This window comes from Curtobacterium salicis (assembly GCF_011759505.1).
Classification (GTDB): domain Bacteria; phylum Actinomycetota; class Actinomycetes; order Actinomycetales; family Microbacteriaceae; genus Curtobacterium; species Curtobacterium salicis.
In genome coordinates this window covers 228,277-285,019 of the sequence record NZ_JAAOYO010000005.1, presented here as the reverse complement: position 1 = coordinate 285,019, position 56,743 = coordinate 228,277, and the positions used below count along the sequence as shown (strand labels likewise).

General features: G+C 69.9%; 58 protein-coding genes (1 of these 58 cut by a window edge). 31 read left to right on the top strand and 27 right to left on the bottom strand.

Translation table 11 applies throughout. From position 1 onward, the window contains the following. Positions 1-315 precede the first annotated feature (315 nt). Entirely contained in the window at positions 316-1,254 is a 939-nt protein-coding gene (locus E9228_RS16305) for a hypothetical protein (protein WP_166781575.1), read from the bottom strand. Between E9228_RS16305 and E9228_RS16300 the strand changes: the two genes are divergently transcribed. From E9228_RS16300 to arfB, 10 genes are all read left to right on the top strand, one after another. Then, on the top strand, positions 1,234-2,181 hold the full coding sequence (locus E9228_RS16300; protein ID WP_166781574.1) for a tetratricopeptide repeat protein: 948 nt from the start codon (positions 1,234-1,236) through the stop codon (positions 2,179-2,181). The two genes, E9228_RS16305 and E9228_RS16300, sit on opposite strands and share 21 nt — an antisense overlap. Positions 2,182-2,212: 31 nt before the next feature. Further along, positions 2,213-3,187: an HAD-IIA family hydrolase gene (locus E9228_RS16295; RefSeq protein ID WP_341849925.1), complete on the top strand. Its 975-nt coding sequence runs from the start codon at positions 2,213-2,215 to the stop codon at positions 3,185-3,187. Between the two features lie 181 nt (positions 3,188-3,368). After that, positions 3,369-3,569 carry a hypothetical protein gene (locus tag E9228_RS16290; protein WP_166781350.1) on the top strand — a complete coding sequence of 67 codons (201 nt, stop codon included), beginning with the start codon at positions 3,369-3,371 and terminating at the stop codon, positions 3,567-3,569. Between the two features lie 202 nt (positions 3,570-3,771). Further along, complete coding sequence (locus E9228_RS16285; protein ID WP_166781605.1) at positions 3,772-4,566, top strand: TlyA family RNA methyltransferase; 795 nt, start codon at positions 3,772-3,774, stop codon at positions 4,564-4,566. Beyond that, positions 4,563-5,486 carry an NAD kinase gene (locus E9228_RS16280; RefSeq protein WP_166781573.1) on the top strand — a complete coding sequence of 308 codons (924 nt, stop codon included), beginning with the start codon at positions 4,563-4,565 and terminating at the stop codon, positions 5,484-5,486. The genes E9228_RS16285 and E9228_RS16280 overlap by 4 nt, the downstream gene beginning before the upstream one ends. 155 nt (positions 5,487-5,641) lie before the next feature. Then, entirely contained in the window at positions 5,642-7,333 is a 1,692-nt protein-coding gene (gene recN / locus E9228_RS16275; protein WP_166781572.1) for a DNA repair protein RecN, read from the top strand. Positions 7,334-7,438: 105 nt separating this feature from the next. Beyond that, a complete protein-coding gene (locus E9228_RS16270; RefSeq protein WP_341849924.1) occupies positions 7,439-9,151 on the top strand; it encodes a CTP synthase in 1,713 nt (570 codons plus the stop codon). A gap of 123 nt (positions 9,152-9,274) precedes the next feature. After that, on the top strand, positions 9,275-9,844 hold the full coding sequence (locus E9228_RS16265; RefSeq protein WP_166781571.1) for an NUDIX domain-containing protein: 570 nt from the start codon (positions 9,275-9,277) through the stop codon (positions 9,842-9,844). Positions 9,845-9,883: 39 nt separating this feature from the next. Further along, positions 9,884-10,876, top strand: a complete 993-nt coding sequence (locus E9228_RS16260) for a site-specific tyrosine recombinase XerD (protein WP_166781603.1) — start codon at positions 9,884-9,886, stop codon at positions 10,874-10,876. Positions 10,877-10,937: 61 nt separating this feature from the next. Next, on the top strand, positions 10,938-11,360 hold the full coding sequence (gene arfB, locus E9228_RS16255) for an alternative ribosome rescue aminoacyl-tRNA hydrolase ArfB (protein ID WP_166781570.1): 423 nt from the start codon (positions 10,938-10,940) through the stop codon (positions 11,358-11,360). A gap of 31 nt (positions 11,361-11,391) precedes the next feature. Here arfB and E9228_RS16825 read toward each other — a convergent pair whose 3' ends face one another. Further along, a complete protein-coding gene (locus tag E9228_RS16825; RefSeq protein WP_208386376.1) occupies positions 11,392-11,847 on the bottom strand; it encodes a DUF2510 domain-containing protein in 456 nt (151 codons plus the stop codon). A 122-nt stretch (positions 11,848-11,969) separates the two neighbouring features. Further along, a complete protein-coding gene (locus E9228_RS16245; protein WP_166781569.1) occupies positions 11,970-13,007 on the bottom strand; it encodes an LLM class flavin-dependent oxidoreductase in 1,038 nt (345 codons plus the stop codon). Positions 13,008-13,055: 48 nt separating this feature from the next. On the opposite strand from E9228_RS16245, the gene E9228_RS16240 reads away from it, so the two are divergent. Next, on the top strand, positions 13,056-13,391 hold the full coding sequence (locus tag E9228_RS16240; RefSeq protein ID WP_166781568.1) for a TraR/DksA family transcriptional regulator: 336 nt from the start codon (positions 13,056-13,058) through the stop codon (positions 13,389-13,391). Between the two features lie 122 nt (positions 13,392-13,513). Then, on the top strand, positions 13,514-13,978 hold the full coding sequence (locus E9228_RS16235; RefSeq protein WP_252728414.1) for a TIGR02611 family protein: 465 nt from the start codon (positions 13,514-13,516) through the stop codon (positions 13,976-13,978). A gap of 24 nt (positions 13,979-14,002) precedes the next feature. Here the strand turns inward: E9228_RS16235 and E9228_RS16230 are convergent, their stop codons facing one another. After that, positions 14,003-15,247: an MFS transporter gene (locus tag E9228_RS16230; protein ID WP_166781567.1), complete on the bottom strand. Its 1,245-nt coding sequence runs from the start codon at positions 15,245-15,247 to the stop codon at positions 14,003-14,005. Between the two features lie 93 nt (positions 15,248-15,340). Here E9228_RS16230 and E9228_RS16225 point away from each other — a divergent pair, with 93 nt between their 5' ends. Next, positions 15,341-15,724: an ArsR/SmtB family transcription factor gene (locus E9228_RS16225; RefSeq protein ID WP_166781566.1), complete on the top strand. Its 384-nt coding sequence runs from the start codon at positions 15,341-15,343 to the stop codon at positions 15,722-15,724. Next, a complete protein-coding gene (locus E9228_RS16220; protein WP_166781565.1) occupies positions 15,721-17,289 on the top strand; it encodes a N5-glutamine methyltransferase family protein in 1,569 nt (522 codons plus the stop codon). The genes E9228_RS16225 and E9228_RS16220 overlap by 4 nt, the downstream gene beginning before the upstream one ends. An 81-nt stretch (positions 17,290-17,370) precedes the next feature. On the opposite strand, the gene E9228_RS16215 is transcribed toward E9228_RS16220, so the two are convergent. The 3 genes from E9228_RS16215 to E9228_RS16205 all read right to left on the bottom strand — a co-directional run bounded on the left by E9228_RS16215 (position 17,371) and on the right by E9228_RS16205 (position 20,460). Further along, complete coding sequence (locus E9228_RS16215) at positions 17,371-18,225, bottom strand: NAD-dependent epimerase/dehydratase family protein (protein WP_166781564.1); 855 nt, start codon at positions 18,223-18,225, stop codon at positions 17,371-17,373. 128 nt (positions 18,226-18,353) lie between these two features. Beyond that, complete coding sequence (locus E9228_RS16210) at positions 18,354-18,944, bottom strand: TetR/AcrR family transcriptional regulator (protein WP_166781563.1); 591 nt, start codon at positions 18,942-18,944, stop codon at positions 18,354-18,356. Positions 18,945-19,446: 502 nt separating this feature from the next. Then, positions 19,447-20,460, bottom strand: coding sequence for an LLM class flavin-dependent oxidoreductase (locus E9228_RS16205; RefSeq protein ID WP_166781562.1), 1,014 nt, complete (start codon positions 20,458-20,460; stop codon positions 19,447-19,449). Between the two features lie 76 nt (positions 20,461-20,536). Between E9228_RS16205 and E9228_RS16200 the strand changes: the two genes are divergently transcribed. Continuing rightward, the gene (locus E9228_RS16200) at positions 20,537-23,092 is read left to right on the top strand and encodes a DUF3516 domain-containing protein (protein WP_166781561.1); all 2,556 of its coding nucleotides are present in this window, start codon (positions 20,537-20,539) and stop codon (positions 23,090-23,092) included. A gap of 190 nt (positions 23,093-23,282) precedes the next feature. Continuing rightward, the gene (locus E9228_RS16195) at positions 23,283-23,534 is read left to right on the top strand and encodes a DUF6458 family protein (RefSeq protein ID WP_166781560.1); all 252 of its coding nucleotides are present in this window, start codon (positions 23,283-23,285) and stop codon (positions 23,532-23,534) included. Between the two features lie 93 nt (positions 23,535-23,627). Here the strand turns inward: E9228_RS16195 and E9228_RS16190 are convergent, their stop codons facing one another. From E9228_RS16190 to E9228_RS16180, 3 genes are all read right to left on the bottom strand, one after another. Beyond that, positions 23,628-24,149, bottom strand: a complete 522-nt coding sequence (locus E9228_RS16190; protein WP_111078557.1) for a ribonuclease H family protein — start codon at positions 24,147-24,149, stop codon at positions 23,628-23,630. 77 nt (positions 24,150-24,226) lie between these two features. After that, positions 24,227-24,841, bottom strand: a complete 615-nt coding sequence (locus tag E9228_RS16185; protein ID WP_166781559.1) for a hypothetical protein — start codon at positions 24,839-24,841, stop codon at positions 24,227-24,229. Continuing rightward, positions 24,822-25,388 carry a hypothetical protein gene (locus E9228_RS16180; protein WP_166781558.1) on the bottom strand — a complete coding sequence of 189 codons (567 nt, stop codon included), beginning with the start codon at positions 25,386-25,388 and terminating at the stop codon, positions 24,822-24,824. The genes E9228_RS16185 and E9228_RS16180 overlap by 20 nt, the downstream gene beginning before the upstream one ends. A gap of 111 nt (positions 25,389-25,499) precedes the next feature. Between E9228_RS16180 and E9228_RS16175 the strand changes: the two genes are divergently transcribed. After that, a complete protein-coding gene (locus tag E9228_RS16175; RefSeq protein WP_111043927.1) occupies positions 25,500-25,829 on the top strand; it encodes a hypothetical protein in 330 nt (109 codons plus the stop codon). A gap of 128 nt (positions 25,830-25,957) precedes the next feature. On the opposite strand, the gene E9228_RS16170 is transcribed toward E9228_RS16175, so the two are convergent. After that, a complete protein-coding gene (locus E9228_RS16170) occupies positions 25,958-26,776 on the bottom strand; it encodes an aldo/keto reductase (RefSeq protein WP_166781557.1) in 819 nt (272 codons plus the stop codon). A gap of 75 nt (positions 26,777-26,851) precedes the next feature. Next, the gene (locus E9228_RS16165; RefSeq protein WP_166781556.1) at positions 26,852-28,057 is read right to left on the bottom strand and encodes an MFS transporter; all 1,206 of its coding nucleotides are present in this window, start codon (positions 28,055-28,057) and stop codon (positions 26,852-26,854) included. 387 nt (positions 28,058-28,444) lie between these two features. On the opposite strand from E9228_RS16165, the gene nrdH reads away from it, so the two are divergent. The 4 genes from nrdH to nrdF all read left to right on the top strand — a co-directional run bounded on the left by nrdH (position 28,445) and on the right by nrdF (position 32,467). Further along, positions 28,445-28,678, top strand: coding sequence for a glutaredoxin-like protein NrdH (gene nrdH, locus E9228_RS16160; protein ID WP_058769310.1), 234 nt, complete (start codon positions 28,445-28,447; stop codon positions 28,676-28,678). 116 nt (positions 28,679-28,794) lie between these two features. After that, positions 28,795-29,211: a class Ib ribonucleoside-diphosphate reductase assembly flavoprotein NrdI gene (gene nrdI / locus E9228_RS16155; RefSeq protein ID WP_166781555.1), complete on the top strand. Its 417-nt coding sequence runs from the start codon at positions 28,795-28,797 to the stop codon at positions 29,209-29,211. A 17-nt stretch (positions 29,212-29,228) separates the two neighbouring features. Then, positions 29,229-31,334: a class 1b ribonucleoside-diphosphate reductase subunit alpha gene (gene nrdE, locus E9228_RS16150; protein WP_166781554.1), complete on the top strand. Its 2,106-nt coding sequence runs from the start codon at positions 29,229-29,231 to the stop codon at positions 31,332-31,334. Between the two features lie 131 nt (positions 31,335-31,465). Beyond that, entirely contained in the window at positions 31,466-32,467 is a 1,002-nt protein-coding gene (gene nrdF, locus E9228_RS16145) for a class 1b ribonucleoside-diphosphate reductase subunit beta (RefSeq protein WP_056119980.1), read from the top strand. Between the two features lie 314 nt (positions 32,468-32,781). Here nrdF and E9228_RS16140 read toward each other — a convergent pair whose 3' ends face one another. Together E9228_RS16140 and E9228_RS16135 are read right to left on the bottom strand one after the other, a co-directional pair. Continuing rightward, complete coding sequence (locus E9228_RS16140) at positions 32,782-33,282, bottom strand: VanZ family protein (RefSeq protein WP_166781553.1); 501 nt, start codon at positions 33,280-33,282, stop codon at positions 32,782-32,784. After that, entirely contained in the window at positions 33,279-34,004 is a 726-nt protein-coding gene (locus tag E9228_RS16135) for a TetR/AcrR family transcriptional regulator (protein ID WP_166781552.1), read from the bottom strand. The genes E9228_RS16140 and E9228_RS16135 overlap by 4 nt, the downstream gene beginning before the upstream one ends. 96 nt (positions 34,005-34,100) lie before the next feature. On the opposite strand from E9228_RS16135, the gene E9228_RS16130 reads away from it, so the two are divergent. From E9228_RS16130 to E9228_RS16115, 4 genes are all read left to right on the top strand, one after another. Continuing rightward, positions 34,101-34,841, top strand: coding sequence for an SDR family oxidoreductase (locus E9228_RS16130; protein WP_208386374.1), 741 nt, complete (start codon positions 34,101-34,103; stop codon positions 34,839-34,841). After that, on the top strand, positions 34,841-35,743 hold the full coding sequence (locus tag E9228_RS16125; protein WP_166781550.1) for an SDR family oxidoreductase: 903 nt from the start codon (positions 34,841-34,843) through the stop codon (positions 35,741-35,743). The genes E9228_RS16130 and E9228_RS16125 overlap by 1 nt, the downstream gene beginning before the upstream one ends. 39 nt (positions 35,744-35,782) lie before the next feature. Next, positions 35,783-35,989, top strand: coding sequence for a tautomerase family protein (locus E9228_RS16120; RefSeq protein ID WP_071275925.1), 207 nt, complete (start codon positions 35,783-35,785; stop codon positions 35,987-35,989). A 142-nt stretch (positions 35,990-36,131) separates the two neighbouring features. Beyond that, positions 36,132-36,350 (top strand): hypothetical protein, encoded by a 219-nt coding sequence (locus E9228_RS16115; protein WP_166781549.1) that lies wholly within the window; start codon positions 36,132-36,134, stop codon positions 36,348-36,350. 779 nt (positions 36,351-37,129) lie between these two features. Here the strand turns inward: E9228_RS16115 and E9228_RS16110 are convergent. The 3 genes from E9228_RS16110 to E9228_RS16100 form a co-directional block, all read right to left on the bottom strand. Beyond that, a complete protein-coding gene (locus E9228_RS16110; RefSeq protein ID WP_252728412.1) occupies positions 37,130-37,768 on the bottom strand; it encodes an HAD family hydrolase in 639 nt (212 codons plus the stop codon). Between the two features lie 80 nt (positions 37,769-37,848). Beyond that, entirely contained in the window at positions 37,849-39,228 is a 1,380-nt protein-coding gene (locus tag E9228_RS16105; RefSeq protein WP_166781547.1) for an MFS transporter, read from the bottom strand. Then, positions 39,225-39,827 (bottom strand): helix-turn-helix domain-containing protein, encoded by a 603-nt coding sequence (locus E9228_RS16100; protein ID WP_134194766.1) that lies wholly within the window; start codon positions 39,825-39,827, stop codon positions 39,225-39,227. Before E9228_RS16100 ends, E9228_RS16105 begins: the two co-directional genes overlap by 4 nt. Before the next feature lie 488 nt (positions 39,828-40,315). Here E9228_RS16100 and E9228_RS16095 point away from each other — a divergent pair, with 488 nt between their 5' ends. Then, positions 40,316-40,567, top strand: a complete 252-nt coding sequence (locus E9228_RS16095) for a hypothetical protein (protein WP_166781546.1) — start codon at positions 40,316-40,318, stop codon at positions 40,565-40,567. A 21-nt stretch (positions 40,568-40,588) separates the two neighbouring features. Here the strand turns inward: E9228_RS16095 and E9228_RS16090 are convergent, their stop codons facing one another. The 7 genes from E9228_RS16090 to E9228_RS16060 all read right to left on the bottom strand — a co-directional run bounded on the left by E9228_RS16090 (position 40,589) and on the right by E9228_RS16060 (position 50,779). Continuing rightward, positions 40,589-42,994, bottom strand: coding sequence for a polysaccharide lyase 8 family protein (locus E9228_RS16090; RefSeq protein WP_166781545.1), 2,406 nt, complete (start codon positions 42,992-42,994; stop codon positions 40,589-40,591). Between the two features lie 11 nt (positions 42,995-43,005). Next, positions 43,006-44,325, bottom strand: a complete 1,320-nt coding sequence (locus tag E9228_RS16085) for a transporter (RefSeq protein WP_166781544.1) — start codon at positions 44,323-44,325, stop codon at positions 43,006-43,008. A gap of 2 nt (positions 44,326-44,327) precedes the next feature. Further along, positions 44,328-44,972 (bottom strand): hypothetical protein, encoded by a 645-nt coding sequence (locus tag E9228_RS16080; protein WP_208386372.1) that lies wholly within the window; start codon positions 44,970-44,972, stop codon positions 44,328-44,330. Next, on the bottom strand, positions 44,969-47,113 hold the full coding sequence (locus E9228_RS16075; protein ID WP_166781543.1) for a hydantoinase/oxoprolinase family protein: 2,145 nt from the start codon (positions 47,111-47,113) through the stop codon (positions 44,969-44,971). Before E9228_RS16075 ends, E9228_RS16080 begins: the two co-directional genes overlap by 4 nt. 55 nt (positions 47,114-47,168) lie before the next feature. Next, complete coding sequence (locus E9228_RS16070; protein WP_166781542.1) at positions 47,169-48,833, bottom strand: FAD-dependent oxidoreductase; 1,665 nt, start codon at positions 48,831-48,833, stop codon at positions 47,169-47,171. Positions 48,834-48,869: 36 nt separating this feature from the next. Then, positions 48,870-49,931, bottom strand: a complete 1,062-nt coding sequence (locus E9228_RS16065) for a LacI family DNA-binding transcriptional regulator (protein ID WP_166781541.1) — start codon at positions 49,929-49,931, stop codon at positions 48,870-48,872. Positions 49,932-50,239: 308 nt separating this feature from the next. After that, on the bottom strand, positions 50,240-50,779 hold the full coding sequence (locus tag E9228_RS16060) for a GNAT family N-acetyltransferase (protein WP_166781540.1): 540 nt from the start codon (positions 50,777-50,779) through the stop codon (positions 50,240-50,242). Between the two features lie 955 nt (positions 50,780-51,734). On the opposite strand from E9228_RS16060, the gene E9228_RS17465 reads away from it, so the two are divergent. Further along, the gene (locus E9228_RS17465) at positions 51,735-51,869 is read left to right on the top strand and encodes a hypothetical protein (protein ID WP_289846022.1); all 135 of its coding nucleotides are present in this window, start codon (positions 51,735-51,737) and stop codon (positions 51,867-51,869) included. Between the two features lie 96 nt (positions 51,870-51,965). Here the strand turns inward: E9228_RS17465 and E9228_RS16055 are convergent, their stop codons facing one another. After that, entirely contained in the window at positions 51,966-52,415 is a 450-nt protein-coding gene (locus tag E9228_RS16055) for a MarR family winged helix-turn-helix transcriptional regulator (protein WP_166781539.1), read from the bottom strand. Between the two features lie 83 nt (positions 52,416-52,498). Between E9228_RS16055 and E9228_RS16050 the strand changes: the two genes are divergently transcribed. Then, positions 52,499-53,242 carry an SDR family oxidoreductase gene (locus tag E9228_RS16050; RefSeq protein WP_166781538.1) on the top strand — a complete coding sequence of 248 codons (744 nt, stop codon included), beginning with the start codon at positions 52,499-52,501 and terminating at the stop codon, positions 53,240-53,242. A gap of 32 nt (positions 53,243-53,274) precedes the next feature. Here the strand turns inward: E9228_RS16050 and E9228_RS16045 are convergent, their stop codons facing one another. Together E9228_RS16045 and E9228_RS16040 are read right to left on the bottom strand one after the other, a co-directional pair. Then, positions 53,275-54,495, bottom strand: a complete 1,221-nt coding sequence (locus E9228_RS16045; protein ID WP_166781537.1) for an MFS transporter — start codon at positions 54,493-54,495, stop codon at positions 53,275-53,277. A 144-nt stretch (positions 54,496-54,639) separates the two neighbouring features. Continuing rightward, positions 54,640-55,161 carry a hypothetical protein gene (locus tag E9228_RS16040; protein WP_166781536.1) on the bottom strand — a complete coding sequence of 174 codons (522 nt, stop codon included), beginning with the start codon at positions 55,159-55,161 and terminating at the stop codon, positions 54,640-54,642. Positions 55,162-55,383: 222 nt separating this feature from the next. Here E9228_RS16040 and E9228_RS16035 point away from each other — a divergent pair, with 222 nt between their 5' ends. The 3 genes in view from E9228_RS16035 to E9228_RS17235 are tightly spaced (at most 59 nt apart) and all read left to right on the top strand, a layout consistent with a single transcriptional unit that may run on beyond the window. After that, entirely contained in the window at positions 55,384-56,229 is an 846-nt protein-coding gene (locus E9228_RS16035; protein WP_166781535.1) for a serine hydrolase domain-containing protein, read from the top strand. After that, on the top strand, positions 56,217-56,636 hold the full coding sequence (locus tag E9228_RS16030) for a DUF1648 domain-containing protein (protein ID WP_166781534.1): 420 nt from the start codon (positions 56,217-56,219) through the stop codon (positions 56,634-56,636). Before E9228_RS16035 ends, E9228_RS16030 begins: the two co-directional genes overlap by 13 nt. Positions 56,637-56,695: 59 nt before the next feature. Beyond that, a protein-coding gene (locus E9228_RS17235) for an SdpI family protein (RefSeq protein ID WP_166781533.1) crosses the window boundary here: on the top strand, positions 56,696-56,743 show its 5' end (the start). It continues 267 nt past the right edge of the window; 48 of the gene's 315 nt are visible here — the first part of the coding sequence; it begins with the start codon at positions 56,696-56,698; the stop codon falls past the right edge of the window.

Genomic DNA, 56,743 nt, shown 5'->3' with positions numbered 1-56,743 from the left:
ACAACGACACAGCGGACGATCGCCGAGACACAGGTCTTCGGCACGCAATGAGGAGCTACGGTGGCGAACGACGACGAACAGCGACGAGACGGGCGTGACGGAGACCGTCCGGATCGATCTCGACGCGAAGGCGACAGCGGTCGTTGGTCGTCTGGTCCGCGTGACTTCGAACGGCGTGAGGGCGAACGAGCCGGGGGTGCTCCTCGTGGCGACCGTCCCCGCGGCGACAGCACCGATCGTCGACCCGCCGGCCGCGACTTCCGCGATGGTGGCGCACGGAGCGATCGCCCTTCGTGGCGATCGGATCGGCCTGCGTCAGACCGTCCGCGTCGTGATGGTGACCGTCCGTTCCGCAGCAACGACGACCGTCCCCGTCGCGACGGCGACCGGCCGGTGCGCAGCGGCAGCGATCGTCCGTTCCGTGGGAACGATGACCGACCGCGTCGTGATGGTGACCGTCCGTTCCGCGGCAACGATGACCGTCCCCGTCGCGACGGCGACCGTCCGTTCCGCGGCAACGATGACCGTCCCCGTCGTGATGGTGACCGTCCGTTCCGCGGCAACGATGACCGTCCCCGTCGGGACGGTGACCGTCCGTTCCGCAGCAACGATGACCGTCCCCGTCGCGATGGCGACCGGCCGGTGCGCAGCGGCAGCGATCGCCCGTTCCGTGGGAACGATGACCGTCCCCGGCGCGATGGCGACCGTCCGGTGCGCAGCGGCAGCGATCGTCCGTTCCGTGGGAACGATGACCGGCCCCGTCGTGATGGTGACCGTCCGTTCCGCGGCAACGATGACCGTCCGCGTCGCGACAGTGACCGTCCCTTCCGCGGCAACGATGACCGTCCCCGTCGGGACGGTGACCGTCCGGTCCGCAGCGGTAGCGATCGACCGTTCCGCGGCAACGATGACCGTCCCCGTCGCGATGGCGACCGTCCGTTCCGCAGCAACGACGACCGTCCCCGTCGTGATGGCGACCGCCCGGTCCGCAGCAGCGATCGTCCGTTCCGTGGGAACGATGACCGTCCCCGTCGTGATGGCGACCGTCCCTTCCGCAGCAACGACGACCGTCCCTCCCGCGACGGTGGCACCGAGCGCAAGCGCTTCGGGGACGGCAACCGTTCCGCCGGTGCTCGTTTCGGTGAGGCCGCTCGTGACGACTGGGAGGACCGCGACCCGTACGGCACCCGCTCGATCCGCCCGCGCCACGACGACCCGGAGATCCCGGAGGAAGTGGATGCACGCGACCTCCACCCCGCGGCCCGTGCTGAGCTCAAGACCCTCAGCAAGGACAACGCGGACTGGGTGGCACGACACCTCGTCACCGCAGCACTGCTCGTGGATTCCGATCCGGAAGAGGCGAACCAGCACGCGTTGAGCGCTGCCCGTCGTGCCGGCCGCGTGGCTGTCGTCCGCGAGACCGCGGCGATCACCGCCTACCGGCTGGGCGACTTCGCCACGGCACTCCGTGAGCTGCGCACCTACCGACGCATCTCCGGGCGCAACGACCAGCTCCCGATGATGGTGGACTGCGAACGTGGGCTCGGTCGCCCCGAACGTGCTCTCGAGCTCGGGCGGTCCGTCGACCGCGCGGCTCTCGAGACGCCGGTGCAGGTCGAACTCGCGATCGCGATGTCCGGAGCACGTCTCGACCTCGGGAATCCCACAGCCGCGCTCGGCGAGCTGGAGATTCCACAGCTCGACCCGTCGACGGCCTACACCTGGTCACCGGCGCTCTACAGTGCTTACGCGGCCACGCTCGAGGAGCTCGGCCGCCAGGACGAGGCCGACGAGTGGTGGGCCCGCGTCGACCGCGCGGCCGAAGCCCTCGCGGAAGCCGCTGAAGACGATGCTTGGGAGACAGTGGATGTGGTCGAGGAAGCGATCGAAGTCGACGAGTTCGACGAGCCCGGGGACGACGAGCCCGGAGACGACGAGCCCGACAGCGACGAGCCCGGAGACGACGAGCCCGGGGACGACGAGCCCGGACACGACGAGCCGAGCGCAGACGAGTCCGTCCAGCTCGACGACGCAGAACTCGGGGACGCCGAGCCCGGCAACGGGTACGTCAGCACCCTCGGGGACGACGACCTCGACGACGACTCCGACGACGCCGGAGACCAGCCCGGCGAGGTCGACGAGGACAACCCACGGGACATCGACGGGTCCGCAGCCGGCTGATTCCCCGCGCGCTCCGGTCGACGGCATCGATGTGGTCCTGACGGACCTCGACGGAGTCGTGTACCGGGGTCGGAACGCCATCCCGCACGCCGTGGAGGCCCTCACCCGAGCCGCCACGTCGGCGCGCGTCGGCTACATCACGAACAACGCCTCGCGGCGCCCGATCGACGTCGCGGAGCACCTCGAGCAGTACGGGCTCGAGGTCACCGCAGACGACGTCGTGACGTCCTCACAGGCAGGTGCTCGGCTGCTCGCCACGCTCGTCCCGGAAGGGTCGAGGGTGTTGGTCATCGGAGGTCTCGGACTGACGACCATCGTCGAGCAGGCCGGGTTCGTGGTGACCGACAGTGCGGACGATGACCCTGCAGCGGTCATCCAGGGGTTCTCACCGGACCTCGGATGGAAGCAGCTCGCCGAGGCCTCCTTCGCGCTGGCCGACGCTTCCGTGCCGTGGGTGGCGACCAACATGGACTGGTCGATCCCGGTCGAGCGTGGCATCGCCCCCGGGAACGGCACGCTCGTCGCGGCTGTGCACCAGGCGGTGAGCCGCATGCCGGTGGTTGCGGGGAAGCCCGAGCGGCCGATCTTCGACGCGGCCCTCGCGCGGTTCGGGGGCGAGCGGCCGCTGTTCATCGGGGACCGGCTCGACACGGACATCAAGGGTGCGAACGACGCCGGCATCCCGAGCGTGCTCGTGCTCACCGGCATCGACCAACCGAAGCAGGTCCTCGCGGCCGACCAGCGTTCGCGGCCGACCTACGTCTTGCGGGACCTCCGCGGACTGCACGAGCCGTACCCGGTCACCATCCGCTCGGAGGACGCGGACGGAACGCGTCGGGTCACGGTCGGTGAGTCGACGGTCACGATGCGCGGACACGTCGTCCGCGCCGAGCAGGTCGGCCCGGACGAGATGGACCTGTTGCGCGCGGGTGCGACGGCGATCTGGGACTCTGGCCTGGCCATCTACGGCCTCGACGTGGACCCGGCGCTGTACGGCGGCGAGTAGCGTGATGGGCGTGGAACCAGCGCCGACGGACGACGTGACGGGCGCCGTCCTCCCGGCTGCTCCGGACGGAACTCCCGCGGTTCCGCGAGCTGTACCGGGTCCGCCGCGACCGACCCCTGGCCCGCCCCGCGGAACGGCCGGCCCTGCCGACGTTCCGCGCGAGGGCGACGGTCGTGCGCCGGTGTCGGTTCCGCAGGAGGACGGCGGGCAGCCCTCCGAGGACGGCCTCGACGACCGTTCCGGAACGGCGGTCGGCGGCAGCATGGGGGACCGGGTTGCGGACGTCGAGCGCCTCGCGCTCGCTGACCGTGCAGACGCGTTCGCGGCGCTGCACGACGAACTCCGGACCCGGCTCGAGCGGGGCGGAGACGGCCGTGGTTGAGTCCGACGTCACCGCGGACCACCCGACCGGGACCCCGAGCGCGAGCACGACCCGGACCCCGAGCACGACCCGGAGCATCATCACGCCCACGAACGGAACGGCACCCACGAACACCACCGACCAGTCGACCGACACGGGCCAGGCGACCGACCCCGGCCAGCCGACCAGCACCGACCAGACGACAACGACGCCGACCGCGACGTTGCGCCTCGACGCGGCCATCCCCGCTCGAGGGCTCGCGCGGTCGCGAACGGCAGCGGCTGCTCTCATCGCGGCCGGTCGTGTGACGATCGACGGGGTCCCGGTCGTCAAGGCCTCGACCCCGGTCTCCGCTGCGGCGGACATCGTGGTCGACGCCGAGGACGAATGGGTCTCGCGTGCTGCGGTGAAGCTCGTCGGCGCGCTCGATGCGTTCGGGGTCGACCCGAGCGGGCGGACAATCCTGGACGTGGGCGCCTCCACCGGTGGCTTCACGCAGGTGTTGTTGGCGCGCGGCGCCTCGCGGGTGATCGCCCTCGATGTGGGGCACGGTCAGCTGGCACCGGTGATCGCCCGCGACGAACGGGTCGTCGTGGTCGAGGGGGTCAACGCGCGGAACCTCACGAGCACCGACTACCTCGCCCTCGATCCGGCGGCGGAGCGCACGAGCCTGGTGGTGGGGGACCTGTCGTTCATCAGCCTCCGCATGGTGCTGCCCGCACTGGTCGAAGCGGTCCCGGCCGACGACTTCGTCCTGCTGGTCAAGCCGCAGTTCGAGGTCGGCCGGACCGGCATCCGTGAGGGGATCGTCCGCGATGCGTCGTTGCGGCAGGACGCCCTGATGAACGTCCTCTGGGCCGCATGGGACCTTGGCCTCGGAACGGCGGGGTTGGCGCCCTCGCCGATCGTCGGGACGCACGGCAACCACGAGTACCTCGCGCGTCTCCAGCGAGGTGCCGGGGAGAACCCGACAGAATGGATCCTCCGGGCGACGGAACTGGCGGAGGGAGCTCCATGAGCGACGAACGACACATTCTGCTGGTCTCGCACACGGGTCGGCGTGACTCGATCGACGCTGCGGTCGAGGTGTGCGACATCCTGCACGACGCCGGCCTCACCCCTGTGATGCCGTTCGACGAGTACGCCGACATCCGCCGCGCCGAAGCGTCGGTCGGGCAGGTCGACATCCTCGGCGTCGACGTCCGTCCCGACGAGATCGAGATCGTCATCGTCCTCGGCGGCGACGGCACGATCCTCCGTGCTGCTGAACTGGCCCGCGGTACCAAGGCCCCGATCGTCGGCGTCAACCTCGGGCACGTCGGTTTCCTCGCCGAGAGCGAGCGCGACGGTCTCGCCGAAACGGTCGAGCGTGCCCTGACGGGGGACTACAAGGTCGAGGAACGTGTCGCCCTGCAGGTCGACGTCGTCGTCGGCAACGAGATCGTCTACTCCAGCTGGGCGCTCAACGAGGCAACGGTGGAGAAGGCCTCCCGTGAGCGCATGCTCGAGGTCGTCACCGAGGTCGACGGTCGACCGCTGTCCTCCTTCGGGTGTGACGGCGTCGTGTTCTCGACCCCGACCGGTTCGACGGCGTACTCCTTCTCCGGCGGTGGTCCCGTGGTGTGGCCCGACGTCGACGCGATCCTGATGGTGCCGCTGAGCGCTCACGCCCTGTTCTCCCGGCCGATCGTGGTCGGACCGGACCGCGTCCTCGCCGTCGAGGTCCTGCGTCGCACCAGCGGCGTGGGCGTGCTGTGGTGTGACGGACGGCGGACACACGACCTGCCTCCCGGGGCTCGGGTCGAGGTCCGTCGGTCCCCGGAACCGGTGCGGGTCGCCCGGATCAAGGACGCCGCGTTCGCCGATCGTCTGGTCGCGAAGTTCCGACTGCCGGTCGCGGGGTGGCGTGGGCCGCAGCGTGACGACGAGGACGTGTGACGCAGGCGCCTGCACGCACCCCTTGAGGTCCAGCGCAGCACTCACGAGCACCAGCACCAGCACCCGCACGAGCACCTCCACGAGCGACCCCACGCACACCCCCACGAGCACGAGCACCGGCACCACGACGTGAACCAGCAGCAGGAGCACATCCAGTGATCGAGGAAATCCGCATCTCCGACCTCGGCGTGATCGGCGACGCCACCCTCGAACTCGGTCCCGGCTTCACCGTCGTGACCGGTGAGACGGGCGCCGGCAAGACGATGATCGTCACCGCCCTCGGCCTGCTCCTCGGTGCCCGTGCGGACGCCGGTTCGGTCCGACGCGGCGCCCCGAACGCGGTGGTCGAAGGCCGCTGGGTGCTGCCGGACCACGCCGCCGTCGCGGAACGGGTGGAAGACGCCGGCGGGACCGTCGAGGACGGCGAACTCATCCTGACCCGCACGGTCTCCGCCGAAGGGCGGAGCCGCGCGACCGTGGGCGGTCGGACGGCTCCGGTCGCGGTGCTCGGCGAGCTCGCCGACCAACTCGTCACGGTGCACGGGCAGTCCGACCAGATCCGCCTCACCTCCGCTGCCGCCCAACGGGCAGCCCTCGACGGCTTCGGCGGGGCGGCGGTCGAGAAGGCCCTCGCGAAGTACACGGCCGTGTTCGACGCCTGGCAGCAGCACGCCGGAGACCTCGAGACGCTGACCCGTGACCGCGACGAACGGCTCGCCGAGGCCGCGCGCCTCCGGGAGGCCTCGGCGGAGATCGAGGCCGTCGACCCGCAGCCGGGTGAGGACACCGAGCTCGCCGAACGTGCCGAGCGACTCGGGAACCTCGAGGACCTCCGACTGTCGGCGGGCCTGGCGCACGAGGCCGTGTCCAGTGAGTCGCTCGACGGCCCGGACGTCATCGGGCTCGTCGAGTCCGCCCGGCGCGCCATCGAGCGCGTCGCGGGGGTCGACCCGGCGCTGCAGCCCGTGCTGGAGCAGCTGACCGAGCTGGGCATCCAGGCGAGCGAGGCCTCGGCCTCGCTGTCGAGCTACATCGGCTCGCTCGAGCCCGAGGCCGGCCACGACCTGGAGATCATCAACGAACGACGCGCGCTGCTGGTCGGCCTGATCCGGAAGTACGGCGAGACCGTCGAGGACGTCATCACCGCCGGGCAGCGGGCCTCGGACCGGCTCCTCGAGCTCGACGGCGACGACGACCGCATCGTGCAGTTGCAGCAGGCCGTCGAGACCGACCGGGCAGCGCTCGAGACTGCCGGTTCCGCACTGACGAAGGTGCGGACGAAGGCGGCGACGGACCTGGCCAAGCGCGTCACCGCCGAGCTGAAGAGCCTCGCGATGGCCGGTGCGACGCTGGTGGTCGAGGTCACCGACGCGGGCGAGTTCCGGCGACACGGGCGCGACCAGGTCGCGATCCTGCTGCAGCCGCACTCGGGCACCGACCCGCGCCCGATCGGCAAGGGCGCGTCCGGCGGTGAGCTCTCGCGCGTGATGCTCGCGATCGAGGTCGTGATGGCCGGCAGCACCACCGTCCCGACGTTCGTCTTCGACGAGGTCGATGCGGGCGTCGGCGGTGCGGCGGCGATCGAGATCGGACGACGTCTCGCGGCGCTCGCCGAACGGACGCAGGTCATCGTGGTCACGCACCTGGCGCAGGTGGCGGCGTTCGCCACCAACCACCTCAACGTGGTCAAGGACGCCAGCGGCGCGGTGACGTCGTCGAGCGTCCGCCGCCTCGACGGCGACGACCGCCTGCAGGAGATGGCACGGCTGCTCTCCGGGCTCGGGGACAGCGCGAGCGGCATGGAGCATGCACGCGAACTCCTCGAGGTCGCGGGGCACTCCGCCTGACGGACAGGAGGCGCCCGCCGCCACGGGGTGCGCACCCGCCGGTCGCAACGCGCCCGGCGAACGCGGGTCGCGCCTCCCGGCACTTCTGACGTACGATGGAATCCCGTGGCGGACACTCTCAGCGGCGGAACCAATTCTTCGAACGCGACCCCGAAGGTGACGAAGCAGATCTTCGTGACCGGCGGGGTCGTCTCGTCTCTCGGCAAGGGCCTGACGGCGGCCAGCCTCGGCAACCTGCTCACGGCACGCGGCCTCAAGGTCGTCATGCAGAAGCTCGACCCGTACCTCAACGTGGACCCGGGCACGATGAACCCGTTCCAGCACGGCGAGGTCTTCGTGACCGACGACGGCGCCGAGACGGACCTGGACATCGGGCACTACGAGCGCTTCCTCGACATCGACCTGGCGCAGTCGGCGAACGTCACGACCGGTCAGGTCTACTCGACGGTCATCGCCAAGGAACGCCGCGGCGAGTACCTCGGCGACACCGTCCAGGTCATCCCGCACATCACCGACGAGATCAAGCGTCGGATGCGCGAGCAGTCCGAGAACGACCCGCAGCCCGACGTCATCATCACCGAGGTCGGCGGCACGGTCGGTGACATCGAGTCGCAGCCCTTCATCGAGGCGGCACGGCAGGTGCGCCACGAGCTCGGCCGAAACAACGTGTTCTTCGTGCACGTCTCGCTGGTGCCGTTCATGGCGGCCTCGGGCGAGCAGAAGACGAAGCCGACGCAGCACTCGGTCGCGCAGCTCCGGTCGATCGGCATACAGCCGGACGCCCTCGTGCTCCGCAGCGACCGCCCGGTCTCGGACGCGAACAAGCGCAAGATCGCGCTGATGTGCGACGTCGACGAGGACGCCGTGGTGAACGCGGTGGACGTCCCGTCGATCTACGACATCCCGACGATGCTGCACGACCAGGGTCTCGACCAGGTCATCATCGAGGCCCTCCGCCTCGAGGCGCACGACGTCGACTGGTCGCGGTGGAACGGCGTGCTGACCGCGGTGCACGAGCCGAAGAAGGCCGTCACGATCGCCCTGGTCGGCAAGTACATCGACCTGCCCGACGCCTACCTGTCGGTGACCGAGGCGCTGCGTGCCGGCGGTTTCGCGCACACTGCGAAGGTCACGCTGAAGTGGGTCGCCTCGGACGAGTGCACCACGCCCGAGGGCGCGGCGAAGAACCTCGGTGACGTGGACGGCATCTGCATCCCGGGCGGCTTCGGGATCCGCGGGATCGAGGGCAAGCTCGGTGCGCTGAAGTTCGCCCGTGAGCAGAACATCCCGACGCTCGGGCTGTGCCTCGGGCTGCAGTGCATGGTCATCGAGTACGCCCGGCACGAGGCCGGCCTGCTCGACGCGTCGAGCACCGAGTTCGACCCGGAGACCTCCACGCCGGTCATCGCGACGATGGCGGAGCAGGTCGACATCATCGCCGGCGGCGACATGGGCGGCACGATGCGCTTGGGCATGTACCCGGCGAAGTTCCTCGAGGGCTCCCTGGCCGCTGAGCTGTACGGTGCGGACGAGGCGTCGGAGCGTCACCGTCACCGCTACGAGGTGAACAACCACTACCGCGAGCAGATCGCGGACGCCGGCATGGTCTTCTCCGGCACCTCGCCCGACGGCACCCTCGTCGAGTACGTCGAGCTGGACCGCGCGGAGCACCCGTTCTACATCGGCACGCAGGCGCACCCGGAGCTCCGGTCGCGTCCGAACCGCGCGCACCCGCTCTTCGCGGGCCTCGTCGGTGCGGCGATCGAGCGCAACGAGTCGACGCGCCTGTTCGACCCGGAGACCGAAGCGGTCGCCTGATCCGGTAGGTCGCGGTCGCGACCACGTGTCTGACGGGAGGCTCCCCACCAGCTGGTGGGGAGCCTCCCGTCCGTCATCCGCCGGTCTGGACGCGCCCCGTCGTCGGTGGGGCAGGATGGCGAGGTGACTGATGCACCGATCGCCGACGAATCCGCCTCCTTCGACGTGACCGCCTCCGAGCGCGTGTTCGAGGGAGCGGTCTGGGACATCACCCGGGACACCGTCGACTACAACGGCAAGGACATGGTCCGCGAGTACATCGACCACACCGGCGCCGTCGCGGTCTTCGCCGAGGACGAGGACGGCCGCGTCCTCGTCATCCAGCAGTACCGACACCCGGTGCAGCTGCGCGACTGGGAGCTGCCGGCCGGCCTGCTCGACCACGAGGGCGAGGACCACCTGACCGCCGCGAAGCGTGAGCTGGCGGAGGAGGCCGACGTCGAGGCCGACGACTGGCAGCACCTGGTCCGGTACAACACGTCCTCGGGCGGCAGCAACGAGTTCATCGAGGTCTTCCGGGCGACCGGTGTGCGGGCGACCTCGTCGGCGTTCGAGCGGGAGGCCGAGGAGGCCGACATCGTGATCCGCTGGGTGCCGCGCGCCGAGCTCGTCGCCGGGATCCTCGAGGGGCGTCTGCACAACTCGGCGCTCATCGTGGCGACGCTCGCGGTGGAGGCCGCCGAGCGCCGCTAGCGCTCTCGACTGATCCGCGCCCGGTACCCTCGACGGGTGATGCCGTTCGAGCGTGCCGTGCAGGACTACCTGCGGCACATCGCCATCGAGCGTGGCCTGTCGCACCACACGCTGTCGGCCTACCGGCGGGACCTCGTGACGTTCGGCGAGTGGATCGGCACGCAGCCCGCCGTGGACTCCACCGGTGCTGATCGTGCTGGCGGGTCGGGGGTCCTCGACGACGTCGGACGCCTGGCACGTGCGGACCTCGCCGGGTTCGTGCAGCACCTGGCCACCCGTCCGGAGGGGCCGCTGGCTCCCCGGTCGGTCGCGCGCATGCTCAGTTCGGTGCGCTCGTTCTCGGCGTTCGCGGCCGGCGAGGGCTGGCTGCCGCTCGATCCCGGTGCCTCGGTCCGACCGCCGAGAGCTCCGATGCGGCTGCCGAAGGCGATCTCGGTGCACGACATGGAGCGGCTCATCGGCTCCGTCGTCGGTGACGACCCCGTGCAGCTCCGGGACCGGGCGCTCCTCGAACTGCTGTACGCGACCGGCGCCCGCATCTCGGAGGCGGTGGGGCTGTCCGTCGACGACGTGACGACCCTCGCCGACGTGGACGGCGTCGCGGACGACGACACCGACGTGTCCGTGGTGCGGGTCACCGGCAAGGGGAACAAGCAGCGGATCGTGCCGCTCGGCAGCTACGCCCGGGCTGCGGTCGACGCCTACCTGGTGCGGGCACGGCCGGTCTTCGCCGCTCGGGGGACCGCGACTCCGGCGCTGTTCCTCGGTGCTCGCGGTGCGCGGCTGTCGCGGCAGAGCGCCTGGCTCGTGATCCAGGCAGCGGCGGAGCGGGCCGAGCTGACGGCGCACGTGTCACCGCACACGTTCCGGCACTCGTTCGCCACACACCTGCTCGAGGGCGGCGCCGACGTCCGGGTGGTGCAGGAGCTCCTCGGGCACGCGAGTGTCGCGACGACGCAGATCTACACGCTGGTCACGGCGGACATGTTGCGGGACGTCTACCAGACGGCGCACCCGCGGGCGCGACGGTAGGCGGAGCGCTGGTGCCGCAGCACCGTGACCGTGGGACCGGTGACCGTGGGACCCTGGTCGCATGGACCTCGAGGTGGGGCCGGGGCTGACGATCCCCGAGTCCGAACTGCAGTGGCGGTTCTCGCGGTCGTCCGGCGCCGGGGGACAGCACGTCAACACCTCCGACAGCCGTGTCCAACTGACGTGGGACGCCGCTGGGTCGGCGGCCCTCACCGAGGAGCAGCGGACGCGCATCCTCGAGCGGACCACCCGGCGTACGGCCGCGGGGGCGATCACCGTGACGGTGTCCGAGCGGCGGTCCCAGTTGCGCAACCGCGAGGCCGCTCTCGACGCGCTCCGTGAGCTCGTGCGGGACGCGCTCGCCCCGCCCGGTCCGCGACGGCGCGCGACCCGGCCGACGCGCGGGTCCGAGCGTCGACGCCTCGCGAGCAAGCAGCAGCGGTCCGCGACCAAGCAGCAGCGCCGGCGGCCGTCGGACGACTGAACGACTCCTGCCGGCCGGGCAGGCGTCGGGCTCAGAACAGGTGCAGGTGCCCGTTCGCGACGACGACCCCGGTCGCGACGGCGAGCACGAGGGCGGACGCTCCGATGCTCTGCCCGACGACCCGCCAGAGGCCGGTCGCACCCGGACGGACGAGGGCGAGCAGGCCCGCGGCGATGCCGAGCAGGCTGCAGAGCCCCCAGGGGTTGAGGACGAGCGAGACGATCGCCGCGACGACGGCGAGGACCGCGAACACGCAGAACCGCCGATCGGTGCTGCCGTACGCCCACGAGCGGGCCTCGACGGTGCGGGCCGAGGCCTCGACGGAGAACGCCGGACCGGCGGGCATCGCCGCGAGGACGGACACCACCGGCTCCGGTGCCTCACGGGGGAGCACCCGGGTGGCCTCACCCCAGGCGTGGCCGTCCCACCACCGCAGTCGCGCGGTGTCCTGTGGGTCCGGGAACCAGCCGGCGGCCGGCAGTGTCACGGGGAGCTCCTGGTGTGTGCGGGTGTCGTCGGTGCAATCCGACGGTACCCGCCACGTTCCGACTCCATCCGCCCCAGAGCGGGTGTCGGCAGAAGGGGGGACCGGGTCCTCCGGCCCCCGTCTCAGACCGCTGCGGGAGCGGCGTCGACCTCGGCGAAGACGTCCTTGACGGCGGCGAGCAGCCGGGCGTTGAAGTCCACCCCGAGCTGGTTCGGCACGGTCACCAGGACGGTGTCGGCCTGCCGGACGGCCTGATCCGCCGCGAGTTCCGCGACGAGTTGCTCGGGTTCGCCGATGTACGACCGACCGAAGCGGGCGAGGCCACCGTCGAGGTGTCCGACCTGGTCCTGCCCCTCGACCTGTGCTCGGACGCCGAAGTAGTGGCGCGACTCGTCGTCGATGATCGGGATGATGCTGCGGCTCACGCTGACGCGGGGCTCACGCTCCCAGCCCATCTCGCGCCAGGTGCTGCGGAAGCGCTCGATCTGCTCCGCCTGCAGCTGGTCGAAGGGCACGCCGGTGTCCTCGGTGAGCAGGGTCGATGACATGAGGTTCATGCCCTGCTCGGCTGTCCACTCGGCGGTGGCCCGGGTGCCGGCACCCCACCAGATGCGCTCGGACAGGGTGTCGGACTGCGGTGTGATCGCGAGCGACCCGACCGCACCGGTCATCTGCGGGTTCGCGTTCGCCATCGGCTCGCCGGCGATCGCGCGGCGGAAGACCGCGGTGTGGTCGCGGGCCAGGTCGGCGCCGTTCTCGTCGTCGGACTCGGGCACGTAGCCGAACGAGCGGTAGCCGGCGAGGGCGGTCTCGGGTGACCCCCGGCTCACGCCGAGCTGCAGTCGGCCGCCGGAGATGAGGTCGGTGGCCGCGGCTTCCTCCGCCATGTACAGCGGGTTCTCGTACCGCATGTCGATCACGCCGGTGCCGATCTCGATGCGGCTGGTCCGGGCGGCGATGGCGGACAGCAGCGGGAAGGGGGCGGCCTGCTGCGGTGCGAAGTGGTGCACGCGGAAGTACGCGCCGTCGACGCCGGCTTCTTCCGCGGCGACGGCGAGGTCGATGGCCTGCACGAGCGCCTCGCGCCCGCTGCGGACCTTCGAGCCGGGGACGTCGCGCCAGTGCCCGAAGGAGAGGAACCCGATCTTCGTCATGTGCATGCGAACGCATCCGGGTCGGGGTCCATTCCGACGACTACGGTCGGGGGCATGGACCTCGACCCGCGGACCGCCCTGCAGGCCGAACGTGCGCGGGCGACGAAGCTGTCGGCCGACGTCGAGCGCAGCATGCAGGACGTCAGCGACGCCAGGGACGGTGCCAACACCGACGACGAACACGACCCGGAGGGCGCGACCCTCGCCTGGGAACGCGGGTCCCTCGGCGCGGTGCGGGACGACGCGCGCCGCCGCGTCGAGCAGGTCGACGCGGCCCTCGGACGGCTCGACGCCGGGACCTACGGCCGCTGCGCGGTGGGTGGGGAGCCGATCCCGGAGGCGCGCCTGGCCGCCGTGCCGTGGGCGGCGACGTGCGTCGCCCACTCGTGACGTGCCTCCCGGCCGGACGGGAGGCACGGGTGGCTCCGGTGGTCTCGTCGCGATGCGCGGTCCCCACCGCACACGGACCCGTTCCGCCGCGGTTTCCCAGCCGCGCGCCCTAGCGTTCGGGCATGCACGGCGACCCGACTGAGCCTCCCCGGAGTGCCGTTCCCGACGCATCCGCGGAGCAGGCCGACCGCGGTCGGCAGCGCTTCCAGTGGTTCCGCGACATGCGCACCTGGATCCACGCCCGCCCGCACGTGCACCTGTTCTACAAGGTCCTCGTCGGGATCGTCGGCGGCCTCATCGTCGTCATCGGCCTGATCCTGGTGCCGCTGCCCGGGCCCGGTTGGCTGGTCGTCTTCGTCGGCCTGACGGTCCTGGCGAGCGAGTTCCACTTCTTCCACCGCATCATCACGTGGCTCCGCGCGAAGCTGCACCGGTTCTGGGACTGGGCGAAGCACCACGCGCCGTCGAAGCGGATGCGCGACGCGGCGGACAAGGGCAAGGCGGACGTCGACGCCGCACACGCCGAGGCGCACCGGAACGTCGGGGTGCAGCGCCCGCGTGGTCGGACCGCTCGTCCCGGCCACTAGTACCGCGCGGCCCGGGTCCGCCCGTCAGACGGTGCGGACCGATCCGGTCGCGGTGCGTTCGACCTCGTCCGCTGCGGCCTCTTCCACCTCGGCCGCGTCCTTCGACGTGACCTGCAGCACGAGGGCGACGATCGCTGCCAGGACGATGAACGCGCCGTACCCGGCGAGCACCGGCACCAGACCGAGCGACGGCTCGAGGAACCCGCCGATGACGCTCGGCACCCCGAACGCCAGGTAGCTGACCACGTAGATGGTCGAGAGCAGGCCGGCGCGGTGCGTGGGGGCCGCGGTGGCGAGCAGCATCCGGAGCGGCGCCTGGAAGCCCGCACCGAAGCCGACGCCGGCGATCGCACTGCCGACGACCAGGCCGGGCAGCGACGGCATGAACACGAACGTGACGGTGACGACCGGTCCGAGGACGAGCGCGACGAGACCGAGCAGGACCGCCCGGCGGGTGTCGACCCGCTGGATCGCCAGGCCGGTCAGGGCGCCGACACCGGTGACGACCGCGATCAGGGCACCGGCGGCGAAGTGGTTGTGGATGCCGAACACCGCGCCGAGCGCGGACGGCACGAGCGACAGGAACAGTCCACCGAGCGCCCAGCTCGACACGAGCGACCCGGCGACGCTCCGGAACAGGCGACGGGAGGCCCGTGGCACCGACACCGTGGGTCGGAGCGAGCGCAGGGCGCCCGGTCGACGGACGACCTGCTCGGGGACGACCGCGAGGGCGATGACGAGGAGCACGAGGAGCGTGCCGAACAGCAGGTAGACGAGCTGCTCCGGCGCCGGACCCCACTCGACGAGGGCGCCGCTCGACAGGGCTCCGGTGGCGAGGGCGATCGGCGGGATGACGCCGTTGAGGACGCCGGCGAGCGAGGGGTGCCGCTCGAGCGAGTTGTCGATGAGTGCCGCTCCGAGGGCACCGATGAGCAGTCCGACCGAGACGCCCTGCACGATGCGGTCGACGATGAGCGCGCCGAGCCCGTCGGCGACGGCGAACAGGCCGAGCGAGACGGCGACGCCGAGGCCGCCGACCACCAGGACGGGCTTCCGACCGACGTGGTCCGAGAGCCGTCCGGCGATGAGCAGGCTGAGCAGGAGTCCGGCGACGTAGATGGCGAACACCGCGGTGAGCATCAGCGGGGTGAGGTGCCACTCGGCCGCGTAGACCGGGTAGATCGGGGACGGCACGGCCGACGAGGCGACCGAGACGAGGAGCATCGTCGCGAGGATCCAGAACCCTGCGACGGAACGTGGTGACTGCATGGCCGTCCCTTTCGTTGTACGACTGCATTCGTACCGTACTTGCACAGTACGACGCAAGTCGTACTAGCGGTCCCGGAGTGGTACCGTCCGTGCATGCCCGAGCGCACCGACGGAGCCGCACCACTCCCGCAGCACGACCCGCTTCCGCAGCCGACCCCGGCCGAGATGGACCTGCCGGCCGTGCTGGACGCCCTGTCCGACCCGATCCGGCTGTCGATCCTGCACCGGTACCTCGTCGACGGCGGGGGCGAGGAGCGCTCGTGCGGCTGGGTCGGCATCGACCGACCGAAGTCCACGCTGACCCACCACTTCCGCGTCCTGCGTGAAGCCGGGCTGCTCGAACAGCACCTCGAGGGGCTCACCCGCGTCAGTCGGGTGCGGACCGACGAGGTGCAGCAGCGGTTCCCGGGCCTGCTCGACCTGGTCCTCGACTGGCAGGTGCCCGCCGGTCTCGTCCGCGCCGAGGCACGGGCATGAGCGGCGACCGTCCTGCCGTCGACGCCGACGCCGCACCGCACCGCCTGCCGGACGTCGTCGCCGAACCCGGCGTCACCTCGGCGCTCGCCGCGGACCTGACCGCCGCCGGCTACACCGTCGAGGGCGTCGACGCGCTCTGGGGCACCGAGGCCGCCGCCGCCCTGCACCGCGGGGTCCGTGTCGCCGCCCGTCGGGCCCTCGCCGCCCGGCCGACCACGCCGCTGTCGACCGTCGCGACGCTCTTCGTGCTCGGCCTCCCCGTGCCGCGCACCGACGCCGACGCGGCCTTCCCCACCGTCGGCGTGGACGCCCTCGGTGCGGCCGGGGTCCTGCGGGTCGACGGGGACACGGTCACCGCGGCCGTGGACCTCCGCCCGTACGCGTTCGTCGACGACCTGGGCGCCGGCAGCTGGTGGATCGTGTCCGACCTCGGCGAGCTCGCCCTCGGGCACGCCATCAGTGAGGAGCACGTCCTCGGCATCGGCGGGGCCACCACCACGCTGAGCGGGCTGCAGCTGCCCGTGCCGGTCCGTCGGGTGCTCGACCTCGGCACGGGGTGCGGCATCCAGGCCATGCACGCCCGACGCTTCGCCGACCAGGTCGTGGCCACCGACATCTCCCGACGGGCGCTCGACATCGCCCGGTTCAACGCGCAGCTCAACGGCATCGACGGCATCGAGTTCCGCCTCGGTTCCCTGTTCGAGCCGGTCGCGGGGGAGCGGTTCGACCGCATCGTCTCGAACCCGCCGTTCGTCATCACGCCCCGTCGGCAGGGTGTCCCCGCGTACGAGTACCGCGACGGTGGCATGGTCGGCGACGCCCTGGTCGAGACCGTCCTCCGCGGCCTGGCGGAGCACCTCGAGCCGGGCGGTACCGCCCAGCTGCTCGGCAACTGGGAACACCGGTGGGGGGACGACGGCCTGGAGCGCGTCCGCTCCTGGTTCGCCGACACCGACCTCGACGTGTGGGTCGTCGAGCGGGAGCGCGAGGACCCGCCCGCCTACGCCGAGACCTGGATCCGCGACGGCGGCACGAAGCCCGGCACGCCCGTCTTCGACGACCTGGTCGACGCGTGGCTCGACGACTTCCGCGATCGCCACGTCACCGGGGTCGGCTTCGGCTACGTCGTCGTCCGGGCCGGAGGCTCACCCGACCTCCGCCGCTTCGAGCGCCTCCCGCAGGTGCTCGGCTCCAACCCCGCCGGCCTCGGCGCGACGATCGCCCGCACCCTCGACGCCGTCGCGTGGCTCGCCGGACGGGACGACGACGCGTTCGCCGCCGCGCACCTCCGGGTCGCCGGCGACGTCACCGAGGAACGGCACTACTGGCCGGGCAACGACGACCCCACCGTGATGACGCTGGTGCAGGGCGGCGGGTTCGGCCGACGGGTCGACGCCGACACCGCCCTCGCCGCGTTCGTCGGCGCGGCCGACGGCGAGCTCACGGTCGGCCAGATCGTCGGCGCGATCGCCCAGCTGACGGGTGTCGACGACCGGGCGTTGACCGCGGAGCTGCTGCCGCGCCTCCGCGACCTGGTCCTGGACGGCCTGCTCCTCCCCGCCTAGGGGCTCCGCAAAACGCAACGTCGGCGGCAACGCGCAGCGGTATCCCGTTGCGTGCAGCCGCCGACGTTGCGTTTTGCGAGGTCAGGGGCGCCAGGTGTGCTCGGGGGCGTAGCCGAGGAGCTCGCGGGCCTTCTCCGACGACAGCAGGGAGCTCGTGCCGCCGATCTCGGCGCGACGCTCGACGTCCGGCAGGAACTGCTCGACGAGCTCCAGCGTCGGGGTCGCCATCACGGTGTCGGGGCTCGCGATGATGAACGCCTCGAACCCGGTCAGCTCGCTCTCCACGGCCTTCCGCACCGCCTGCGCCCCGTCACGCGAGTCGATGTACGACCACAGGTTGAACGTCTTCGCCTCCGGTGACGCGTCCCACGGGAACGACGGGTAGTCGGTCTCGTCCATCACGTTCGAGAAGCGCAGCCCGATCATCTTCAGCTGCGGGTCCCAGCGGGTGAAGTGGCGTGCCATCTCCTCCTCCACCGCCTTGCCGAGCGAGTACGACGACTGCGGGCGGACCGCGAACTCCTCGTCGACGGGCAGGTAGGGCGGGTGGTGCTCGCCCATCGGGATCCCCAGGAGCGTCTCACTGGAGGCCCACACCACGTTCCGGATGCGGGCCGCGCGGGCAGCGTGGAACACGTTGATCGACGCGGTCACGTTGTTCGTGATGAGGGCGACGTCCGGCACCTGGCCCGGCGCGGGCACGGCGGCGAGGTGCACCACCGCGTCGACCGAGTCGTAGCGGTCGTCGACACCGAGGAACGTGTTGAGCACCTGCCCGTAGTCCGTCAGGTCCGTCCGCACGAACTGCACCCGCTCGGGCTTGTCCGGGGAGGCCACCCGGTCGAGGAGCACGACGTCGTAGCCGTGCTCGTCCAGGTCACGGACGACCGCCCGTCCCAGCTTGCCGCTGCCACCGGTCACCACTACACGCGTCATCGCGTCACTCCACCTCGTCGTCGAGACCCCGGGTCGGGTCACGCCCATCCTGCCCTGCGGGCGGTGGACGCAACCAGGTACGGGCGGTACCTGCCGTCCCGGAGGCGGGGCGGGCCTCCCGATCGGCGTCAGGAGCGGGCCGTGACCTCGGCCATCGCGAGCCGTGTGACGAGTTCGACGTGCTCGGCCATGTCCCGGGTCGGGTCGTAGAGCCACTGGATCTGCATGCCGTCCGAGACCGCGAGCAGCACGCTGGCGAGCTCTTCCGGGTCGAGGTCCCGCCGCAGCCGTCCGTCGTCCTGCATCCCACGGAAGTCCGCGGTCATGCGGGACCGGTGCGCCTCGTAACACTCGCGGAAGTACGCGTGCGCCGGGTGCTCCGGATCCGTCGCCGCCGCGGCCGACAGGTTCACGAACATCTGGACCAGGCCCGGGACCTCGGTGTTGTGTCGGACCACGGCGGCGAGCAGGGCCGCGAGGTCCGGCGCGTCCCACTGGGCGTCCTTGTCGTCCTCGTCCCGCCGACGCAGGATCGCGACCCAGAGCTCGTCCTTCGAGTCGAAGTAGTGGAGCAGCCCGGCCTGCGTGAGGCCGACCGCATCGGCGATGTCCTTGATGCTCGTGCGCCGGAACCCCAGCGAGGCGACGCGTTCGAGCGCGACGGAGAGGATCTCCTCGCGCTTGGCGATGCCCTTCGCGTACGAACCCCGTCGTGCCATGGCGAGACTGTACCGCCCGCTCCGGGGGCGACCACCCTGCCCACATGCGGGGGTCCCTCGAACTGGAGTGCGCCTCCCGGCTGTGATTCCGTCCACTTTCCGCACCGGCGCCCGTCACATCGGTACGATCGTCGTTGCGTCAGTCGGCTGGTTACCGGCGGCGTACGCATCGAACAAGGACTGCCGAGCGAGTGTCGCGGCCTCCTGATCCGGCCGATGACGCCCCGGTGGTCCTGATGCGTTCCGATGCGCCCCCGCACGATGTGTGGGGGCGCATCCTCGTTCTCAGGACACCGCACCGCGCAGCGCGGGGCACGTTTCGTCAGGTGTGACAAAAGAGTGCGCAGGTGGAACTATGAGTCCACCATCCCGTTCGGATCAGGAACTGGATGGTCGTCCGGCGGGGGAGCCCACGGGACTCACCGCACCGTGGGCCCCGCTGGATGCCGGGCGCTCGCGGCGGACCGTCGGCGCGGCCGGACCGCGCCGACCGCCGTGTCCGTCAGGCGGTACGGACGGCCGGTGCGATCTCCTCGGCGATGATGCGCAGGATCCGCTCGTGGGAGGCGCTGTCCCCGTTGGCAGGTAGCGTCACGACCAACTCGTCGGTCGCCGTCACGGCCGGGTCGGCGCGCAGGGCGTCGACGATCGCAGCCGGCTCGCCGGAGAGCACCGTGCTGAAGCGGAACGGCGGGCCCGAGAGCGGCCGCCCCTCGTCGTCCATGCCGGACGCGTACCCGGTGAGGAACTCCTGGTGGACCGCCCGGTCGTGGTCGTCGAGCAGCGGGACGATGATCCGGCCGACGGCGACCTTCGGCTGCCGGTCCGGGTGCAGCTCCGCGAACCGCGTGCGGTACGCCTCGATCTGGTCGGCCTGTGCCTCGGCGAACGGTGCGCCGGTGTCCTCGGTGTTCAGCGTCGAGCAGTGCAGCAGCAGGCCCTTCTCGGCGGTCCGGACCGCCGTGCCCATGCTGCCGCCGCCCCACCAGACACGGTCGAGGAGTCCGGGGCTCTGCGGCTGCAGGGTCAGCTCCGCGCCGGCGGGGATGCTCTCGTAGCCCTTGCCCGCCGAGCCGAGTGCGTCGCCGTGCAGGACCTCGAGCAGGCGGGCCGCACGGGCTTCGGCCTCGTCGCGGAAGGAGCGCTCGGAGCCGCCGAACACCGGGTCGAGGATCGGACCGTAGCCGGCGATCCCGGTGCTGATGCCGAGCTGCACCCGGCCACCGCTGAGCAGGTCGACGGTGCTGGCGTCCTCGGCCAGGCGGACCGGGTCCTCGTAGCGCATGCCGAGGACGGCCGTGCCGAAGCCGATGGTGCTCGTCCGCTGGGCGGCGGCGGCGAAGAACGTCATCGGGCTGGTGAGGAACGGCTCGAAGTGCCGGCCGCGGACCCAGCCGGTGCCGTAGCCCAGGGACTCGGCGGTCTCGAAGAGCCGGAGTCCGTCCTCCAGGGCGCTCGCAGCGCCCGGGGCACCGCCGTGGTTGGGGACGAAGGAGAGGAAGCCGAGTTCGCGCACGGGTCGAGTCTATGCGGCTGCATGGACCGGCGGAAGGTGCGGGCAGTGTCAGCCGCCAGGCTGGGAGGATGGGCACATGACCGACGTCACCACCGCCCCTCCGCTCGTCGCCGCACTGCCGGCGTCCGAGGGCGGTGTCGTCGACCCCGACGCCGTCTACCTCGCCTTCGCCGAGTGGGCGGCCTCCGGCGGGCGTCCGCTCTACCCCGCGCAGGACGAGGCCCTCATCGAACTGGTCTCCGGCGCCAACGTCGTCCTGAGCACCCCGACCGGCACCGGCAAGTCCCTCGTCGCCGCCGGTGCCCACTTCGCCGCGCTCGCCGAGGGCAAGCGCAGCTACTACACGGCACCGATCAAGGCGCTGGTCTCCGAGAAGTTCTTCCAGCTCGTCGATCTCTTCGGCGCCCAGAACGTCGGCATGGTCACGGGCGACTCGGCCGTCAACGCCGACGCCCCCATCGTCTGCTGCACCGCCGAGATCCTGGCGAACCTGGCGCTCCGGCAGGGACCCGACGCCGACGTCGACGTCGTGGTCATGGACGAGTTCCACTTCTACGGGGACGCCGACCGCGGCTGGGCGTGGCAGGTGCCGCTGCTCGTGCTGGACCGCGCGCAGTTCCTCCTGATGTCGGCGACCCTCGGTGACGTCACGACGATCGCAGACGACCTGTCCCGGCGCACCGGACGGGCGACCGCACGGGTCACCGGCGTCTCGCGCCCCGTGCCGCTCGAGTACGAGTACGTGATGACCCCCGTGCAGGAGACCGTCGAGCGGCTGCTCGACGAGGGCAAGGCGCCGGTCTACATCGTGCACTTCGCCCAGGCCGCAGCGCTCGAGCGAGCGCAGGCGCTCATGTCCGCGAAGGTCGCCTCCCGAGAACGCCGGGACCAGATCGCCGAGGCCATCGCGGGGTTCCGCTTCAGCGCCGGGTTCGGGCAGACCCTGTCACGCCTGATCCGAGCGGGCATCGGCGTGCACCACGCGGGCATGCTGCCCAAGTACCGCCGCCTGGTCGAACAGCTCGCCCAGCGCGGCCTGCTGCCCGTGATCTGCGGCACCGACACCCTCGGCGTCGGCATCAACGTCCCGATCCGCGCCGTCCTGTTCACCGGACTGACGAAGTTCGACGGCACGAAGATGCGGCAGCTGTCCGCCCGCGAGTTCCACCAGATCGCCGGACGTGCCGGACGTGCCGGGTACGACACCGAGGGCGACGTGGTCGCGGAGGCCCCCGAGCACGACATCGAGAACGCCCGCGCCGTCGCCAAAGCCGGGGACGACCCGAAGAAGAAGAACAAGATCAAGCGGAAGAAGGCACCCGAGGGCTTCGTGTCCTGGGGGCAGGCGTCGTTCGAGCGCCTGATCAACGCCGAGCCCGAGCCGATGGTGTCCCGGATGCGGATCACCCACGCGATGGTCCTGTCCGTCGTCGCCCGCGGCGGGGACGCCTTCGAGGACGTCCGCTCCCTCGTCTACGACAACCACGAACCCCGCGCCCGGCAACTCGCGATGGCCCGCCGTGCACTGACGATCGCCCGGACGCTCATCAACGCCCGGGTGATCGAGAAGGTCGACGGCACCTACCGGCTGACCGTCGACCTGCAGGCGAACTTCGCACTCAACCAGCCGCTGTCGCCCTTCGCGCTCGCCGCCTTCGAGCTGCTCGACCCCGAGTCGCCGACCTTCGCGCTCGACATGGTGTCCATCGTCGAAGCGACCCTCGACGACCCGCGCGCGATCCTGTCCCAGCAGCAGTTCAAGGAACGCGGCGAAGCGGTCGCCCGGATGAAGCAGGAGGGCATCGAGTACGACGAGCGGATGGAGCTGCTCGAAGCGGTCACCTGGCCGAAGCCCCTCGACGAACTGCTCACCGCCGCGTACGAGAGCTACGCCGACGAGCAGCCCTGGGTGCTCGACTTCTCGCTGTCCCCGAAGTCCGTCGTCCGCGACATGTACGAGCGGGCGATGACGTTCGGCGACTACGTGCGCTTCTACCAGCTCACCCGCTCCGAAGGACTGGTGCTGCGGTACCTGTCGGACGCCTACCGCACCATGCGCCAGACCATCGCGGACGAGCACCGCACGCAGGAACTCGACGACATCATCGAGTGGCTCGGGGAACTCGTGCGCCAGGTCGACTCCTCGCTCGTCGACGAATGGGAGGCGCTGATGAACGGGGACATCGCGCTCGCCGAGGCCGAGCACGAGGAGATCGCCCCGCCGCAGCCCGCCCGCCTGACCGGCAACGTGCGGGCATTCCGGGTACTGGTCCGCAACGCCCTGTTCCAGCGGGTGCTGCTCGCCGCCCGGGACGACATCGAGGGCCTCGGTGAACTCGACGCCACCGCCGGCTTCGACCAGCACGCGTGGGACACCGTGCTCGAGGAGTACTACGACGAGCACGACACGATCGGCATCGACGCCGAAGCCCGGTCGATGCAGTACCTCGTGCTCTCCGAGCAGGGGCGGACCTGGCGTGCCCGGCAGATCTTCGCCGACCCGGCCGGCGACAAGGACTTCGGGTTCTCGGCCACCATCGACCTCGACGCCTCGGACGACGCGGGGGAGGCCGTGGTCCGGGTCACGGAGATCGGACGCTTCGACGGGTGGGCCGAGGTCGACGTCGACTGAGCGGGACCGTCCGGTCCGGTCCGGTCCGGACCGAACCGGACCGGACCGGCACGGTCCAGCCCGGTCCGGTCCGGCCTGGCCGGCCGCCCCGGTCCTGTCTGGTCCGCTCCGGGGAACGCACGCGTCGGCTGGCCGGAACACGCGGGCAGTCGACCGGGTACGGTCAGCGGCAGCCCACGGAAGGAACCCCATGCGAATCGGCTCCAGCATCGCCTTGATCGTGATCGGCGCCATCGTCGCTTTCGCGGTCGACTACCAGGTCGCCGGCATCGACCTGCGACTCATCGGCTACATCCTGATGGTCGCCGGCGTCATCCTGCTCATCATCAGCCTGGCGGTCGGCTTCGGCGGACGTCGGACGACCACCACCACGCGCTCCGGCGTCGACCCGGCCTCCGGCGAGCAGATCACCCGGCAGGACCGCCGCGACGGCACCTACTGAACCCAGGACGACAGACAGCGAGGGCGGGACCGGTCGGTCCCGCCCTCGCTGTCTGTCGTCCTGCTGTCTGCTGTCGGTCGTCGGTCCCGCGGTCTAGAAGAGCGTCGCGGGCGGGGCGACCTCGGGGATCGCGGCCGGCTCCGGCACGTCGACGCCCGGCCACCCCGGGCCCGTCGGGACCTCGGTGCGGTTCTGGTACGCCGTCGCCGCACCACGGGCACGGACGTCGGCAGCCTCGTTCATCTCGTGGCCCATGTGTCCGCGGACCCACTCGAACGTCACCTTGCGGCCCTGCAGCTCGGCGTCGAGCTCCTGGATGATCTCCACGTTGAGCACCGGCTTGCCGTCGGCCTTCCGCCAGCCCTTCCGCTTCCAGCCGGCGAGCCACTCGGTGCAGGCCTTGATCGCGTACTGGCTGTCGCAGAGGATGTGCAGCGGCTCGCCCGTGTCCTTCGTGGCCTTGAGGAGCTGCAGGACGGCGGTCAGCTCGCCCTGGTTGTTGGTGCCGCGAGGCCAGCCGCCGGCAGCCCAGCGGTCGTCGTCCACGTACCAGGCCCAGCCGGCAGGGCCGGGGTTGCCGAGGGCTGAGCCGTCAGCGGCAGCGACGATCGTCACGGTGGGACCTCCTGGTGGTGGCGAGTGCCCGACGAGCGTAACGGACCTGCGCGGGTGAGCCGTGCCTCCCGGCCCGGTCAGCGACCGGAGGTCCGGCGGAGTGCCGCGACCAGCCCGTCGCCATCGCAGACGTCGTACATCGCGAAGTTCTCCCGCATCCCGGGCATGCCGTCGAGCCCCGTGTTGGCGTACTGCTGTGCCGACGCGCTGCCGCCCAGGAAGAGCGTGTCGAGGTCGCTGACGTCGTCCCACTGCACGGTGACGTGCTCTGCCGTCCGGTCCACGTACCAGTCGGTGCGGCGCGCATCGGTCTCGCGTGTCCTCCGGCCGTTCGTCACGAGCGCGCGTTCTGTCGTCACGGCGTAGACGTCGGTGCGTTTCCGCTTGCGCTTGACGAGGAAGCGGCCGACACCCAGGTGCAGGGCGATCAGGACGAGGGCGGACACCAGGACGAGGACCGCCGGGTCGGCATGGGCACGCGCGGCTGCCACGAGGAAGCTCGTCACCACGACGAGGAAGAAGGCGCTGAAGGGGATCAGGTACCGGTCGGCGTCGACGAACATCTGCTGCGGGTCACTGTGGCCGACCCAGAGGAGACGCTCACCCGGGCGGAGTTGTCCGTCGACGACGGCCTGTTGCTCGGGGGTCGTCGAGCCGGCGGGGCAGGAGCCGTCAGCGTCGGGCTGCGTCATCGAGTGCCTGGACCAGGGCCTTGCCGTCCGAGACGTCGTAGAAGGCGAACGGCCTCGGGCTGGCGATCCCGTCCAAGCCCGTGTTGGCGTACACGGCTGCGGCGGGGTTCGAGCGGCGGAAGAGTGATCCAGTGCCGCCCTGGTCGTTCCACTCGACGGAGACGTGTCCGCCGGAACGGTTGACCGTCCGGTCGGCGCGGACGACGTCGGTCTCGCGGCTGGCGGTGCCGGTCGTGACGAAGGCGCGGCGGTCCGTCACCGCGTAGGCCTCGGTGCGCTTCCGGTGGCGCTTGAGGATGAACCGGCCGATCAGCATGTAGAGGCCGATCAGGACGAAGACGCCGCCGAAGAGGGCGAAGAACCACGGCGCCCCTGATCGGATCGCGGAGATCTCCCAGAAGGCGACGAACCCGCACCAGAACAGGCTGAACGGGACGAGGAATGCGTCCCGTCCGGTGAAGAGCCGTGCCGGATCGCTCTGCCCGACCCACAGCAGGCGCTCCCCGGGTCGGAGCTCGTCGGTGGCCAAGGCGCGAGGATCCATCACGCTTCGACGGTACCGGGGCGCGCGGGGGCCGGTTGTGCCCCGATCGGGTCGACGGCCTGGGAGGTCGGTGTCCGGCGCCGCCTAGCGTTCGGGGAAACGGGAGGAAACAGCATGAGCAACGACATCGCAGGCCCCGAGCACTCCGACGACCGGGACCGCTCCGACGCCCTGACCTCGGCAGCGCACAGCGACGACGTCGACGGGGTGAGCGGGCGCGAGCAGCGGGCCGCCGACACGTCCTACAGCCCGTCGAGCGAGCGGGAGATGGACGCGTCCCAGACGAAGCAGCGCGACGACGACGACCTGCGTGAGGACGGCATCGACCCCTCGCGCATCGTCGCAGCCCCGGGCACCGGTGGCGCGGACGACGCCGGCGACGTCGAGCCCGAGCCGGGCGACCTGCACCTGCCGTGGCAGTCCGAGGAGGACCGCCAGGGCTGAGCCGCTCTGGTTTCGGGGGGCCCCGGTAAGACACCGGTGTTCGTCGGTGACACCGCGCGATTCTGCGGCGCGATCGACGAACACCGGTGTTCCGCGTGACGACGAGGGCGGCGGCGGCTACGAGCCGGTCAGGCGACGGTGTCGGGGTGCGAGCCTGTGCGCTGTCCGGACTCCAGGGCGGCGATCGCAGCGAGCTCGCCCTCCGTCAGGACGAACCCGTCGACGTCGAGGTTCGACCGGATCCGAGACGGCGTCACCGACTTCGGCAGGACGACGACGCCCTGCTGCACGTTCCACCGGACGAGCACCTGGGCGACGCTGACGTCGTGGGCGGCCGCGATGCCGACGAGCACCGGGTCCTCGATCAGGCGTCCGCGGCCGAGCGGGGACCATGCAGCCGTGACGATGTCGTGCTGCTCGTGGAACGCCTTGAGGTCGCGCTGCGGCAGCCACGGGTGACGCTCGACCTGGTTGACCGCGGGGACCTCACCGGTCTCGTCGATGATGCGTTCGAGGTGCAGCACCTGGAAGTTCGAGACGCCGACACTGCGTGCACGCCCCGACTGCCGGAGCTCGACCAGGGTCTGCCAGGTCTCGACGTAGCGGTCGTTCGCCGCCGCCGGCCAGTGGATCAGGTACAGGTCGACCGCGTCGAGCCCGAGCCGCTGGAGACTGGCGTCGAAGGCCCGGAGCGTGCCGTCGCGACCCTGGTGGTCGTTCCACACCTTGGTGGTCACGAACACGTCGTCGCGCTCGAGGCCGGAGGCGCGGATCGCCTGCCCGACGCCGCGCTCGTTGCCGTACATCTCGGCCGTGTCGACGTGCCGGTACCCGGCGTCCAGCGCGAGCCCGACGGCCGTCGCCGCTTCGGCGTCGTCGACCTTGTAGACGCCGAAGCCGATGGTGGGGATGCTCCGGCCGTCGCGGAGGGGGATCGAGGTGACCATGCACCCATCCTGCCCGGCGGGACGGGGGTGGGGCGGGCCTCCAGTCCGACCTGTAGAGAACCCGGGTCGGACGGATCAGGTGGGGAGGTGCACCGGTTCGGTGTCCGGCAGCGGGCTGGCGTCACGACCGCGGAGGTCGGGCAACCAGCGCCGCACGACCAGGGGGAAGACGACGCCGGCCGCCGCCATGACCGCACCGACCATGAGGCCACCGCTCGGACCGTTGCTGTCGATGAGGAAGCCGGCGACCGCGGACCCGCCCGCGGCACCGATGAGCTGGCCGGTGCCCATCCAGCCGTACGCCTCGGCTGTGTCGGAGAACTTCACCGTGGCGGAGACCGAGCCGAACATCACCGTCAGCGCGGGGGCGATGCCGGCGCCGGCGATGACGAGCGAGATGCAGAGCCACCAGAACGTCGGGTTGCCGACCGCGAGTGCGAGCCCGACGAACACGATCGTCATGCGCAGCCAGAGGGCGTTCTGCGAGATCGGACGGTGGCCGAGCGCCAGACCACCGGCGAGTGACCCGACCGCGAAGACGGCGAGGACGATGCCGGCGTTCGGGCTGCCCTCGCCGAAGACGCTGGTGACGCTGGCCTCGACCGCGGAGCACGCGCCGATGAGCAGCAGGCCCGTGACGGTGGCGACGACGACCGAGGGCCGCTTCATGACGACACCGAACGCGCGCTTCGAGCGGGGGATGCGCACGCGGCCGAGCTCGGGGGAGGCGATGAACCACGCGCCGCCGATGAGCAGGAACACCATCGCGACGACGATCGCCTGGACGGTGCCGATCTGCGTCGCGACGAACGTGGTGATGACCGGGCCGGCGACCCAGATGAGCTCCTGCGCGCTGGCGTCGAGGGAGAAGAGCGGGGTGAGCTGCGACGAGGTGACCATCTTCGGGTAGATGGTGCGGACCGCGGGCTGCACGGGCGGGACCGCCAGACCGCCGACGAAGCCGATCACGACGTAGGCCCAGAGCGGCATCACGAAGAAGGCGATGATGCCCATCGTCACCAGCGCCACGATGCTCGTCAGGATCAGGACGGGACGCATGCCCCACCGGCCCATCCACCGGCTGGTCAGCGGACCGGCGAGGGCCTGGCCGATGCTCGTCGTCGCGAGGACGAGCCCGGCCGCGCCGTACGAGCCGAAGATGTGCTCGACGTGCAGCAGGTACGCCAGCGACAGCATGCCGAACGGGAACCGCGCGGTGAGTTGTGCGGCGATGACCCGGCCGACCCCGGGCGTCTTCAGCAGGGACCCGTACGCGCTCACGAGTCGAGTGTACGGACCGGACGGACCGCGTTGCGGCGGCTGTGGAGAGCGGTGTCCCCCGTGCGGGGGAGCGGCTCTGGGAGGTGTGTGCGCGACACGCCGATGTGCTGATTCCACACGTGTGGAATCGAGCTGTCCACCGGTGTGGGGAAGTGTCGGAGGTGCCCGTCAGACTGGCGTAAAACCGGGCCACCCGGGAATCCACAGGCTGTGCAGAGCGTTGTGGAGAACTACAGGGTTGTAACACTCCCTCTTGTGGTCGGTCACGCGGCGGGCCACTAGATGTAGTGTGAAGTCATCGCAGGGGCTCCTCTCGGAAGCGGCTGCGCACAGACCTCAGCACCACCTCCAGACCACGCACCACACCAGCAAGAACCAGGGGTAAACATGGCCGTCACCGTCTACACCAAGCCGTCCTGCGTCCAGTGCACTGCGACGTACCGCGCCCTCGACAACAAGGGCATCCAGTACGAGGTGCACGACGTCTCCACGGACGAAGCAGCGCTCGAGCACGTCAAGAGCCTGGGCTACATGCAGGCCCCCGTCGTCGTGACCGACGACGACCACTGGTCGGGCTTCCGCCCCGACAAGATCGCCACCCTCAGCGCCGAACTGGCCTGACGCCTCGCGGGCCGATCGGCCCGCGTCGCTCGGTGGCGGGAAGGCAGCCGGGAGGCTCGTCACACGCCCGCCACACCCCTCCGGTCCGCAGTCCGCACCTCATCAGGGAGCGCACCATGAGCCGCCTCGTCTACTTCTCGAGTGTCTCGGGCAACACCGCCCGGTTCGTGGAGAAGCTCGGCCAGGACGCCGACCGGATCCCGCTCCTGCCGAGCGAGCCGTTCCTCCACGCGGACGGCCCGTACGTCCTCGTGCTGCCCACCTACGGTGGCGGCAACGGACACGGAGCGGTGCCCAAGCAGGTCATCAAGTTCCTCAACGACGAACACAACCGGGCACTGATCCGGGGTGTGATCGCCGCCGGCAACACGAACTTCGGCGCGGCCTACGGTCTCGCGGGCGACGTCGTCGCACAGAAGTGCCACGTGCCCGTGCTCTACAGATTCGAACTCTTCGGGACCCCTGACGACGTGTCGGCGGTCAACTCAGGATTGGAAGCATTTTGGACGCAGCAGTTGCAGACGTCGATCTGACGTCGCCGCAGACGGGGATGGACTACCACTCCCTCAACGCGATGCTCAACCTCTACGACGCGGACGGCAAGATCCAGTTCGACAAGGATCGTGAGGCGGCCAAGCAGTTCTTCCTGCAGCACGTCAACCAGAACACCGTCTTCTTCCACAACCTGAAGGAGCGGCTCGACTACCTGGTCGAGAACGAGTACTACGAGCAGGCGACGATCGACCTGTACTCGATGGACTTCATCCAGCGTCTCAACGACCTGGCGTACTCGAAGAAGTTCCGGTTCCAGACGTTCCTGGGTGCGTTCAAGTACTACACGAGCTACACGCTCAAGACGTTCGACGGCAAGCGCTACCTGGAGCGCTTCGAGGACCGCGTCGTGATGACCGCCCTCGGCCTGGCGCAGGGCAACGAGCAGCTCGCGATCGACCTCGTCGAAGAGATCATCGCCGGCCGCTTCCAGCCCGCCACCCCGACGTTCCTCAACACCGCGAAGGCCCAGCGCGGCGAACTCGTCTCCTGCTTCCTCCTCCGCATCGAGGACAACATGGAGTCGATCTCGCGCGGGATCAACTCGTCGCTGCAGCTCTCGAAGCGCGGCGGCGGCGTGGCCCTGCTGCTCTCCAACATCCGCGAGGCCGGCGCCCCGATCAAGCAGATCGAGAACCAGTCCTCGGGCATCATCCCCGTGATGAAGCTGCTGGAAGACTCCTTCTCCTACGCGAACCAGCTCGGTGCGCGTCAGGGTGCCGGCGCGGTCTACCTCAGCGCCCACCACCCGGACATCATGAAGTTCCTCGACACCAAGCGCGAGAACGCCGACGAGAAGATCCGCATCAAGACGCTGTCCCTCGGCGTCGTCGTGCCGGACATCACGTTCGAGCTCGCGAAGAACAACGAGGACATGTACCTGTTCTCGCCGTACGACGTCGAGAAGGTCTACGGCGTCCCGTTCGGCGACGTCCCGATCTCCGAGAACTACCGCGCGATGGTCGACGACTCGCGCATCAAGAAGACGAAGATCAAGGCGCGCGAGTTCTTCCAGACCATCGCGGAGATCCAGTTCGAGTCGGGCTACCCGTACATCGTGTTCGAGGACACGGTGAACAAGGCCAACCCGATCAAGGGCCGGATCAACATGTCGAACCTGTGCTCGGAGATCCTGCAGGTGAACACCCCGACCACCTTCAACGAGGACCTCTCGTACAAGGAGATCGGCAAGGACATCTCCTGCAACCTCGGCTCGCTGAACATCGCGCTGACGATGGACTCGCCGGACTTCGGCAAGACCATCGAGACCGCCATCCGCGGCCTGACCTCGGTCTCGCAGATGTCGCACATCACGTCGGTCCGTTCCGTCGAGGACGGCAACGACAAGTCGCACGCCATCGGCCTCGGCCAGATGAACCTGCACGGCTACCTTGCTCGTGAGCGCGTGTTCTACGGCTCCGACGAGGGCATCGACTTCACGAACATCTACTTCTACACGGTGCTGTTCCACGCCCTGCGCGCCTCGAACAACATCGCGATCGAGACCGGAGAGACCTTCGACGGCTTCCGCGACTCGAAGTACGCGTCGGGTGAGTTCTTCGACAAGTACACCGACCAGGTCTGGACGCCGGCCACCCCCCGCGTCGCGTCGCTGTTCGACAACGCGAACATCACCATCCCGACGCAGGACGACTGGAAGGCGCTGAAGGCGTCCATCCAGGAGCACGGCATCTACAACCAGAACCTGCAGGCCGTCCCGCCGACCGGTTCGATCTCGTACATCAACCACTCGACGTCGTCGATCCACCCGATCGCGTCGAAGATCGAGATCCGCAAGGAAGGCAAGCTCGGCCGCGTCTACTACCCGGCGCCGTTCATGACGAACGACAACCTGGACTACTACCAGGACGCGTACGAGATCGGCGCCGAGAAGATCATCGACACGTACGCCGCGGCGACGCAGCACGTGGACCAGGGCCTGTCCCTGACGCTGTTCTTCAAGGACACCGCCACCACGCGTGACATCAACAAGGCGCAGATCTACGCATGGCGCAAGGGCATCAAGACGATCTACTACATCCGTCTGCGCCAGCTCGCACTCGAGGGCACCGAGGTCGAGGGCTGCGTTTCGTGCATGTTGTGACGCCTCCGGCGTCGTGCATGCTGCGTCGTCTCGGTCGCTGACGCGACCACCCCCGGCCTGGAGGCGCGGTGCCAGCCCGCACCGCGCCTCCCGGCCTTCGATTCGTCACCATCTCAATTCCGGAAGAAGCAATGACTCTCACCGACCCGGTCCACGCCACCGGCAAAGCCGTCCCGCTGATCCGTTCGGTCAGCGCGATCAACTGGAACCGCATCCAGGACGAGAAGGACGTCGAGGTCTGGAACCGCCTCGTCAACAACTTCTGGCTGCCCGAGAAGGTGCCGCTGTCGAACGACGTGCAGTCGTGGAACACCCTCACGCCGGAGGAGCAGCAGCTCACCATGCGCGTGTTCACGGGTCTGACGCTCCTCGACACCATCCAGGGCACCGTCGGCGCGATCAGCTTGATCCCCGACGCGATCACCCCGCACGAGGAGTCCGTCTACACGAACATCGCGTTCATGGAGTCGGTGCACGCCAAGAGCTACTCGTCGATCTTCTCGACCCTGGCGTCGACGCCCGAGATCGACGACGCCTTCCGCTGGTCCACCGAGAACGTGAACCTGCAGAAGAAGGCGCAGATCGTCCTCGACTACTACACCGGTGACGACCCGCTGAAGCGCAAGGTCGCGTCGACCTTGCTCGAGTCGTTCCTGTTCTACTCCGGCTTCTACCTGCCGATGTACTGGTCCTCGCGCGCGAAGCTCACGAACACCGCTGACCTGATCCGCCTGATCATCCGCGACGAAGCCGTCCACGGGTACTACATCGGGTACAAGTTCCAGAAGGGGCTCGAGGGCGCCTCTGAGGAGCGCAAGCAGGAGATCAAGGACTACACGTTCAGCCTGCTGTTCGAGCTGTACGAGAACGAGATCCAGTACACCCAGGACCTCTACGACCAGGTCGGGCTGACCGAGGACGTCAAGAAGTTCCTGCACTACAACGCCAACAAGGCGCTGATGAACCTGGGCTACGAGCCGATGTTCCCCAAGGAGACGACGGACGTGAACCCGGCGATCCTGTCGGCGCTGTCGCCCAACGCGGACGAGAACCACGACTTCTTCTCGGGGTCGGGCTCGTCGTACGTCATCGGCAAGGCCGAGAGCACTGAGGACGAGGACTGGGACTTCTGATCTCGGTCTGACTCGTGGGGACGCCCCGCTGGCTTCGGCCGGCGGGGCGTTCTCGGTTCGCGGGCGCCGTCGCTGACATGGCCGGATAGCGGACGCTCATCGAGATCCGTCTCGGACGGGGTATGTGAGACGGGACGGCCGTGAGGCGGTTGCCGTCGGAGACTGTGTCCGCAGGGTGACCGGCTTACGAGACGCGTCGGGACGACCGTTTCGCGCCCCTCCCCGCGGGGCGGCGAGCACGCGCACATCGCGCCCTCACCAGCAGCGACCGCGCAGGGTGTCGAGCTCTTCGTCCTCCGCGTTCCGCCCGTCGGTCACCCGGCGACGGCGGCGGTCGTCCGACGTCGTTCGATCCTGCAAACGACGAGAGCGACGACGGCACCCAGGAGCGCTCCCACTGTGTTCATGAACCAGTCGTTCGTGTCGCACCGACGACCGAGTGCCGGCGCGAGGGCCTGTACGACCTCGATGGCGACGGAGAGCGCCACCGCGCCGGCAAGGATCGTGAGCGGTCGGTTCGTCGCGGTTCCGAGGAAGAGCACGAGCGGCAGCAGGAGTGCGACGTTGGCGAGCGTCTCGAGGCCCTGGAACGGGACGGAGAATTGCACGGTGCAGGTGACGCCGCCCGGCCGCGTGCCGTCGGGGAGCAGAGTGAGCACGAGCACCGCGACGAGCGACACCCCGGACAGGCCCAGCAGGATGCCGCGGAGCCGCAGGCGGTGGAGCAACCAGGCGAGGACGGCGGCGGCGGCGAGTGTCACCCAGAATGCCGCTCGGACCAGGGGTGCGTGTTCGATGAGGAACGTGGAGATCATTCGGAGCCGTCTTGGTCGTGGTGGGCGTGGTGGTCGAGTCGGTCGAGCCACACCCGCATGAGTGCCGACTCCTCCGGGAGCAACGGGCTCGATCTGCCTGCTTCGAGTCGCGCGCGGAGCTGATGACGGGAGGCCGCGTCGACGTCACCGTGTTCCGGGCTGGGCGGCTGCACGAGGACGGCACTGAGGACCGCGTCCCGGAGCGCGTCGGCGACCTCGTCGGAGTCGTCCTGGCGGTTCGCGCTCATCCCATCTAGTGCGAGCCCGACGTTCGCGGCGAGCAGTATCGTTGCCGCGACCTTGACGTCGACACGGAGCATGCCGGCGGCTGCACAGCGGGTCAGCGTCCGCTCGAGGAGCGCGGTCACTCCGTCGCGCGCCGAGCTGCTGGCCCACGGCCGGGGAGCGAACATCAGTCGGTAGAGCGCGGCGTGCTGGCGTGCGAACGCGAGGTGGTCGTCCCAGCCGCGTCGCAGGTCCGCCGACGGGTCGTCAGACGCCTCGAGCTCGGCCTTCCTGGCCGCGTACCGCTCGAGACCTACGTCGGCGAGGGCGTCGAGCAGCCCGCGCTTGTCGCCGAAGACGCGGTAGAGCACGGGCTGGGTGACGCCGACTGCTTCGCATACAGCACGGGTGGCGATGTCGCCGTCGGGAGCTGCGACGAGCTGCTCCTCTGCCGCGCGGAGCAGCGCGCTCCGGAGTGCTTCGTCAGATCGGGCCATAGAGCAATGGTAGCGCAGTTGGTATCGGTGATCGTATCTGTGCTAGCTTCTGCGTAGCATCGAAATGCTCGGTGCATATCAGTGAAAGGAAGCATGATGAGCAGCACTCCAGAACGCGTCGCAGTCGTCACGGGGGGCTCACGCGGCATCGGCCGCGCGGTGTCGACCCGGCTGGCGGCGACCGGCTTCACGGTCGTCGTGAACCACGCCAGCGGGACGGCCGCGGCCGCCGCCACCGTCGAGCAGATCCAGGAAGCAGGCGGTCGCGCCGTCGCCGTGCTGGCCGACGTCGCCGACGAGCACGCAGTCGCCGCGATGTTCGATCGGGTCGAGGCCGACCACGGCGGCGTCGACGTCGTCGTGCACTCCGCCGGACGACTCGCACTGTCGACGATCGCCGACCAGGACCTCGACGTCCTCGACGCACTGCACCGGACGAACATCCGCGGGACCTTCGTCGTCGCGCAGCAGGCGGCGCGCAGGCTCCGGGCTGGCGGCACGTTCGTCGGCATGTCAACCTCGGTGGTCGGGACGCAGTTCCCGACTTACGGCGCCTACGTCGCGAGCAAGAGCGCCGTCGAAGGCATGACGCTGATCCTGGCTAAGGAGCTCCGCGGCCGGGACGTCACGGCGAACGTGGTGGCCCCAGGACCGACGGCAACGCAGCTGTTCCTCGACGGCAAGACCCAGGATCAGATCGACACGCTGTCGAAGGTCCCGCCCCTCGAGCGGCTCGGCATGCCGGAGGACATCGCGGCGGTCGTGGCGTTCCTCGCCGGACCCGACGGCCACTGGGTCAACGGCCAGACCATCCGCGCCAACGGCGGGATGGTCTGATGACCGCTCCACGGGTTGTCCTCGTCACGGGTGCGTCCAGCGGCTTCGGTCGGCTGACGGCTGAGGCGCTCGCGCGGGCTGGCAACGTGGTCGTCGCGGGGATGCGCGCGGTCGACCGTCGGAACGCGACGGCTCGCACCGAGCTCGAGGATCGCGCCATCCGCGAGGGCTTGCAGCTCAGCGCCGTCGAGCTCGACGTCCAGTCACAACAGTCCGTCGACGACGCCGTCGACGCGGTCGTCCGTTTGCACGGGCGAATCGACGTCCTCGTGCAGAACGCCGGCCACATGGCTTACGGCCCGGCCGAAGCGTTCACGCCCGAGCAGTTCACGGCCCTCTACGACGTCAACGTCGTCGGCGCACAACGCGTCGCCCGCGCCGTCCTGCCGCACATGCGCGTCAGCCGCTCAGGACTGGTCGTGTGGGTCGGCAGCTCGTCGACCCGCGGCGGACACCCGCCGTTCCTCGCGCCTTACTTCGCGGCGAAGGCCGGCATGGACGCCCTGGCCGAGAGCTACGCAGCGGAGCTCGTCCGCTTCGGCATCGACACCACCATCGTGGTCCCGGGAGCCTTCACCTCGGGAACGAACCACTTCACGAACGCTGCGGTCCCGACGGACGCCGCCCGAGTCGCTGCACACGACGAGGAGTACGGGGCGCTCCGGCATGACCTCACCGACCGCCTCGCCGCGATCGTCCCGGTGGACGCCGACGTGCAGGACGTCGCCGACGAGATCGTCCGCGTGGTCAGCCTCCCAGAGGGAACCCGCCCCTACCGGACCCACGTGGACCCCTCGCGCGACGGCAGCGAGGTCGTCTCAGCGGTCGCGGACCGCATCCGCGCCGAGTTCTACCACCGCGTCGGCATCGAGGACCTGCTCTCCTCCAACGCCGCACTTTGACCCCCGGACCGCCCGGGAAACCCCACCGAGAGGAACACCATGCCCTTTGCCAACATCAAGGTCCCCGCTGACACCCTGACCGCCGAGTCAAAGAAGAAGCTGCAGGACGCCGTCACTGACGCCATCGTCGACGCCTACGGGGAGCGAGCACGCCCCACCACCCTCGTCATCCTCGACGAGGTCGCCGACGGAGGTTGGATGCTCGGCGGCACCATCCTCAACGAGGCGATGCTCGGCCGCGTCTGAGTCCCCTGACCACACGCAGACGAAGGGACCCGGAAGACCGGGTCCCTTCGTCACCAGTTTGAGAAGACGGCGTGACAATGTCCGGTAGCGATCCGCTACCGGACAGGCGCTGTCGGTACGCTGCCGACATGGTTGTGTCGCGGTGAGCAGGCCCGAGGGTGCGCCGAATAAGGGGTCCTGGCGCAGGACGCGCCGGTGGTTCATCGTCGCGATCGTCTTCGGGGTACTCGCGTTGCTCTTTGCGATTCTGGGTTTGGTGGGCACGTCGTCGGTCGGCAACCTGGTGCCAGTCGTCGGCTGGGCCATTTTCGTGGTCGGATTCTCGCTGGCGGTGAGGCTGGAAGACCGTCGGAGACGTTGATGGGTGACTGCCGCCCGGTGAGCCATCGGCATGCGGGACGCGGGACGCGGGACGCGGGACGCGGGACGCGGTCGAGCATGCCGATCACCGAGCGAACGCTCTTCATGCGAAGCCGCGTTGTCTGCGGCAGTCTGACTCCATGGAGTTCTCCTGGTGGACCTGGTCAGCGCTCGTGCTTGTCCTACTCGGCGCGCTCGGCCTCTTCGTGCGATCCGCGGTACTGACGGTTCGCGAGTACGGATTTGGGCAAGGGAGCCTGCTGCGCAGACCAGGTGCCCCGTGGTTTTGGAGCGCGATGGCGCTGACCGCTGTCGTAGGAGTCTTGATGACGATCTGGGTTGTTCTACTAGACAGCTAGTTCCAGGACCTCGGGAGTCCTTGCCGGAGGCCGTAAGCCGTAAGCCGATGGTCTAGCGGTCGCAGCCACGTCACGACGCGGTACTGGTCGAACGATCTGGCGCGCCGTCTCGCCCGTCGAGGCCAACACTCCTCTCCACTAGCGATGTGAGAGTGTGGCTGCAGGAGGAGGGCCGATGACCAAGGACCAGTGGGTTTCAACCGCCCTGGGGGCAGTCGCCATGACCGCGCTCCTGGCTGGCTGGATTGTGTCGTTGGCCGCCTCGGATACCGACTGGTCCGTCGTAGCCGCGGTCAGCTTCTACGTCCTAGCTGGCGGAGCAGCTGTTACGGACGTCCTTTACAGATTCCGATCCCACCGGGATGCCAAGCGCAGGTAGCCCAAGCTTCGGGTGCGTCCGATAGCCGATGGTCGACCGGACTCACCGGAAGTCGCGTCTCCACGCCTCGAGCCAAGGAAGAACGTCACGGAGGTCCTTGGTGTCAACGGCGGCGGTAGCTGCGGCGCGTGCCGTCGAACCGGCGTTCAGAGCGAGTGAGGTCGGCAGCGCATCGAACAGAGGGATGTCGGAGCGACTGTCCCCGACGGCGCAGCACTGGTCGATCGGGACTCCGCGCTCCGCCGCGAGCTGCAGTGCGCGGTCTCGCTTGTCGTACTCGTTGAAGTGTTCGGCGACGGTGCCGTCATAGACGGTGCCGACCACCTGAACTCGCGGGCCGCCGTTCATCGTCAAGTGGTGACGCTTCGCAATCGCCTCACTCACCGGCTGCCACGCAAGGGAGGCAAGGACGGGCTCGACATCGTGCTCCGTACACCAGGCGACCACCGCATCGATCCCGTCGATCAGGGGAAGATCGTCGAGCCAGTCGGCAACGACACGTGTCTCCACACCACGCCAGCCTTCGGCGTCGATGACGCTGACTTCCTCGTTCGTCAGTTCCCCAGCGGCGTAGCGCTCCTCGGCGGCGTCGAGCTCGTGCTGGTGTCCGAGACGCTCGGCAAGGAAGCTACTGCTCGACATCGACGGAATCAACGTGCCATCAATATCGAAGAAGACCATCCCTCGTGTGCTCATTCTCGGAGCGTAGTCAGGCGCACACCACTTCCGCTGTCCCGTTAGCCGGTCGGTCGCCGGACAGGTCAGGGACGATCGTTTCTGACGTGGTGCGCTGAGTTGCCCCTCTCCATCAGCCGCCACGACCCGCCTGTCAGCGGTGTGAGAGTCGTCACGACGTAAGCCGCCGCGACGATGCCGAATGCGAAAGCGAGTCCGATCGTGTCGGCGGCGAGCCCGCCGAGCAGGGCGCCGAACGGGACGCCAGCCCACGCTCCCGCGTTGATGAGGCCGAAGACGCGTCCGCGCATGTGCTCGGGCACCCGCTCGAGTTCGACTGTCGCGAGGATCGGGTTGAGCGACCCCGCCGCGAGCCCTGCCAGCGCGGTCGCTGCGACGAGCACGGGCAGCGGCGCTCCGAGCGCGAACGCCAGACTGGACGGCCCGCCGGCGAGTGTGAAGCACACCGCGAACGTCACCCGCCGCGGCACCCGGTGGGCGATGAAACCGAAGGCGACGTTGCCGAGGAGGGCGCAACCACCCATGGTCGCGACGAGCAGCCCCAGCGCTGCCGCGCCTCCGAGGCGGTCGTTGGCGTAGAGGGGCAGCAGGGTCGACCCGCGAGCGGCATCGAGGAGGTTCGTGATGAGCACCAGCCCGACCAGCAGCCGCATCAGCGGGTCCCGCACGACGAAACGAGCACCCTCTGTGAGGTCGGCCCAGAAGGACTCGCGCCGCGCGTCCCCGATCCCTGTGTCTGCTTCTGCTGCCCTCGCGTCGCGAGGGACGAGCGCCCATGTCAGTACCGCCGACACCGCGAAGGTCGCCGCGTTGACGAACAGCGACCCGATTGGCCCAATGGCCGCCACGAGGAGGCCTGCCAGGGAGGCGCCGACCAGCTTCGCGAAGCGCTCGGATCCGTCGAGGAGGCCGACGCTGCGCTCGACACGGACACGAGCCTTCTGGGTCAGGGCCGGCAGCATCACGCGGCGGGCGGTCTGCCCTGGGGTGTCGAGGAGGCCTCCCACGAAGACCAGCGTCAGCAGCGCCCAGAACGGCAGACCGACGGTCAGCGCCAACACCGGCATCGCGAGGACGGAGGCGCCGCTCACGACGTCCGCCACGATTGCGGCGCGACGGTGGCCGACCCGGTCGACGACGACTCCGCCGAGCGGGCCGCCGATGATCACCGGCGCGGTCGCAAACGCTGCGGCGACGCCGATCTCGACGCCTGAGCCGCCGAGTGCGAGGACGTAGAAGGGCACCGCGAAGGCCGTGACTACGTTGCCGGTTTGCGAGACCGCGTGAGCGGCGACGAGGGCGGAGAGGGCTGTGCGGGCCGCGCGAGTCGACGTACCGGCTTTGCCGTCGCCACCCTCGTCGGATGCGTCGCTCTGCGTGGCGTCAACGTACGCATTTCGCTCGTCGGGAGCGGGCGTTTCAGTGGGCGGGGTGTTCTTAGTCACGCGCCCGCACCACCTGGGTGCCGGTAGGCGTGGTAGGCGAGGACGACCGTCTCGGCCCCGTCTCCCGCGTCTGGGCTGTGTGCGGCGCCGACATCTACCCAGCGGTCGACGACGGACTCGAGTTCGGCGCGCAGGGCGGCAAGCTCCGTCACGGTGAGGCGGATCGCGCGGTCGCCGCCAGCCGCTGCCGTGACCCACTCCCGCGGCAGAGCCGGTCTGGCGTCGACGTACTGGAGGTAGCGCGCGGCGTTCGCCTGGACGATCGACTTCTCGAGGGCGGCCGATGCGCTGAGGCGAGCTGGGTCGTCGAGCAAGTCGGCCGGCTCCCACGAAGTGAGGGGTGCTGCAGCCTGCCACCAGCGCTCGCGCCGGTCGGCGCTTTGCGGCTCGGCCGCCTGGATGAGGTCGCTCGCGGCGAGCTTGGATAGGTGGTAGCTGACCGTGCCCGGAGCCTCGTCGACGACGTCGCCGAGCTGCGCCGCAGTCTGGGGACCTCGCTCGCGCAGCAATCCGAGAAGGCGCAGGCGCGTTGGATGGGCCAGAACCCTCATCGAAGCAGCGTCGGTGAGGGTCGAACGGAGCGTGTCGCGAGAGGCCATACGAGTAGGCTAGTTGCGCAACTGTTCTTGCGCAACGGATCTTGTCTACTTGTTCAAGTCGCTAGTGACCAGGTCGCACCGGACGCACGGGTTGAGCGCTTGAGGCGTGAGAGCCGCTTGTTACAAGGTGCTCTGATCCACCGCAAGGGGCGAAGGCTCTCGAACGTGCCGTCGATGACTCAGCAGGCAGAACCTGCCACGCCTGGCCAGTCCAGGCACGGTGTCGACCGTCTCGGTAGCCCACCGTCTCTCGGTCACCCGCGGGTTGGCTGGCACACTGATCCACATGAGTGCTTCGGCATCGGATGACCTCACTCCCGGAAGTGGTCAGCACTGGGAGGCCGTGCACACCGGTCTTGCCGCCGATCACCTGATCGCGCTCGGCCAGGTCGCCTGCTGGTCAGCGAGGACCGACACGACCCTGCCGCTGCTCGCCGCAGCGCTGATTCGCGCTTCGGACCCGTCCGCGCACCCGGAAACAGGCGGAGGTGATCGGACTGCCCTTCTCGTCGATCTTCGAGAAGACCAGTGCGCTCGTGGCAGAGCTTGACGCTGCCGACCAGGTCCGCGTGCTGTTCGAGCGCGACGCGAGCGCGATCAAGAAGACGATGGAAGAGTCTGTTGGGGAGCCCTGGCACTGCTGCGGGTCGGCCTTCACGGACGAGCGCCACCGAGCACACCTCCGCGCTCTCGGCCCCCAGCCGCACTGCGTGGCTGGACAGATGACACATGACAGTTGACCGGAGGGCTCACTTCCGTGGTCATGCCGGAGCGAACCGTGCCGTAGCGGTGCGGCCGGCTGAACCTGTGACGTCCACCCGGACGACGGTTGACTGCGAGCCGGTCGTGACGCTCACCCCAGGGTCTGTCTCGAGAACTGTCCCCGCAGAGCCATCGATCGTCACCGTCACTGTCCCGGTGAGCTTCCCGGTCGGGTCGCTCACCGAGACAGCCATGCCGTCGTCGTCTCGCCTCACGACGACGCATCCTGTGCGGTCGATGCGGACGCCACCGATCGCGGCGGTTCCGCTCGCCCACGCGTTGAGCGCAGTGACGCCGGTGCTGGCCTGTCGTGCAGCCTGGAGGCTCGCCGTGTTCGCGAGGACCGCCACGTCGTCCGACACGGCAGCGGCAGACACCTGCGCCTGCGTTGCTCCGGGGAGCTGGAGCCAGGAGTACGAGGCGTTCGTCGGGTCGACGCCGTGGTCGAGCCAGAACGTGACGAACCGGCGGGTGTAGGCGGTGTCGTCCTCGTACGTCCCGCGGTGGTCCATGTCGGTCCATCTGCCGGTGCGGTCCTCACGGAGTGCACGCACGCTCGTGCCGGCAGGGAAGACGTAGCCGCCGGTGCCGGGTACGTGTACCCAGCGCGGCGTCAGCGTCGTCGCCGTGCTGCTCGTCGTGGTCAGTGTCGCGCGGCCGTCGACCACCGGAACCGTCTGCCCGTCGGGCCCGGTGTTCCGCTGCTCGACGATCGTCTCGACATGGACGCCGTCGGAACTGGTGATCCCGGCTCCGAGGTGCAGCACCACGTCGCCGAAGCCGAACCACGACTTCCGCGCGCGCAGGGTCTGCTTGCCGAACGACAGGCCCATCCCGACGGCGGAGACGTCGTCCTGCACGACACCGCCGGTCCAGGTGTTCGTGGAACCGCGTCCGGCGCCGAGGGCGAGCGGCTTGACCTGCACGGTGGTGCCTGGGATCCGGTACTTGTCGGCGGTGGGCCAGTACTGGTTCGCCCAGTGGCCCGGCTTGTCCGGCAGGTACAGGTAAGTTGCGCCTTCGCCGGTGTACCAGCCCTGCAGGTTCTCGTCGTTCGCCGTCTCGTACGGCTTGATGGTCGTGCTGTCCATCGCGATGCCGAGCGCGAAGCCGGATCGGCGGTGCACTGCGCGGGCCATCGACGTCGCGACGACGGACCGGGTCGACTCGGACCCCGTCTGGACGGATTCGTCGGCGACGAGAGCGCGCCCCCGCACGACGGACGGGATCCGGACCTGCTCGATGGGGATGTCGTCGTGGTCGAAGTAGGGCTGGGTCGTGTCGGCGGCGATCCACCCCTTGCACACGGATCGCAGCGCGGTGCCGTCCGCGGCGGGCAGGACGTCGGCGAGCTGCACCAGGGTCGCCACCGTGAGGTGTCCGAGGCGGTGGTCGGTCTGGTAGAACCGCGACAGCGCCCGGCCGCGGGTCATGTCCATGAACGCCCCTGCGTGGATCCACGGGCGGAAGTTCTCCTCCACCCAGTCGACGACGCGCTGGAGTCGCGACGCGGTGAACGCCCACTCGGTCCCGCGGACCGCGAGCATGCTGTAGGTCAGGTACTGCAGCAGCGAGAACCCGTAGCTGCCGGTGTACGCGTAGTACTCGTGCTGGACGAATCCGCCGTCCGGGTAGAAGCCGTCGCCGCTCGTCGTGTAGTCGAACACCGGGACGTACGCGTTCTTCGCGTCGGCGATCACGGCAGCGTCCTCGCTCAGGGCACCACGGATGATGGCGATCGAACAGGCCCAGTTGCGGTTGGCGCCGGTCGAGGTCATCTCCGCGGTCACCCGCGGGTCGGGCGCGTACTTCCGGATCGCCGTCATCGCGGTGCCGACCTGCGTGGCCGTCAGCTGATCGTGCAGCAGCAGGCAGACGTCGTTCAGCGCCAGGGGGATGCCGATCTGGAAGTCCCACCAGTTGTCGTACCGGCCGACTCCACCGCCGTACTTGTGCGCCAGGAACCAGTCCAACGCCGAGACGAGGTCCGCTGCGAGCGCGGTGTCACCGGTGAGGGCGCTCCCGGGGGTCTTCAGCGCCAACGCCAGGGTGCGGATCCGTCCGATGGCCGTGGTCTGCAACGCCGACGTCGAGCTGCTGTCGAGATCGGCCCAGAGGAACGTCCGACCGGCGCCGGTGTCGAGGCTGTCCCACAGGGGCTTCGCCGCCGCGGCGAGGTCGGTCACGTACCGGGCGACGACCGGGTCGGCGAGGTCGACGTCGCCGATGAGGGTGGCGAGCCACTGCGAGCGCACGGTCGCGAACGGCGGAGCCGGAGTGGTGCCGGCAGCGTGGGCGGCTCCTCCTGGCAGGAGTGACCGGGTGCCGGCGAGGGCGGCGACGGCCGCTGCCCCGACGAGGACGGCGCGCCGGGAGGGACCGGCGGTGGGTGTGGAGTCGGTCATGACGGAGCCTCTCAGAGGTAACGGACTGCGGACAGGACGATGCCGGCGATGGCGACCACCCAGACGTACGGGAGGACGCGGACCATCACCTGCTGCGGGGTGACGCCCGAGTACTGCGCAGCCCACACGGTCTGGGTGCTCGTCGGGTCGGCGACGCCGAACACCTGGTTGTACGACGTCATGAGCCCCAGGACGGCCATCGGCGAGTAGAAGCCGATCGCGGTCATCGCACCGGCGATCCCGGCACCGAGACCGAAGATGTTGAGCGGACCGCGGTAGAGGCAGAGTGGGACGAGGACCGAGAACACGACCACGTAGAGCACGACGTTCGTCGGCGCCACGGCCTCGACGATCGGCCGCAGGGCGGCGACGGCACCGGGTAGGCCGACCGCGGCGAGCAGCATGCCGATCGCGATGAAGAGGGCGATCGGCGGTGCGGCCACGTGGAATGCGTCGTACAGCGAGCGGAGCATGCGCGTCGCGATGAGCCGCGGCGGGGTCGTGGTGGTCACGGCGAACAGCACACCGGCGAGCAACGACGGGATGATCGGCACCTGCAGGACGAGGGCGAGCACGATCGGCACCAGCGGCGTCAGCAGGGCGAACCACGGCGCGTCGCCGAGGCGCTGCCGACGACTGCGCGTGTCGGCCGCCGGAGCGCTGGAGCCCGCGTCGGCGTCCGCATCGGACATCGACGCGAGCGACCACTGGTGGACGGTCCCGCGGCGACGCGTCTCGACCAGGACGTACGCGACCGCCGCGACGGCGGCGAACGGGAACAGCAGCACCATGAAGGACCGGACGTCGGCGACCGGGAGGTCGAGCGCGGTCGAGAAGAACTGCCAGACCGGCAGCTCGAACGGCACCCCGGCACCGATGCCCATCAGGATCGTCCCGGCGGCGGTGACCTTCGGCACGCCCACGGCGATCATCGCGGGGATGCCGATCACGCCGGCCAGCAGCGCAGCCGGTGCCGAACCGGTCACGGCGCCGCACAGGGCGGAGATCAGGAGGACCCCGAGCGCGACGACGACCGGCCGGTCTCCGCCGAACTCGACGGTCTTCCGGACCAGGGTGCTGGCGATCGCGGTGTCCCGCATGAGCGACCCGAGCCACGAGCCGAGGAGGATCGCGATCATCGTGGACGCGAGTCGGATCGCGCCGTCCTGCAGCACGGTGCTGAGGACGCTGTTCTCGGCGCCGACGAACGGTGCGCCGGACACGAGGGCGATCGCGACGGCGAGGAGCACGAGCGCGAAGGCGGTGGGGACCTTGCCGGTCAGGATCAGCGCGACGCCGATGGCCATGACGATGATGATGGCGATGCCCATGGTCAGTTCTCCCTGGTGGTCGGTGCGCGACGAGCGCCGGTGCGCGTCGCGAGGGCGGCCTGCGCGGCCGCTGTGAGGAGGAGCGGTGAGCGGCCGAGCCGCACGCTGCGGGCCGCGAACGCGTGCGCCGCGACCTCGTCGGCCCCGGCGACGGTGCCGAACCGGCGGAACCGGCCGATCCGGAGCACCTCGAGTCCGAGCGCAGCGCGGAGGTCCCGCGAGCGGTCCACCGTCACGAGGTGGTGCGCCCGCTCGTGCTCGACGGCTGCCGCCTGGACGCTGCCCGCCGGGAACCAGCTGCGCCAGCCGAGCTCGTCGACCAGGTGCTCGCAGAAGTCCACCGTGTCGGTGAAGAGCTCGACGCGGTGCTCGCGGGAGCCGTACCGGGCGAGGAGGCCGCCCTGTGCGAGCCCACCGTCGCGCTCGACGACGGTGATGGCGGCCGGAGCCCCGGAGGCCCGGTCCGCCAGCGCGGCTCCGAACGACGTGGCCCGTCGGCTGAGGTCGGTGAGGTGCTCCTCCGACCGGGCCTCGTTCGTCGGCGTGCCCCGGAGGAGACGGACGCCGAGGGCGTCGTCGGAGCGGTCCGCCAGCGCGGCGATGCGGCGACGGTCAGCGGCCGGCAGCACGCCCGCGGTTATGCTCACGACCGGACCTCGAGGACGGCGACGAGCGGCTCCGCCCGGTCCTGCCCCTCGACCTCGGTGCGGGCCAGTGAGATGAGCTGCGACTCGTCGAGGACGCCGGACAGGTCGGCGATCCGTGGGCCGATGAGCAGCTGCAACGCCGGGGCGCGCGATCCGCCGTCGCCGTAGGCGGTGTGCTCGGCGATGAGTTCCGGGAGCGTGCCGGCGCCGGCACCCACGGTGCTCTGCTGCACCCGGGCGTCCAGCGACGCGAACCGCACGACCCCGTCGCGGTCGAGCACCCGGACCGGGTGCGTCGCCTTCCGGAGGAACCGGCGCCGTTCCGGCGCGCCGAAGACGACGTGGTTGTCGGTCGCGGCGAGGACGCGGACGGCGGCCGCGTCGACCTGGAAGCCCTCCGCAGCGATCGCGCGCAGCTCACCGTCCGTGCGGCGCTGGGTCCGGTCCTGCGTGCGCAGTTCCGTCGCGCCGGTCGCGACCGCACGCACCGTGTTCGACTGCGGGTCGACCGTGACGTCGACCGACACCTCCGCGGGCGCAGCGCCCTGCGCGATGACGGCCTGCTCGGCTTCCCGACGGACGGCGAGGATCTGGTCGTCGGTCGCGCCCGGGATCACCCGCTCGACCTGTTCACGGATGAGCGCCAAGGCGACGCCGATCGGGCTGATCACCTCGCTGTGCTCGGCGATCCGCCATTCGACTCCATGCCGGGTGCCCGCATGCGGGGTGACCGAGGCCGCCCCGCCGCCCCCGCCGACGAGGAGCACGTCGTCCTTCGCGATGTCGTAGTCGTCCGCCATCGACGCGACGACGTCGAGCACGGGCGCGACCCCGGCGTCGAGCACGGTCCTGGCGGCCCCCTCGACGTCCGTGCCGAGCGCCGCCGCGAGCGGTGCCAGTGCGGCACGGGCCGCGTCGGACGGGGCGTGCGCGTAGTCGCCCTCGGGGACGAGACCGAGCGCGTTCGCCGCGCAGGTCATCGTGACGGCGAACCGGTCGCCGCCCTCCGTCTCCAACACGACGTGATCAGCGGGATCGCCGTCGATCGGGGCGACCGTCAGGAGCCGGGCACCCAGCAGCTGCTCGGCCGGGGCGAAGCAGGCGTAGGGGAGCCCGGCGATGTGGGCGCTGCGCGGGCCGACGTGCGTGACCTGGGCCGTGCCTCCCGTCCGGATCCGCACCATGGACCCACCGCCGACGCCGACGGTGCGCACGTCGAGCGCGGAAAGGTACGTGGAGCTGCCGCCGAACTCGGTGTAGCGGACCGCGACCTTGCCGCGGCGGATCACCGAGATGTCGGTGGAGGTGCCGCCGGTCTCCAGGAAGAGACCGTCACTCAGCTTCTCCTGCATGAGGGCACCGGCGACGCCTGCCGCGGGGCCGGAGAGGACGGTGAGCAGCGGACGACGACGCATCTCGTCGAGGGACATCACCCCGCCGTCGCACCGCATCACCATGAGCGGCGCGGTGATGCCGGCGGCGTCGATGCTCGTCTGGACGAGGTCGGCCGTGGCGAACATCCGTGGCAGGATCACCGCGTTCAGCACGGCTGTGCGGGTCCGCTTGCTCAACCCGTACAGCGACGTGATCTCGTGGGTCGCGGTGACGAGGAAGCCGCGCTCGCGCGCGGTGGCCGCGACGCGCTCCTCGCCGATCGCGTCGTCGACGGAGAACGGTTCGGTGACGACGACCGATTCGATGCCGGCGGCGTGGAAGCGGTCGAGGGCGGCGCCGAGCGCAGCGTCGTCGTCGGCTCGGCGCAGGTGCTCGTACGACACGGGGAGGCGCTTGCCGTCCGCGATCTCGATCCGACCGAGCCGCCGGAGCCGCTTCGCGAAGAAGCCGGCGGCTCCGCGTCCGATGCCGATCAAGCCGACCGGGGCGACGTCACCCTCGAGCAGCGCGTTCGTCGCCTGGGTCGTTCCGTGCGCCAGGAACACGACGTCGTCCGGCGACCGGCCGATCGTCGCGAGGAGTTCGTGGAGCGCGGTGACGATGCCGTGCGCGACACCGTCGGGGTGGTCGTGGCTCGTCGGGGTCTTCGCCTGGCCGATGAGCCGGAGCGTTGCGGCGTCGATGGCGACGGCATCGGTGAACGTGCCACCGACGTCGATGCCGATGCGCAGTGCGTTGGGTTCCACGTCGTCGTGACCTTCCTGCGGGGGAGTGCTTCGGGTGGGGAGTGCGGTGTGCGGGTCAGTAGCCCTGGACCTCGGGCCAGTGCCGTTCGACACCGGCGCGGTCGAGCTCTGCGGCGAACACGGTGAACCGGTCGTCGTCTGCCTGGACGTCCTGCGGGTCGAGGCCGTGCTCGATGCAGTGCACCGCCAGGGCGCCGGCGACCTCGCCGACGTTCCACTCGACGGGGTGGAGCCGGTAGCAGCCGTTCGTGATGTGCGTCGTGCCGAGGTCCTTGCCCGCCGGCAGCACGTTCCGGACCCGTCGCGGCACGAGGGCGCCGAGCGGGATCTCGAAGGGCACACTCGGCACGTCGACGTAGTTGTCGCCACCGGTCGACGGGTGCAGGTCGAGTCGGTAGCTGCCGACACCGACCGAGTCCCGGTACCGCGTGCGCCCGGTGACGCCGACGATCTCGGCCGCGACGTCCTGTTCGCGGATCGTCGTCACGGCCTTGATGCGGCGTGACTCGCGGATGTACGGCGCCTTCGCGAGGCCGTCCTCGCCGCCGGTGACGTCACCGCGCAGCTTCAGTCCCGGGAAGCCTGTGCCGCCGTCGGCACGCGGGGCCTCCGCCTGCAGCCAGTACAGGACGGAGAGCGAGAGCTGCCGTGCTTCGTGCACGGCCTGTTCAGCGGTGGCGGAGTCGGCGGCGCGGTCCTCGCCTGTGCCGATGACCGGCTTGAGCCAGTAGTCGTTGAGCGGCCAGTTCACGAGGCAGATGTCCGAGTCGAACGCGCCCTCGGTGAACAGCTTGCGGGCGAGGATCCGACGGAAGCCCCACAGCTCCTTGTCGCCGGCGTCGGCGCTCTGGTCGGCGCTCACCGCGAGCGGGTCGGTGTCCGGGTTCGGCTCGAACGTCCGCGGGTGCGCTTCGAGGGTGCGCGGGTCGGGCGCCAGGAAGCCGAGCAAGGGCGCCGGCCAGAAGTCCGGCTGGTACGACCGCCAGAAGTCGTACATCGACGGCCGGTCGATCGTGTGGTCCTCGCCCTCGTGGTGGGACACGGCGAAGCAGAACGTGATGCCCTGCTGGTTTCCAGGCTGGGCCGTCTCGGGTGCGTGGGGTTCGTCGTGCTCACTCCGGGCCTCCGCGCCGACCACGTGCTCGACCCCGGCCAGCGGCAGGACCTCGCCGGTCTCGGTCGCGTCGAGGACGAACGCGCCCACGAGGCGGGTGTGTCGGCCGTCCGGACCTTCCACGGTCACGTCGGTGCAGCGGTCACCGTCGGATCCGGCCGCGACCGGACGCTGCTCGAGCAGCACTGTCAGGCGACCCGCGCTCCGGTACGGCTGCAGGAGCTCGTCGATGACCGCGACCGCGACGCGCGGCTCGTGGCACAGCTTGCTGACCCGCCCGGCACCCGGGTTGAGGTCGGGCAGCGCGGCGGCTTCCTGCCGGAGCGGGTAGACGCGGCGGTAGTGGTCACGGATCCCGTCCCGCAGCGCACGGTAGCTCGCGGTGACGCCGAACTGCTCGACCCACGGGTGCTCGTCCGGCGGTACCGCCTGGCTGGTGAGCTGGCCGCCGAGCCAGTCGGTCTCCTCGGTGAGGACGGCGGTGCGCCCGGACCGGCAGACGGCAATCGCAGCCGCGACGCCGCCGAGGCCGCCGCCGATGATCACGACGTCGGCGCGGACGGTCCCATCGGTCGTGGACGGGCGCTCGTGAGTGGTGCTGGACATGGTGCTCCTGGGTGGTGTGGCCGGGGTCGGGAGGGGTCAGGCTGCGGGCGCGGCGAGCGTGCCGCCCGGTACGAGGCTGCAATCGAGGAGCTCTTGGACCGGTGGCGTGGCGGAGCTGCGCTCCTGGGCAGGCGTTCGCCGGGCCTCCAAGACGCCCGTGAGCGCCCGGACCGCGTGTGCACCGAGCTCGGTGCGGGGTGCGCGCAGTCTCGTGAAGTCGGCGGGGCCGTCGGCGGCCCTGTTGTGCTCGCCGAGGACGACCACCGACAAGTCGTCAGGGACGGAGATGCCATCTGCTGCGAGTTGCGCGTGCAGCTCGTGCGCGTCAGTTGGGTCCTCGACGAACACGACGGTCGGTCGGGAGGCACGGATCGCCGCCCACGCGTCCGTCACACTCCGGTCGGTGGTCACCTCCGCCTCGGTGACGCTCGCGCCCACCTCGGAGGCAGCGGCGACGATGCCGGCGCGGCGGTCGCGGCTGGACTCCGCGTCCTGCGACAGCCGGAGGAAGCCGACGCGCCGGTGCCCGAGTCCGAGTGCGCGGAGGGCGAGGCTGTGCGTCGCGCTGGCGTAGTCGACCCCGACGTAGGGCACCCGACCGTCAGCGGCGTCCCGTCGGCCGATCGCGACGAACGGGTAGGCGGAGTCCAGGAGCCGTTCGAGTTCGACGGGGTCCATCTCCCGACCGAGCAGGATGCAGCCGTCCGCGAGACGGAGCCGGTTCGACTCGTGGAAGAGCCGGCGGCGACCGGCGACGACGGGGGTGCTCGTGAAGAGCAGCAAGTCGGCACCGACGCTCTCGGCGGCGCTCTCGATTCCGGTGAGCAGGGGCGTGTAGAAGTCCGACGACCGGCTCGGGAACGCCGGCTCGTACGTGAAGACCCCGATCAGTCCGGTGGCCGCGCCGACGAGGCTGCGGGCGACCGGGTTCGCCACGTAGGTGGTCTCGCGGATGACCTCGAGGACACGGTCACGGGTGGCGGATGGGATACGCCTGGCCTCGTCCGCCTTGCCGTTGAGCACGAGCGAAACGGTCGATTGGCTCACGCCAGCCATGTCGGCGATCATCCGTTGGGTGACGCGCGTGGTCGTGCTCATGTGTCCCGTGCTCCCATCGGCTCGCCTTCGAGGTGATACGTACGACAGTAGAGAAGAAAAGATGCTCATACGTATGAGCAAACGAAATCTGTTCAAGGCGGGGTAGTGAGCCTGCAGAGGTACCCTCGCGGCAGCAATACGCGGGAGCTGAACGACCTCGACGGGCGGATACTCCTCGAGTTCGTCACCGGGCGCCAACCGCCGCAGATGCCACTCGTCCACGGTGCCCTGGCGGACATCGGACTCAACAGAGCGGACAGCTCAATCGCGCAGCACCTGGTCCTCTAGCTCGACCGCTCGAGGATCGCCTATCGAGAGGGCTCGTCGTCCCGCTGGTTGAGCACCCCGCGGGTCATCACGACGCTGTCGTAGTTCTTCCCGGGGAAGTGGACGTCGTCGACGTGCGCGAACCCCCACCGTGTGTACATGGTGACGAGGTGTTCGGCTGGGGCTGCCGTGTCGAGTCCGATCCTCGTGATGCCGTGTGCGATCGCCCATTCGCACACGACGTCGAACAGAGCCTTGGCGACGGAGCGACCACGCAGTTCCGGCCCGACGGCCACCTGGCACAGCCAGCCCGTGCCTGGTTCCCGAGCGTGCTCCGACAACGACCGGATCTCTTCGGGCGCGGGCACGGACATCGTCATGCTCGCTGCCACGCACCCGTCGTGCTCCACGACCCAACAGACGCCCGCAGCGACGCGCTGTCGCGTCGTCTCGACGTCCTGGGTCGCCGCGGTGAAGTTCAGGCCCTGGTCCTGCAGTTGCCGGTAGGCCGTGTTCAGCAGAGCCGTCAGCTCACTCGCGTCTTCAGGACGATAGCGGCGCGCCTCAACGTGGGTGGTCACGCGACAAGCCTAGGAGTCGATCCGAGAGCTGCCTGCGTCCAATCGCACGGTGCCGAGCCCGGGCCGACCGTCGCCGCCAACCTCGTCCAGTAGCGGATCCGTCACTGAGCCGATTTTGCCTCATGACACAAGAGCCTGCTGTGCGACGGTCAGTTGTCCAATGCGAAAGCCCAGAGCATCAGGAGGACTCCTGCGGCAGCGACGACCCCGATCCCAGACCAGAACCAAGGAGCACTAGCGCCACGCTCTGCTCTGGCACGTCCGAGCCCGTCACGGCGAACTGCGATCACGACAGCACGACCGATGAGTCCACAGCCCACCAGCGCGACGCTCACGATCCCAGACCACGTCCACCACGAGAACTCCACGTGGCAAGGATGCCGGATCCGATCGGCCGCATCGAGAGCAACCGCGCGTGAAGTTGTCGTCTCGGTGGCCGATCGCGTGACGAACGCAGCCGCGGCGGGATACTGATGCCATCAGCAGGGACGGCAAGCGTGATGGCGACGTACCGCGGCGATCCTCGACGTTGCGGCCGATCGCCCGCCGCGAGGTTCTTCCAAGCTGGATGAGGAGCACATCGAGATCACCTCTGTCGCCAACGAGTACGTGGAGGAGCCCGCTTTGATCATCATGAAGACCAACCGGTCCGTCAGCAGCGTCCTGGACGACACGTTCCGCCCGCTCCCCGACCAGGTCTGGCGCTACCTCGTCCTGCTCGACAACGACGACCACTCCGCGGGGCTCGTCTTCTCCGCGCCGATCGACGACCAAGCCTGGCGCGCCGGCCCGCAGTCGGTCATCGACGACTACGGCAACTCCTACCTCCAAGCAGGCGGCACCGCGGAGAAGATGAGGGTCGAGCTCCGCCGACGTGAGGACGACGGCGAGTACCGCTTCTGCACCGTCGACCGTGACCACGACCTCGCGGAACCACTCACGGAGATGATGCGACGTGCAGGCTGCTCACGAGCCGCGGCACCCGTCAGAGCTCTTCACGGCCGACCAGGCAGCGCCGGTCTTCATGCACTACGTCGAACACCAGACCGTCCCCGACGGCTACACGCTCCGGCTCATCGCCGACATGTGAGGTGCGCCGCCGCCGCGTGTCCGCGACCCTGTTCCGGACTGGAGGCTCGGTACCAGATGGCACCGAGCCTCCAGGCTGACCAGGTGGAGACCTGGCTCAGGCGGACTGCGCCGGGTGGCTGGCGAGCACCTTGCCGAGCAGGCTGATGAGGGCCTCCCGCTCGTCGGGGGAGAGCGCGGTCAAGAGCTCCGCCTGAACCGCCTGCGCGTGGTCCAGGAGCTCTGACGACCTGGCGCGGCCCGCTGTCGTGATGGTGACGACGTTGCGTCGCCGGTCCTCCGGGTCCGGCTGACGGCTCGCGAACCCGTCGGTCTCGAGGCGGACGACGATGCCGTTGACGTTGTTCCGGTCGAGACCGAGGATCCGTCCGATGTCGGCCTGGCTGAGGGGGCCGTTCTCCTCGAGGAGGGACAGGACTGCAAAGTCTGACCGTGCTTCGAGCGGCATCCTCGCGCCCGTCAGACGCGCGCCGATCGTCGCGACGCGGCCGGCCTGCCAGCTCACCAGGGTCCGGAGTGCTTCGGGCGGGGTCGGCGCTTCATGCATGGCAGCACGATAGCAGTTGGCTCCACCAACGATCAATGCTACCGTTGGCCACACCAACATTGGTCCCACCAAGGAGTTCTGCCATGAACGAAGTACCCTCCACCCACGACCTCTCAGGCCGCCGCGTCCTCGTGCCCGGTGGCACCGGGGGCGTCGGGGAAGGCGTCGTCCGCGCCTACCTCGACGCGGGCGCCGACGTCGTCGTGCCCACCCGGTCCGAGGCGCGCGGAGCCGAGTTGCGCGCTGCGCTCGGCGACGTCGGGACGTCCCCGCTGCTGCACCTGCCCACGCATGACTACACGTCCTTCGCCGGGGCCGAGGCACTCGGTCGCGAGATGACCGAGCGGATGGGCGGCATCGACGACGTCGTGGTCCCAGTCGGTGGCTGGTGGCAGGGCGGGCCGCTGACCGACATCGGCGAGGGCGACTGGGCCACTGCCTTCACCGGACTCGCCACGGTGCACATGGCGGTGGCGCGGGCGATCGTGCCTCGGCTCAGCGGCCTCGGCGCGTACACGGTGATCGTCGGTCAGTCAGCCGAGTTCCCGGTGCCGAACAGCGGACTGGTGAGCATGGAGCAGGCCGCGGTGCTCATGATGCAGCGTGTCCTCGCTGCGGAGTCGCCGGACAAGCGCATCCACGCGCTCGTGCTCGGGCCTGTCCGCACACGGTTCGTCGACGGCGATCCCGAGTGGGTCTCCGCGGCCGAGGTCGGCGCGGTCGCCATCGCGCTGTCCCTGGCGACCGAGGTCAGCAGCCGCACCGTGCCCCTCGGGTCGGCCGACGAGGCTCGTGCGACGCTCGAAGTACTCGTGCCCGCGCGCTGAGCACGCCGACCGGGCCGCGACGGTCGCATCCGCTACCGGCCGAGCTCGTCCTCGACGAACGTCGGGCGGCCGAGTGTGACCGCGGGGATCGCTGCCGCGAGCGTGACGGCGAGGAGGAAGAGCAGCGGCAGCGTCCAGCCACCACTGGCGTCGTGGAGCAGCCCGACCAGCAGCGGGCCGAGCGCTCCGAGTCCGTACGCGGTGCCCTGGGCGAAGCCGCTCAAGGCGACGGTTCCGCCGTGTGTCCGGGTGCGGACGTTGATGAGCACGAGGCAGACGGGGAACAGGATCGAGCCGCAGCCGATCAGGAGCACCCAGAGCAGGGTGAGTGGCGCCGGCGCGAGCAGCAGGCCGAGGTAGCCGAGTGCGAAGCTCAGGACACCGGCGGCGATCAGCCAGCCGACGTTGCGGAGTCGGGGCACGAGCAGGGGAGCGATCAGCGCGCCGGGGACACTGATCACGCCGGTGACGGCGAGGAGCACGCCCGCCTCGGTCGGTGTCGATCCGGCGACGTCCTGCAGGATCTCCGGCAGCCAGGCGAAGGCGGCGTAGGTGCAGATCGCGCTCGAGGAGAAGAGCGCGGTGATCGACAGGGCGGCGCGCGATCGCCACAGGCGGGTGACGGCCTCGGTCGGTGCGGGGCTGACGAGCTCGGCGTCCTCGCGGCGCAGCCGGCGCTGCTCTGCGAGGACGATGAGCCAGGGGACGAGTGCTGCCGCCGAGGTGACTGCCCAGACGGCGAGCGAGATCCTCCACCCGGCGTACTGCGCGATCGGTGCAGCCAGGGCAGCCGGCACCGCGGTGCTGACCCCCACGATGCACGCGTAGACCGCGGTCAGCAGGGCCACCCGGTCGGGGAAGTAGCGACGGACGACGGACGGCAGCAACACGTTGCCGACTCCGGTCCCGGCGAAGGCCACGATGCTGCCGACGAGCAGCATCGCGACGCCCGGTGCGACCGCGCGGACGAGGTGGCCGACGGAGATGAGGACCAGCGCGAGGACGATCCCACCGTCGAGCCCGAGACGCCGAGCGACGCGTGGGGCCGTGAACCCCGACGCCGCGAACAGCAGCGGCGGCAGGGTGCCGAGCAGGCCGACGTCGAGGTTCGAGACCGGGAAGTCGGCCCGGATGTCACCGATGATCGGTGAGACCGCAGCGACCGCTTGGCGAAGGGTGAACGCCACGAGCACGATGCCCAGCAGCGCGGCCGTGCGACCCGCCCACAGAGGAAGGCGACGGCTCTCGAGCATCTGCCGAGTCTAGGGGTGAGGGTGCTTTGTCTCAGTGGTGCTACCCCGGCTCGACTTCAGCGCCGAGAGCATCTGCTCAGCGCCCAGGGGTGTGTCATCGCAGGCGGCCGACCTCACGATGAGGCTGTCCTCGGAAGCAACCGCTCACCGGACGTCGGCGCTCGACCAAAGATCGCGCGCGACATCAAAAATCAGTCGGAGGACCGGTCGCAGGCTCAGGATGACCACGACGAGCAGCGTGACCGCCTGCACGATGAGGAACGCTGCGAGCGCAACCGGGACGAATGCGGTCGCCGTCCAGGCCAGGGCGAGTCCCATGAGAAGCGCTGCGAGGACTCGCACGATCACGAGGCCTCGACGACGGAGCAGGACAGATGCTCCTGCCGCAGCGAATGCCAGTGGGACGAGGGCCTGCAGCACGATCGCAACGGGGTACGGCAGATGGAGACTGGTGGCGGGGGAACGTGTGGCCACGAAGCCGACGACGGCGACGAGCGCACGTGTCAGGTCGCGACCCAGCACACCGCCGAGAGCGGCCGCCGAGCCCGCCAACGCCGTGATCACCGCGACCATCGGAACGGCGGCCGCGTGGATTGCGTGGGTTCCGATGAAACCGAGCAGGTTGTCGATCGAGAGGAAGCTTGCTCCAGCGGTTCCGAGGATCAACGCCGAGGCGGTCCCTCTGCTGGCCGAGCGGCAGGTTCGCGACGTCGTCATCCTCGGTTGACCGGAATCGTCTTCTTCATGTTCTTCCCCTCGTCAGCACCACGGGCGCGGTGCGATCATCTAGAGTGCTACATGTCACCGCGACGCACAACCTGGCAAGCACGAGGACTACGCATGTCTCCGCAGTCGCGATCACGCCTCATCTGAAGAGAGAAGGACACCTTGCGGAATCCGCTTGAGAGATCCGGGGACTGGCGCGCGAGCGTCCGTGTGGACGAGGGCTGGCGCACCGTTCGGGAGCCTCGCGGGCCGTACGCCACCGCTTCGCTGCTCGAGTGGGGGAGCATCACGAAAGGACTCGTCGGTACGACGGCCTGGCTCACTCTCGATGTCGACTTGCCGGTCGCGCACTACCTCCCGCAGGTACCAGACGCCGAGATGACCGTTGCCGACCTCATCCACCACACCTCCGGGTTGCCGCGGATGCCGGTCACGATGCGCACAGGCCTGTTCGGCGACCCGTACCGGAAGACCGTCGGCGTTCCCCTGGATCCGGCATCCGCGGTACCCGCCACACCTCGCGGCCAGTTCGCCTACTCGAATCTCGGGTACGCGCTCCTCGGCTCGGTCCTCGACGCCGTGCACGGCGACTGGTTCGCCGCCGTTCGCCAGCATGTGCTCGAGCCGGCTGGGATCGGCACTGCCACTATCGTGCCGGGCCAGACAGAGCGTGTTGTGCCGAAGCTCTTCGGTCGCGCGATCACGCCGTGGGCCCTTGGTGAGTCCTCGTTCGCGGCGGCTGGCGGCATCTGGTCCACCTTCGACGACCTCTGTCGCTACGCCGACTGGGCGCTCGAGCCTCATGCTGGGTCGTCCCGCAGGGTGAGTTGGCAGCACAAAGGGGTCTCGACGTGGATCAACGGAGAGGTCCGAGCGGCAGGAGCGGTCATCGTCGATGCGGCAGGTGTCATCGCCGCGGTCCACACGCTTGCGAATGCTCCGCATGCAGCTGACAGGATCGCCACGGAGCTCGTCGAGCAGGAGGTGCGGCAGTCATGCGGCGGCTGACGATCGCGATCATCGTCGCTGCCTGGCCGCTCGTCATCGAGGCTGCGGTCACCGCCGTCTGGTGGAATCGGTTGCCCGATCGGATCGCCACGACGTTCGGCCCGGACGGCAGCCCGACCGGGTTCGGAACACCGCTGGGGACAGCGGTTCTGGTCGCCGCGTTGCAGGCTCTGTTCCTGGCGGCGGCGATCGGCTCCGCTGTTGCTCGAGACCGGCGCAAGGGTCGCATCGCGTGCGCGGTCACCACAGGATTCGTCGCGGCGATCGGGATCAGCTGGTTGATCATCGCCGGCCTGGCATCGTCGTCGGTGGGTTCGGCAGCCTGGTGGTTCCTCGCGGCAGCACCCGTCTGGGCATGCATCCCGTATTGGCTTCTTTCCCCTGATGAGACATTGGAGCGACACTGAATCTGTCGTGCGGTCGGGCAGCAGGCGTGCGCTCGGTCGCTTCGCGAAAGGGGTAGCAGGTGGTCTTCGTCGAGATGGTCGCTGCGGTGCTGACCGTGGTCTTCGTC

Bases quoted from the DNA above. Each gene is read 5' to 3' on its own strand.
- arfB (WP_166781570.1), top strand. From the start codon at position 10,938: ATGGACCTCGAGGTGGGGCCGGGGCTGACGATCCCCGAGTCCGAACTG.
- E9228_RS16230 (WP_166781567.1), bottom strand. From the start codon at position 15,247: ATGCAGTCACCACGTTCCGTCGCAGGGTTCTGGATCCTCGCGACGATG.
- E9228_RS16235 (WP_252728414.1), top strand. From the start codon at position 13,514: ATGCACGGCGACCCGACTGAGCCTCCCCGGAGTGCCGTTCCCGACGCA.
- E9228_RS16200 (WP_166781561.1), top strand. From the start codon at position 20,537: ATGACCGACGTCACCACCGCCCCTCCGCTCGTCGCCGCACTGCCGGCG.
- E9228_RS16210 (WP_166781563.1), bottom strand. From the start codon at position 18,944: ATGGCACGACGGGGTTCGTACGCGAAGGGCATCGCCAAGCGCGAGGAG.
- E9228_RS16245 (WP_166781569.1), bottom strand. From the start codon at position 13,007: ATGCACATGACGAAGATCGGGTTCCTCTCCTTCGGGCACTGGCGCGAC.
- E9228_RS16135 (WP_166781552.1), bottom strand. From the start codon at position 34,004: ATGGCCCGATCTGACGAAGCACTCCGGAGCGCGCTGCTCCGCGCGGCA.
- E9228_RS16125 (WP_166781550.1), top strand. From the start codon at position 34,841: ATGACCGCTCCACGGGTTGTCCTCGTCACGGGTGCGTCCAGCGGCTTC.
- E9228_RS16045 (WP_166781537.1), bottom strand. From the start codon at position 54,495: ATGCTCGAGAGCCGTCGCCTTCCTCTGTGGGCGGGTCGCACGGCCGCG.
- E9228_RS16030 (WP_166781534.1), top strand. From the start codon at position 56,217: ATGCGGCGGCTGACGATCGCGATCATCGTCGCTGCCTGGCCGCTCGTC.
- E9228_RS16225 (WP_166781566.1), top strand. From the start codon at position 15,341: ATGCCCGAGCGCACCGACGGAGCCGCACCACTCCCGCAGCACGACCCG.
- E9228_RS16215 (WP_166781564.1), bottom strand. From the start codon at position 18,225: ATGACGCGTGTAGTGGTGACCGGTGGCAGCGGCAAGCTGGGACGGGCG.
- nrdI (WP_166781555.1), top strand. From the start codon at position 28,795: ATGAGCCGCCTCGTCTACTTCTCGAGTGTCTCGGGCAACACCGCCCGG.
- E9228_RS16220 (WP_166781565.1), top strand. From the start codon at position 15,721: ATGAGCGGCGACCGTCCTGCCGTCGACGCCGACGCCGCACCGCACCGC.
- E9228_RS16130 (WP_208386374.1), top strand. From the start codon at position 34,101: ATGAGCAGCACTCCAGAACGCGTCGCAGTCGTCACGGGGGGCTCACGC.
- E9228_RS16065 (WP_166781541.1), bottom strand. From the start codon at position 49,931: ATGAGCACGACCACGCGCGTCACCCAACGGATGATCGCCGACATGGCT.
- E9228_RS16110 (WP_252728412.1), bottom strand. From the start codon at position 37,768: ATGGTCTTCTTCGATATTGATGGCACGTTGATTCCGTCGATGTCGAGC.
- E9228_RS16100 (WP_134194766.1), bottom strand. From the start codon at position 39,827: ATGGCCTCTCGCGACACGCTCCGTTCGACCCTCACCGACGCTGCTTCG.
- E9228_RS16240 (WP_166781568.1), top strand. From the start codon at position 13,056: ATGGACCTCGACCCGCGGACCGCCCTGCAGGCCGAACGTGCGCGGGCG.
- E9228_RS16195 (WP_166781560.1), top strand. From the start codon at position 23,283: ATGCGAATCGGCTCCAGCATCGCCTTGATCGTGATCGGCGCCATCGTC.
- E9228_RS16090 (WP_166781545.1), bottom strand. From the start codon at position 42,994: ATGACCGACTCCACACCCACCGCCGGTCCCTCCCGGCGCGCCGTCCTC.
- E9228_RS16050 (WP_166781538.1), top strand. From the start codon at position 52,499: ATGAACGAAGTACCCTCCACCCACGACCTCTCAGGCCGCCGCGTCCTC.
- E9228_RS16140 (WP_166781553.1), bottom strand. From the start codon at position 33,282: ATGATCTCCACGTTCCTCATCGAACACGCACCCCTGGTCCGAGCGGCA.
- nrdE (WP_166781554.1), top strand. From the start codon at position 29,229: ATGGACTACCACTCCCTCAACGCGATGCTCAACCTCTACGACGCGGAC.
- nrdH (WP_058769310.1), top strand. From the start codon at position 28,445: ATGGCCGTCACCGTCTACACCAAGCCGTCCTGCGTCCAGTGCACTGCG.
- E9228_RS16185 (WP_166781559.1), bottom strand. From the start codon at position 24,841: ATGACGCAGCCCGACGCTGACGGCTCCTGCCCCGCCGGCTCGACGACC.
- E9228_RS16175 (WP_111043927.1), top strand. From the start codon at position 25,500: ATGAGCAACGACATCGCAGGCCCCGAGCACTCCGACGACCGGGACCGC.
- nrdF (WP_056119980.1), top strand. From the start codon at position 31,466: ATGACTCTCACCGACCCGGTCCACGCCACCGGCAAAGCCGTCCCGCTG.
- E9228_RS16170 (WP_166781557.1), bottom strand. From the start codon at position 26,776: ATGGTCACCTCGATCCCCCTCCGCGACGGCCGGAGCATCCCCACCATC.
- E9228_RS16120 (WP_071275925.1), top strand. From the start codon at position 35,783: ATGCCCTTTGCCAACATCAAGGTCCCCGCTGACACCCTGACCGCCGAG.
- E9228_RS16055 (WP_166781539.1), bottom strand. From the start codon at position 52,415: ATGCATGAAGCGCCGACCCCGCCCGAAGCACTCCGGACCCTGGTGAGC.
- E9228_RS16260 (WP_166781603.1), top strand. From the start codon at position 9,884: ATGCCGTTCGAGCGTGCCGTGCAGGACTACCTGCGGCACATCGCCATC.
- E9228_RS16280 (WP_166781573.1), top strand. From the start codon at position 4,563: ATGAGCGACGAACGACACATTCTGCTGGTCTCGCACACGGGTCGGCGT.
- E9228_RS16070 (WP_166781542.1), bottom strand. From the start codon at position 48,833: ATGTCCAGCACCACTCACGAGCGCCCGTCCACGACCGATGGGACCGTC.
- E9228_RS16085 (WP_166781544.1), bottom strand. From the start codon at position 44,325: ATGGGCATCGCCATCATCATCGTCATGGCCATCGGCGTCGCGCTGATC.